This window comes from Mesorhizobium sp. P160187, from assembly GCF_057766425.1.
Map to the genome: position 1 here is coordinate 2,062,688 of NZ_JBYMDX010000003.1, position 55,960 is coordinate 2,118,647.

Consider the following 55,960-nt stretch of genomic DNA (forward strand, 5'->3'; position numbering starts at 1 on the left):
AAGAGACTTTCGGTCCGGTCGCGCCCGTCCTGCGCTTCGTCGATGAGGACGACGTGCGCACCGCGGCCAACGCCAGCGAGATGGGCCTGGCCGCCTATGTCTATACCCGGGATCTGAAGCGCGCGATGCGCCTTTCGGATGCGCTCGAATACGGCATGGTCGGGATCAACACGGCGTCGTTTACCGGTGCGCCCATCCCCTTCGGCGGGTGGAAGCAGTCGGGGCTCGGGCGGGAAGGATCGCGCCACGGGCTGCAGGAATTTATGGAACTTAAGTATGTCTGCTTCGGCGGCTTGGCCGCATAAGGGCGAACGAAGATGGTAAATATTGCTGAAATCGCGGAGATGGACCGCAGGACGGTTCTTCATCCCTTCACCTATTTGAAGGATTATGCATCCGGCAACGTTGATCCGACGATCGTCGAGACGGGAAAGGGCGTCAGGATTCAAGACGCCACCGGCCGGGAATATATCGATGGCTTTGCCGGCCTTTACTGCGTCAACATCGGTTATGGCCGTACCGAGGTTGCAGAGGCTATCGCGCGACAGGCCTACAAACTCGCCTATTATCATTCCTATGCTGCACACACGACGGAAGAACTCGCGCGTCTTTCGGACCGGCTCGTCCGGATGGCGCCGGGCAAGATGTCAAAAGTCTTCTATGGCCTGTCAGGGTCGGACGCCAACGAGACCCAAGCGAAGATCGTCTGGTACTACAACAACCTGAGGGGCAAGACGAGTAAGAAGAAGATAATCGCGCGCGAGCGCGGATATCATGGATGTTCCGTGGTTTCCGGCTCAATGACAGGCATGAGTTTCTATCACGACCACATGGATCTGCCGGTCTCTGGGATTCTCCGTACCGGCGTCCCGCATTTCTATCGCGGTGCGCATCCGGGAGAAACCGAGGAGGACTTTTCAGCGCGGCGCGCCGATGAACTCGAGGCGCTCATCCTGAGTGAAGGCCCGGATACCGTGGGCGCGTTTATCGCCGAACCGGTGTTGGGCACCGGCGGCATCACGCCGCCGCCGATCGGGTACTGGCCGAAGATCCAGGCTGTGCTTCGCAAATACGATGTCCTGTTGATCGCCGACGAGGTAATCTGCGGCTTCGGGCGCACCGGCGCCATGTTCGGGTCGGACCTCTACGGCATAGAGCCCGACCTGGTAACCGTCGCCAAGGGCCTGACATCGGGCTATGCGCCTCTTTCGGCGTCTATTGTGTCACAGAAAGTCTACGAGGTCATGGAGGATGCAACGCCGCGCGTCGGCGCCTTCTCGCACGGATATACCTATTCCGGACATCCCATCAGCGCTGCTGCGGCGAACGCCGTCCTCGACATCGTCGAACGCGAGGACCTGGCCGGTCAGTCCGCCAGGAAAGGTGCTTATCTTCTTGCCCGGTTGAAGGCGGAATTCGCACAGAATCCTATTGTCGGCGAGGTTCGGGGCATAGGCATGCTGGCAGCCTTGGAGTTCGTCGCCGACCGCGGAACAAAAGCCAGCTTCGATCCGGGCCTGAAGGTCGGTGCACGCATCTCGCAGGCAGCCCGCGACCGGGGCCTCATTGCCCGCGCCATGCCGCATGGGGACATTCTTGGGTTTGCACCCCCGCTGGTCATGACGGAGGCGGAGATCGATGAGATGGTCGGCATTGCCAGGGCGGCTGTAGATAGCGTGCTCGTAGACATGGATGCGCAAGGCGCGGTGGCCGGTTAGCATGCTGCATCGCAAGATCTCACGCCCGGCCGAAGTCCTGAAGGTCAAAGATCTCGCAAAGGTGTTCGGCTCCACCAAGGTGCTGGACGGAGTTAGCTTCAGCGTAAGGCAGGGCGAGGTCGTCTCGCTGATCGGATCGTCGGGGTGCGGGAAAAGCACCGCGCTTCGCTGCACCAACTTTTTGGAGACGCCGACTTCCGGGCAGATTGAATTCATGGGAGAGGCCATCTCGGTAACCACCGACGCGCGCGGAGAGCCGAAGATTGTCAACGCAGCCGCGGTCAGAGGGCTTCGACGCCACGTCGGAATGGTATTCCAGAACTTCAATCTCTGGCCGCATCGCACTGTTCTCGGCAACGTGACCGAGGCGCTCGTTTACGTGCTCAAGCAGTCTCGGAAAGAGGCAGAAGAAATCGCGCTGTGGGCGTTGTCGAAGGTCGGCATGGAAACCTTCCGCGACCGCTATCCGCAGCAGCTTTCGGGTGGTCAGCAGCAACGTGTCGCCTTCGCGCGTGTCCTGGCAATGCGCCCGAAATTGATGCTGTGCGATGAACCGACCTCCGCACTCGATCCGGAACTGGTCGGAGAGGTCTTGAAGATCATACGCAAACTCGCAGAGGAAGGTGCGACAATCCTCCTCGTGACGCACGAAATGCGGTTCGCAAGGGAGCTGTCGAACCGAATGTTATTCCTGCAAAGGGGCCGCCTCGAGCAGGATGATACGCCGGAAGAACTGTTTCGAAACCCCGCGAGCGAAGCGGTAAAGCGGTTTCTTTCGAGCGTGATGCCGGCCAATGCCTGAAGGCAGGCACTGGACAATCAAGAACCAAACAAGGGGAACTGAGATGAAAATCAGCAAGCTAATCAAGTCCGCATTCGCATCCGGCCTGCTCGTTGCCGGGGCGGCGAACATGGCCTCGGCCGAGGAAGGTGTTTTGCGAATCGGCACCGAAGGCGACGCGCCAAAATTCAGCATGGCCGACCCAAGCGGCAACGTCACCGGCTTCGACGCTGACATCGCCAATGGGATCTGCGCCGAAATGAAGGTCCAGTGTAAGTTCGTCGTCCAGACGTTCAGTTCGCTTGTGCCCTCAATGGACAGCGACCGATTTGACGTTATCATCTCAGGTCTTGGCATTACGGCCGAGCGAGAAAAAAAGATCGACTATTCGATCCCTTACGCAACTACACCTCTTTACTTCGTCGTTGCAAAGGATTCGCCGCTGGCCGGCCTGAAAAGCCTTGACGAAATCAAGAAGGCGATCGTCGGCAAGAGTGTCGGTGTCCCCACAGGCACTACTTATGCCAGGTTCATAGAGAAGCGGATGACGGGCGTCGATCTGAAAACGTACGACGCCGTCACCCAGTTGACGGCCGATCTCGCTAGCGGTCGCATCGACGTAGCTTTCGGAGATTCACCGACCTGGGTCGACTTCCTGGCAACGCCGGACGGCGCGAACTTCGCGAAAGTCGACGTCAAGATAATTTCCACGGATGACCCGGAAGTCCTCGGCCGAGGCATGGGCGTCGGGATGCGCAAAGGCAACACCGATCTCAAGGCGAAGATCGACGTGGCCCTGTGCAAGATGATCAACGACGGCACGGTCAAAAAAGCTTCCATGCAGTGGTTCCAGGACGACTACACCATTCCCTGCAAGCAGTGATCCTTCGATAGTAGCGGCCTGCCTTGGCGTCGCCCAAGGCAGGCGGATGGGAGGCGTCTATGCAGGATTTCTGGGTTCTGATGGTGGAGCATGGCTGGGCGCTGGCTCTCCTGCGCGGCAGCGCAGTGACAATTGTGATCGGGTTGCTCGGCATGCTGCTCGGTTTCCTGGTGGCGACGCCACTGGCCATCCTGCGCTGGCAGAAGGTAGTGGTCGTCTCACAGATGGTGGATGCTTACAGCATCCTGATCCGCGGAATTCCGGGATTGCTGGTTATTTACCTGCTGTTCTACGGCTCCTTGGACTGGGTAAGAACCGTTGCTGGCACGTTCGGCTACGAGCAGGCCGCCGAGAATGCCTATCCGATGATCGTCGGCGTCATAGCGATTGCCGCGATATCCTGTGCCTACTCGATCGAGGTGATCCGCGGCGCTCTCCAAGCCGTGCCCCTCGGCATGCTCGAAGCCGCCCGCTCCTTGGCACTCCCGAGAATGGTGACATTCTTTCGCATTACCTTTCCGCTCGCCTTGCGGCTCGCACTCGGCGGCATCAACAATGTGTGGCAGATGACGATCAAGGATACGTCGCTGATCTCCGTCGTTGGCCTGCAGGAACTGATGCGGACCGCGGCGATCGCCGCCGGCATTACGAGGTCGCCGCTGTTTTTCTACTGCATTGCCGCAGCCTTGTTCTTCGCCATGACGCTCGCCAGCCAAACCGCATTCTCGAGGATCGAACGGGTCCTCAATCGCGGCTTCGGAGGGATGTGACATGGATTTGGGCATCATGGCGTATGCGCTCCCGTTTCTACTTGAGGGCGTCAAGATCACGCTTCTCATCGCAGTCTTCGGCATTGTTCTTGGTCTGCCGCTGGGAGTCCTGGTCGGCCTTGCGCGCGGATCGAAAAACCGGGTGCTTCGCGGTTTTTGCGACGCCTATTGCGCGATATTTCGTGGCACGCCAATGCTGGTGCAGATCTTCGTGATCTACTACGGCTTGGCCCAGGTAAGTTTCATACGCCACAACCCGGTTCTGTGGTGGATGATCGGCGATGGGCTTCATGCAGCCATCCTCGCCGTCGTACTGAACTCCGGCGCTTACACCGCAGAGACATTCCGATCGGCTTTCAAGTCGCTGCCCAAGGGCTTGATCGAAGCCGCCGAAGCTTGCGGCATGAAGCCATGGCACATTTTCCTTCGTATCAAGTTCCCGCTCGCGCTGCGACAGGCACTTCCCGCCTACAGCAGCGAGGTGGCCATCATTGTCAAGGAATCGAGCTTGGCTTCCGCGATCACGGTCCTAGAGATCACCGGCTACGCCAAGCGCCTGATGAGCGAAACCTTCGCGGTGATGGATATCTTCCTCATAACCGCCGCCTTTTACCTCGTGATCAGCGTCATTGCGCTGATGGCGATGAAACTTCTTGAACGCCGTTTAGCCATCCCGGCTTGAACCAGTCCTGAAAGGAAAGACCGTGTCCAACCTCACTTTCATCGACCAGAATAACCTGCCCAAACCCCGCGAAGGCAAGCCTGCTCCAGACAGGCTGATCGAAGGCGATCCGCGCTTTCTTAGTTGGGACATCGCACAGACCGCCGACGGAATAGTTCAGTCCGGCGTGTGGGAGGCGACGCCTGGAGCCTATCGCTCGATAAAGGGCAAGACTTTCGAGGTCTGCGTTATCCTGTCAGGCGTATCCGAACTGATAGAGGACGGGAAGGAGCCGCGTCGCATCACGGCCGGCGACGCCTTTGTCATGCATCCGGGTTTCACCGGCGTCTGGAAGGTCATCGAAACCACACGCAAGCTCTGGGTTAGTCGCGACTAGTGGCGTCCCAGCTTTCCTTGCAACCCAGCAGCAGTATCGCCCCATGACACAGACGCTTTCCATATCGATCAAATCGACGCCATACTGGTGGGAGGACTGCGCCTTTCCGCCTTTGCCCGTCAGCAAGCTCGATGGGAGCTGCGACGTGGTGATCGTTGGCGGCGGCTATACGGGCCTTTCCGCCGCGATTGAGCTGGCGCGGGCCGGCAAGCACGTCCAGCTGTTCGACCGCCAGTCGCTCGGTCAGGCTGCTTCCAGCCGTAACGGTGGTATGGCGAGCGGCAGCATCAGGCCTAGCCGCAAGGAACTGATCCGCCGCTTCGGTCTGGACAGGGCGAACGGCATCCTCCTGGAAGGCCAGGCCGCGCGGCAGGACCTTTGGCGGTTCCTCGAGGCGGAGAATGTTGACGCCAACTTCTTGCTGTCCGGCTTGTTCGAGGGAGCGATGACAGTCGAGGAGACGGAAGAGCTTCGGCGTCATGCCGGATTTCTGGCTGACAGCCTTGGCATCGAGACCTTCGCCGTCAAGGGATCGGACGTCCGAAAATATATCGGAACCGACCTCTATGTTGGTGGCATGGTCCGTATGGATATTGGCGGTCTACAGCCCGCGAAGCTGCTGGCCGGCATGATCCGCGTCGCGCGCGCGACCAACGCCGTTCTTCACGAGAACACCGCGGTCCTGGGATCGGCCAGCGATAAGGCAGGCGTGCGGGTCACCACCGAGCGCGGCGACGTTACGGCGAAGAAACTCCTTGTATGCACCGACGGATACACCGACGGGTTTGATCCATGGCTACGCCGCCGCCTGGTGCCGGTTCGCAGCCGGATCATAGCCACCGAACCGCTGGAAAAGCAGGTCATGGACCGGCTGATGCCCGCGCGCATGATGTATGGCGACATGCGTAGACTGAGCTACTACTACCGCCCGACGCCCGACGGGTCGCGTATCCTGTTCGGCGGGCGCGACGGTACGACCGCGGGCGATCCGCTCACGCCGACCGTCCATTTGCGAACGGAACTCGCCAGACTTTTCCCGGAACTGAATAATATCGGCATCACGCATAGCTGGTTCGGGAATGTCGCCATGCACCGGGATATGATCCCGCGCATCTTTTCGCGGGGCAACACCACTTACGCGACCGGCTATTGCGGTTCCGGCATCGTGTGGGCGCGGTGGCTCGGCAAGAAGGCGGCGCTCAAGATCCTCGAAGACACGGAGCAGCCACGCTCGGCTTTCGATTTCGATCAGGCTCCCAAGGCCGTACCGTTTTTCCGCGGTCGTCCATGGTTCATTCCGCTCGTGTACTGGATGTATGAGCGCCATGACCGGAAGACGCTGCGCCGTCGCAAGGATGCATGAGGCGGCATGACGTTCCTGTTCCTCTGTGACGCGACGCGAGGGACCGTGTTCGCCGAGGTGTTCTCAAAGCACCTGCCGGACGTTCGGTTCTGCATGGAACCGGAGGCCGTCGACGACGACGACATCCGCTTCATCATGACCTGGAACGTGCCGGAAAACCTTCGGCGATATCCCAACCTTGAGGCTGTGTTCTGCATCGGCGCGGGAGTCGATCAGTTTGCCGGGGCCACGATTCCTCCAGGTGTGAAGCTCATTCGCATGGTGGATCAGGGCATTACCGGGATGGTCGTCGAATATGTCGCTATGGCTGTCCTTTCGCTTCATCGAAACCTGCATCTCTACATCGATCAGCAGCGGCGTAGAGTCTGGGAGGAGTTGGAGCAACATCCGCAGGCCGTCGACCGCAGGGTGTCCGTTCTGGGTATGGGCGTGCTGGGTGAAGCCGCCCTTCGCGGGCTGCAGCCATTCGGTTTCCAACTCTCGGGATGGAGCCGGTCGCTCCGATCCATAGACGGCGTGACTTGCCATAGGGGCGAAGCCGGGTTGCGGAAGATGCTTGCAAGGACGGACATACTCGTCTGCTTGTTGCCGCTAACCGGGAATACGATCGGAATTCTGAACGATGACCTGTTCAGCGCCCTTCCGCGCGGGGCCCGCCTCGTTCACGCCGGCAGGGGACGTCAGCTCGACGCCGACGCGCTGGTGTCGTCGTTGGATAGCGGCAGGCTGTCGGGCGCGTTCCTCGACGTGACCGATCCCGAGCCGCTGCCGCCAGAGCATCCTCTGTGGGCGCATCCGCGATTGGTCATCACACCGCATATCGCGGCAAGCACGCAGGCGGAAAGCGCGGCGTTAACGACCGTGCAGAACGTAAAGCGTCTTCTCGTCGGCGCTGATCCAACGGGACTGGTGAATCTCGCGGAACTTTCCGAACCCAATTTCTCCGATCAAAGATAACGAAAGGCCGGCGGACATGAACGTTGCCGCAAAATTCTCTTCGCCCCTAGACGTCGCTTCTCTACCCACCGGCCTTTTCATTGACGGACAATGGAGACGCGGTACGGAGGGGAAGACCATAGACGTCATTGATCCATCCAACGGAAACGTCATCGTGTCCGTTGCGGATGCGACTGTCGACGACGCGATGGACGCGATTGCGAGCGCCCACAGGGCCGCAAAGGGCTGGGCGGCGACCGCTCCGCGCAAGCGTTCAGAGATCCTGCGCCGCTGCTTCGAGCTGATGATCGAAAGCAAGGATATGTTGGCCGAGCTTATCAGCCTGGAAAACGGCAAGACCTTGAACGACGCGCAGGGCGAGGTCTCCTACGCTGCTGAGTTCTTTCGCTGGTTTGCCGAGGAGGCAGTTCGTCTCAATGGCGAAATATCGACGTCGCCAAGCGGGGCAAACAAGATCATCGTTCAACACCAGCCAATCGGCGTCGCTGTTCTCGTCACTCCCTGGAATTTCCCGGCTGCCATGGCCACCCGCAAGATCGGGCCGGCGCTGGCGGCGGGCTGCACATGCGTCTTGAAGCCTGCTACGGAGACGCCGCTGACCGCGCTCGTGCTGGCCAACCTTTACAAGCAAGCTGGAGTGCCTGACGGCGTGGTCAACGTGGTCACCACCTCCCAGTCCGGACCAGTCGTCAGCGCCATGCTGAACGATCCTCGGGTGCGGAAGCTATCCTTCACGGGTTCCACCGAGGTCGGCCGGACACTCCTGCGCGAAGCAGCTGGAACCGTCGTGTCGTGCTCTATGGAACTCGGCGGAAACGCCCCCTTCATCATCTTCGACGATGCCGACCTGGATGCGGCCATCGAGGGCGCAATGGTGGCGAAGATGCGCAACGGCGGAGAAGCTTGTACGGCGGCGAACCGCTTCTACGTCCAGTCCGGCATCGCCGAAGCATTTTCCGCCGGGCTAGTCGAGCGGATGAAGTTGATGAAGGTCGGGGCCGGATACGATCCCAAATCGCAATGCGGTCCGTTGATCAACAGGAAGGCCGTCGAGCGCCTCACCGAATTGGTAACCGACGCCACAGCGAGAGGCGCCAAGGTGCTTGTCGGCGGCGGACCGCTCGACGGTCAAGGATACTTCTTCGCTCCAACCGTGTTGTCCGGCGTCTTGCCGGACTCGAGGATTTCGGCTGAGGAGATCTTCGGTCCGATTGCCGCGCTTACAACTTTCGATACCGAAGACGAGGTTAACGAGCTGGCCAATGCTACGGAATACGGTCTCATATCATATGTCTACACCCGAGATTTGGCGCGCGGGATGCGCGTCTCGGAACAAATGGACAGCGGCATGGTCGGGCTGAATCGCGGTCTTGTATCTGACCCCGCAGCGCCATTCGGCGGAATGAAGCAGAGCGGGCTCGGCCGCGAGGGCGCCCACCTTGGGATTCTCGAGTTCTGCGAGACCAAGTACATCGCGGTTAGCTGGTAGGGCGATCGATCTGCGTGGGGGCTGGGGACTGCCAGGTGTCCACGTCGGGACAGACCTCGGACCACAGTCATTGATGAGCTTTGGGTTATGGATCTCTCAAATATCGCAGGCGAATCCGCTGCATCGATGTCGATCAAGGTACGGTTGAATGGTTGATTTAGAAGACATCGAAAGGGCCCGCGATCGGATCGGCGGCTGCATTTTTCCGACCCCGCTCATGCCGTCGCGTTCGCTATCGGAACTCTGTGGTGTGCCCGTCCACCTCAAGTTCGAACATCATCAGGCTACGGGAAGCTTTAAGCTGCGAGGCGCCTTCAACGCGCTTCTTCAATTGACCGACGAGGAGCGCGCGCGAGGCGTCATCGCTGCTTCTACAGGCAATCATGGAAGAGCGTTGTCATTCGCAGCGCAAGCGTGTGGCGTGAAGGCGACGATATGTATGTCGAGCCTGGTGCCGGACAACAAGATTGTCGAGATTCGCCGCCTTGGCGCCGATGTCCACATTGTAGGACGGTCACAGGATGAGGCGCAGGAAGAGGCCGAGCGGCTCGTCTTGAGCGAGGGATTTAATCCGATTCCGCCCTTCGATCATCCAGCGGTCATTGCCGGCCAAGGGACGTTAGGTTTGGAAATCATCGATGCCCTGCCGGATGTCGCGACCGTACTCATTCAGCTTTCCGGTGGTGGCCTCGCCTCGGGTGTCGCACGCGCGATCAAATCCAAGCGGCCCGAAGCGCGCGTTATTGGGGTCACGATGGAGCGAGGCGCGGCGATGAAAGCCAGCCTGGATGCTGGTCACCCGATCCAAGTGGAAGAATTCGAGAGCCTCGCGGATTCCCTGGGTGGCGGCATTGGTCTTCACAACAGGCTGACCTTTGCCATGTGCGGAGATCTCCTGGACGATGTCGTTCTTTTGAGCGAGGCCGAGATCGCCGTCGGTATCCGACACGCTTACCTGCAAGAGCGCGAGATTGTCGAAGGCGCTGGTGCCGTTGGGATAGCAGCATTATTGGCGAACAAGGTCAGCAGCCTGCGAGGTCCCACCGTGACGGTTCTGTCAGGCCGCAACATAGATATGCAACTGCATCGCCGTATCATAACAGACGAAGCGAGCCCCAAATGAATTTCGCAAAACCGAAGATCTTGACCGGGCCTCAACTGAAGGGCTTGGTGAAGTTAGATCTCGACATCGTCCGCTGCGTGGAGGAGGCATTTCGCACCTTGGCCACGGGAAAGGTTGTCATGCCGCCCATCCTGCGGCTCGATATTCCCGAGCATCGCGGGGAAGTCGACGTCAAGACGGCGTATGTGCCAGGCCTGGACGGCTTCGCCATCAAGATCAGTCCGGGTTTCTTCGGCAATCCCGAGATCGGCTTGGCGAGCACAAATGGCTTGATGATATTGCTCTCTAGCACGACGGGTTTGGTGCAGGCGCTGCTGCTGGACAACGGTTATCTGACCGATCTGCGCACGGCCGCTGCCGGCGCGGTCGCCGCCAAGTACCTCGCCCGCAAAGACGCCTCGATTGCCGCCATCCTGGGCGCGGGACTGCAAGCCCGTCTTCAGTTGCAAGCACTCATGCTTGTCCGCCCGATCCGTTCGGCCCGAATATGGGCACGCGGGGGAGTCAAAGCCCACCTTGCCGCGCGAGAACTGTCCGACGAGTTGGAGATCGACGTTGTCGCTTGCCCGACCCAGGAGGAGGCTGTTGCAGGCGCGCATATCATTGTCACGACGACGCCGGCTGTGAGCCCGATCTTTTTATCGCGCTGGCTTGCACCCGGACAGCACATAACAGCAATGGGCTCGGATGCTGAACACAAGAATGAGATCGAGCCTCAGGTGATCGCCACTGCCGACATCTATGTGGCCGACAGCTTGGCACAAACTAGACGTCTCGGCGAACTGCATCACGCAATCAATGCCGGTGTCGTTGACGAGAACGCGCGCTTTGCCGAACTCGGACAGATCATTGCCGGTGAGATGGCGGGGCGCACCAGTGCCGACCAGATTACGATCGCGGATCTCACCGGAACAGGGATTCAAGACACCGCTATCGCGAACTTCGCATTCGCGCGGTCACGTCAACTGACAGAAGGAACGACCAACGAGCCCTGGTAGCCTTCGTTTGATTAACGTGTTCCTACTTGAGGAGACGCTAACCGACGGCCTGCTGTCCATTACTGGGAGCTAAGAACACCCATCGGAAATTGGCAGAGCAGAATCAAGCCGAGTTCCGTTCTTAGTCTAAGTTGGCTGTTTGCCCGATACTTCGGGTTCGAGGCCGTCAAGGACTGGCGCAAAGTTTTCCAGGAGCACATCCGCTCACGCGGGTAGGACGTTGTCTGCAGCGCCCCACGTGCTGAAATTCCCTGAACCACTCTGAATCTAGCTTACTCCTAAACGGCAGCTTACTGACAGAACTCTGCCTTGCGGTCAGTCCCCTCTCGGCCCAAATCAGTCATCGGCAAAGCTCGACTTGCAGCAATCCGGTCAAACCGGTTTGTCACTGATCTATGCTACAGACGTGCTACCTTTGATAAAAATAAAACCAACAAAATCAGTGATTAGGCGACGGTGCGTTGCGTCTCTTCGGGCGCGCCATTTCCGCCGAAACTGTGATTTCCTGCGATCCGCTAGCCGGTCTTGGGCTCACATATGAAGAGCAGGTCGCGGAACACGTTGCCGAGCACCGCCTCATTCGAGTGCTGGAGAACTGGACGCCGCCTATTCCAGGCTTCTTTAAATATTACCCCAGTCGCCAGCATCAGCCTGCCGCACTAACTGCGCTAATCAACGCGCTGCGGTGTTCTTGAAATGGCCGGTACGTGGGGACTGTTATCTGGGCGCGGCGACGTCAGAACGCTCGCGCGCGCCGCCGCGCAGCAGGCTCACTTTTCTTCCGCTTTCCCGGTCAGGGCCCAATCGGCCTCGCCCCAGCCAGATACCGCTCATTGTCGAACGGCTCGGCGTGGGTGCTGTCCGGGCTCCACATGTGGCGGTGGGTCTCCGTCAGATTGCCGAGATAGACATGCAGCGCGCCCGAGCGGGCGCTGCCGGTGTTGGCGACCGCATGCACCGTATCCGGGTTCATATGCACCACCGCGGGCGCCGCGATGTCGTGGCGTTCCGGCGCATCGATCTCGCTGCCGTCAACGGGATAGATGAAGTTGGTCTCGCTACCCTTGTAGATGCCGATCAGCGCATCCATCAGATGGTTGTGCGGCGGGTACTGCAGGCCGGGCGACAGCGTGATGTGGTAGATGGTCAAGTCAGGGCTGGCATGCAGCAGCACCTCATCGTCGTCTTCCTCATGCGCGAGCACGCCTGATGCATGGAAGCGATCGGTGTGTTCGCGCAGCACCGCCTTGACCCGTTCGAAGGCATGAGCACCTTTGGCTGCGTTGACGATATCGGAGGTTACGGCGTAGAGAGGCGAGTTGGCGGCAAGAGACATTTGTCGTCATCTCCATTGGGAAGCTCAACCAATACAACTGAGATGCTCAGGCTAGCGAATGCCGGCAGACCCGTCAACCGGATGGTCGAAACGGGCAAGCAGACTACGCGGGCAGACCACGCGGGCAGACCAAACGGGCAGGCAGATATGGCTCTTCCGAAATCAGTGTCACCGTCCGCCGTCAAGGCGCCGTCGACCGCCGACATATTGCGCAGCGAGGAAGCTTATGAGCAGCTGAAGAGCGACATCGTCGCCTGCGTCCTGCAACCCGGCGAAAGCCTGACCGAAAAGCAGATCGGCGACCGCTACCAGATCAGGAAGGCGACGATCCGCTCGGCTTTGGCCCGCCTGACGCAGGAAGGGCTGATCAAGAGCGAGCCGCGCCGCGGCTATGTCATCGCACCTCTTAGCCTGCGCGACGTCAACGAGATCTTCGACGTCCGCAGCCTGATCGAACCGGAAGTGTTCCGGGTGGCCGCGGCAAACCTCACCGAACGCGGGCTCGACGACATCGGGCTGGCGGCGCAGAAGGTGCTGAAGCCGGAGACGCTGCGCAGCCATGTCGCCTTTCTGGCGGCCGACCGCGCCTTTCGCCTGGCCCTGGCTGAACTCTCCGGCAATCTGCGCCTGGTTCGCCTGCTCGACCAAACGCTCGACCAGTCGGAGCGTGTCCTCCATCTCGGCTTCAAATCGCGCGACTTCACGCAAGCGATCATCGGCCAGCAGAAGGAGTTGGTGCTTGCCTGCGAGCTGGCCGAAGTCTCGGCCATCGCAAAGCTTGCCCGCTCGCAGTGCCTGTCGCTCAAGAAGCAGGTGCTCGAGGCCTTGCTCGCCGGCTCCAAGCTGCAGGACGCCAATTTGCAAAGCTTCGCCTGAGGCGCGAAGCCGCGCTCTCTGGCCGATGCTTACCCGTCGATGAAGCGGATGTCCGCATCGGCAAGGCAATAGGGCGCGTAGCGGAAATCGCGGATATGGCTGACCTTTCCATCCTGCCAGTCGACCAGCATGAAGCCGCGCACGGCGTCATCTCCCGCTTGCGGGTTGCGGATCAGGATGGCCGCCCTGCCGTCGACGAAGCCGAGCGACAGCGCCCAATCCTGGACACGGTCGTAATTGCCGAAATAGTTGGAAACCTGCGCTTTGCCGCGCATGCGGGTGCGGTTGACGACTTCAAGCTGGATGTCCTCGGCGATCAACGCGCGCACGGCGTCGAAGTCGCGCGCGTTGAACAGGTCGACATAGCGGCGCAGGCGCCGCTCGTCGTCGGCGTCGAGCTTTGGGGCAGGCGCCTGCTCGTCCTGTGACGCCAGCAGGCGCAGCTGCGACCGCCCGCGATGGAGCGCTGCCTTGGTCGCAGCCAGGGTCGCGCCGGACACTTCGCAGGTTTCGTGCAGGCTGAGGCCAAGCACGTCGACAAGGATCACGGCGCTGCGCTGCACTGTTGCCAGCTGCATGAAGCTTCGCAGGCTGGCGGCGGTGGCGAGCCTCGCATCGGCGCTGGCGGAGGGGTCTTCGATCGTCGTCATGTCGGTCTCGCTCATGCGCGCCTGCTCCCGCTGGCGCCGGCGCAGATGATCTTGCGCGGCATTGTGGGCTATGCGGAACAGCCATTGCTCCGGATGCTCGACGGCGGCGTCGCCGTCGATGGCCTGCAGTGCCTTGATCAGTGTCTCCTGGACGATGTCCTCGCCATCGATCACCGAGCCGGCCATGCGGGCGCAGTAGCGGTGCAGCTTCGGTCGCAAGGAGCCGAGCATCGCCTCCAGGGCAACGCGGTCGAGTTTTGCTGTGTTCATCCTGTCCGTTCCCAAAATGCCGGTCTTTGCATTCAAGCCGGCACGACCTCGCCGGCCAGCATACGATAATTGCCGACGATCTTTGCCGGCGATCTGGCAAGCGGCGTCGAGCGGCGTCCGGCATGATCGGCGCTGAAGGCCTTGAAGGCTGCGAGCCCGGTCAGGCCGTCGCCATCCTGGCTGACAAGATGGATGAACTCGCCATTCTCCAGTTCCAGGACGAGGTAGCGCACGGATTGCGGCTTCGTGTCGTCGAGTGCCTCGAACACCTGTGCAACCAGCATACGGTTCTCGGCGATGCTTTCGTCCTTCACGCCGTAGCGGATGAGATTGTAGCCCATTGTCGTCTCCTATTTTCAACTCTGCGCGGAGAAGACGTTTCGCGGCCTCGAAAAAATTCGTCGCCCGGCGAATCTTTTCGATCGTCCGGATCGTCTTTCCCGTGGACGGTTGCGCGGCAGCCATCGAGGAGCAGGAGAGATCCATCATGCACATCCAGTTTGCCGAATTGCCGGTGTTCGACCAGGACCGTGCCAAGGCCTTCTACACCGGCCATCTTGCTTGCCAGGTGGCGGAGGACCAGCTGATCGGCGACAGCGGCTGGCGCTGGATCGAGCTGACATTTCCCGGCGCCGTCACCAATTTGCATTTCGTCAAACGCCCCGATGACACGCCGGGCACTGAGCCGTGCTGGTGCTCGTTGATGGCGATGTCGAGGCAACGGTCGCGGGCCTGAAGGCGCGCGGCGTCGAAATCGTCACCGAGCCGCAGGAAGCGCCTTGGCAGCCGGGCCGCACGGTCGCCGAATTCCGCGACAGCGAGGGCAACCGCATGGTTGTCGCCGGCAAATGATCGGACCCGGCGCAAAGCCGAACTTTGACATGAGAACAACAGGAGAGATGGACATGACCCCCCAAACGTCGACGCTGAAAGTACCGGGCGCCAGCCTCTATTATGAGATGCGCGGTTCCGGCCCCGTACTGTTGATAATCCCCGGCGGACCGCAGGACGCCGGCGTCTTTGCCGATGTCGCGGGCCACCTCGCCGACCGCTACACAGTGGTCGCCTATGATCCGCGCGGCAATTCGCGCAGCACCTTCGACGGAGAGCCGCAAGAGCAGGACCTCGATGTCCATGGCGACGATGCCGCGCGATTGATCGAGGCGCTTGGCGCCGGACCGGCCTATGTGTTCGGCACCAGCGGCGGCGCCCAGATCGGGCTCAACCTCGCCGCCCGCCATCCCGGCCGGGTTCGTGCACTGGTGGCGCATGAGCCGCCCAGCATGATGCTGCTCGACGACCCGTCGCCGTCACTGGCCGGCATGCGCGACCTGCACGACACCTATCGCAGCCAGGGTGTCGAGGCGGCGATGCAGAAATTCTTCAGCGAGAACAGCCTGTCGGAAGGGCCGGGTCAGGATGAAGCCGGGCCGCAGGACGGACCGCCTTCGTTCGAACCGTCGCCCGAGGAGGCCGAGACCTTTGCCAGGGTCAGCGGCAATTTCGAATACTGGCTGGCGCATGGCGTCATGCCGCTGTCGCTCTATCGTCCCGATATCGAGGCGCTGCGCGGCCGCCCGGTCGTGGTCGGCATCGGCGAAGAGTCCGTCGGCCAGCCGATCGACGGCATGGGCAAGGCGCTGGCCGACAGGCTCGGCAGCAAGCGCGCCGCCTTCCCCGGCGACCACATGGGCTTTGCGCCCTATCCCGACCGCTTCGCCGAGACCTTGCACCTGACGCTCAGAGGCGCGTGAGATCGTCAGTTCAATAGGAAAGGGCGTCCGCATGCACAATGCGGACGCCCTTCTCCCATGAAATTACCGGCTAAGATTGCTGTATCAGACGGCCTCCCAGCCTTCCTTGCCGCCGGCGCGGAAGATGGCGTCGATGACCTTCTGGTTGAGCACGGACTCCTCCAGCGTGAAGACACGCTCCTTGCCACCCTGTGCCGCCCTGGCAAACGTCTCGACCTCGCGCCGGTATTGCTGGGTGCCGGGAAAGCGGAACACCTGCGCCTCCGTATGGTTCTGGTTGTGCAGTTCGATGCGGTGATGGTCGTAGAGCCCGGCATTGAACGGCGAGAACACCTCGATGAAACCCTTCTCGCCGTGAAACACCATCACCTGCCGCGCTGCCATCTGCGTCGAGAGGTAGAAGGACAGTTCGAAGTCGCCGAAATCGGCGCGGATCGAGGAGTAGATGTCGGTGCCGAATTTTTTGTCGCGCTCGATCGTCGCCTGCACGCGGAGCGGCTCCTTGCCGGTTGAAAACCGCGTCGACACCGTCGGATAGACGCCGATATCAGGCAGCGCGCCGCCGCCGAGATCGAGCTGGTTGCGCATGTTGGTGGGATCGACATTGTAATAGGAGAAGGCGCCCTGCACATGGCGCAGCCGGCCGATGGCGCCATCGGCGATGAGATCGCGCACCTTGATCCATTGCGGGTGGTAGATGACCATGAAGGCCTCGCAGACCAGCACCTTCTTCTGGTCGCGCAGCTTGATCAGCGGCGCGATGTCCTTGGCGTCGAGCGCCAGCGGCTTCTCCACCAGCACATGTTTTCCCGCTTCGATGGCCTTGGCCGTCCATTCGACATGCTGCGAGGTCGGCAGCGGGATGTAGACGCCGTCGACGTCTTTCGAAGCGAGCAGCTCCTCATACGAACCAAAGGCATGTCTGGCGCCGAACCGCTCGCCCAGGGCCTCGGCCTTCGACAGGTCGCGGCTGGCGATCGCGGACAAAACGCCATTCTCGGCCTCGACGATTGCCGGCAACAATTGCTCGCGGCCGATCTTGGCCGTCGACAAAACACCCCATCGGAACATCAGGCTTCTCCTATCGATTTACAGGCGAGGAGGTTTGCCCGAAATTGCGGGAAAAGCCAATGCGGATCGCTGGTCCTGCTAGCCTCGCTTGCCCGTCAGCGTCATGTCGAAATTGACGATATTCGAATAGATCGGCGTGCCGACATCCATGCCGTACCGGGAGCGCAGCACCTTGCCGGTGACGTGGAATTTAATGACGCCGCCCTTCAGCCCGCCGAGCTCGGCAGTGAACTTTTCCGCAAACGTCTTGCCGCGCGCCGTCAGCCGGCCGCTGACCAGCGCCGTGGTGTCGCTGGTTCGGGTTACGCTGGTCGAGCGGAACTGGATTTCGGGGCTGTTGGCCACGTCGAACACCGCATCGGAGCGCAGGAAGGCGTCGATGCGGCCCTGGCCGGTGCCGACGCTTTCGGGATAGATGGTGAAGTTGACCGCGGAACGGCCGACATCGCTGTTGTCGATGCGGATGGAGCCCTTGAAGCGGCCAAAGGCGCCGTCGAGGCCGCCGCCACCGACCTTGCCGATGGAGAAGCGAATGCTGGAGCTGGCCCGGTTGACCGTGTAGCTGCCGGCGGCGTCGCCGAGGTCCACAGCGGCGGAGACAGGCATGGCAAGGCAAGCGGCAACAGCCGCCAATCCGAAGATGCGCGCATACATGGGTTTTGTCCTTCTGGGGCAGGCGAAGTGTTGCGCCCTCACTCCAATGAACGAATGCGCGGCGCGCGCTATTCCATGTCCTGATCTGACGAAGGCGTGATCATGCGCGTGAGCACGCTGTCGCGCAGCCAGAAATGATGCCGCAGCGCCGCCAGCGCATGCAGCGCGACCAAGGCAATGCCGACATAGGCGAGATACCAGTGTGCTATCGCCCAGAAGTTTTCCGCCGCATCGGACACGCCGAGCGGCAGGTTCGGCATCACGAACAGGTTGAACGGCATGCTGGGTATCTCCAGCATCGACACCGAAACCAGTGCCCAGCCGGACAGCGGCACCGCGAGCTGGAAGCCATAAAGCGCCAGATGCGCCAGCGGCGCCGTCCGACGCTCCAGGCCTCCGACCGAGGCCGGCAAGGCCGGGGCCGTATTGCCGAGCCGCCAGGCAATGCGCAGGATGAGGAGGCCGAGCAGCAGGAAGCCGAAGGATTTGTGCAGCTGGATCAGCTCGAAGGCGGTGCGCTGGCTGGTCAACCGCACCATGATGAAGCCGAGCATGAACTGGCCGATGAACAGGATGCCGATCAGCCAGTGGAGGACGATCGCCGCCCAGCCGTAGCGGGTTGAGTTGTTGGTGATGGACTGCATGGGAGAAGAACGAATGCCGGATGGGCTTTCTTCCGGCGCGTCCTTACCCTCCCCCTTGTGGGGAGGGTCGATCCGCGTAGCGGATCGGGGTGGGGGTCCTCGTAGGGCGCAGCCCCCGTCGCTTCGCGCCGACCCTCCCCACAAGAAGGAGGGTGGCTAAGCACCGACCTTGAAGAAATCCACAAACGCCCGCAGCGCCGGGCGCATCTGGCGGCGGCTGGGGTAGTAGACGAAGAAACCGTCGAAGGGCGGACACCAGTCTTCCAGCACGCGGATCAAGCGACCGTCGGCGAGCGGCGCGCGCACATAATCGTCGAAGACGAAGGCGAGCCCAGCGCCGTCGACCGCCGCCTGGGCGATCAGATGGTCTTCGTCGAGGATCAGCGGCCCTTGCGCCGCGATCTCGATCTCTTCGCCATCCTTCTCGAATTCCCAGCGGTAAAGAATGCCGCTGGAAAAACGGAAGCGGATGCAGCGGTGGTCGGCAAGATCGCGCGGATGACGGGGTCTTGGCATGGTCGCGAAATAGGATGGCGCGCCGACCACGGCGCCGCGAAGGTCCGGTCCGATGCGCACCGCGATCATGTCGCGCTGCAGGCTCTCACCGAGCCGCACGCCGGCATCGAAGCCGCCTTCGACGACGTCGGTGAAGCGATCCTCGATGACGATTTCCAGCACGATGTCGGGATAGGCCGCGGCAAAGCCGCCGAGCCTGGGCGTCAATGCCAGGTGGGCCGCGGTGCGCGGCACGGTCAGCCGCAGGTTGCCGGCCGGCCGGTCGCGCGCCTCGATCGCCGTTTCCAGCGCCAGATCGATCTCGGACAGCGCCGGCCGCAGCCGTTCGAGCAACTGCGCGCCCTCTTCTGTTGGCGCTACGCTGCGGGTGCTGCGCGCCAAAAGCCGCACGCCGAGCCGCGCCTCCAGGCTGGACACGGCATGGCTCACTGCCGAGGGCGCGATGGCCAGTTCGCGCGCCGCGCCACGAAAACTGCCGCATTGGGCGACTGTTGCCAGTACAGCCAGTTGAGAAAGATGCGCTCGGTTCATTGCTCTATTTTATAGAACAGCCCGTGCGAATGACAGCCAATTATCGAACGTAAAGCCAAGCGCTATCTCTCTTTCATCGCAACAAGGAGACGCGCCATGAAAACCCGCAAACTTGGTACTGAACTCGAAGTCTTCCCCGTCGGCCTCGGCTGCATGGGCATGAGCTTCGCCTATGGCGGTCAGGCCGAGGCGGACGCAATCGCCACGCTGCGCCGCGCTGTCGAAATCGGCGTGACGTTTTTCGACACCGCCGAAGTCTATGGTCCCTTTGAGAACGAGATCCTTCTCGGCAAGGCGTTGAAGCCGGTGCGCGACAGGGTGACGATCGCCACCAAATTCGGCTTCAAGATTTCCGAGGAAGGCTCAGGCCTCGAACGCATGGTTGGCGTCGATAGCCGCCCGGAGCACGTCAAGGCAGTGGCGGAAGCCTCGCTGAAACGGCTCGATACCGATGTCATCGACCTCTACTACCAGCACCGCGTCGATCCCGGCGTGCCGATAGAGGACACGGTCGGCGCCATGGCGGAACTGGTGCGCGACGGCAAGGTGCGGTCGCTGGGCCTGTCGGAGGTCAGTGCCGCCACCATCCGCCGGGCGCACGCCGTGCATCCGATCGCTGCCGTGCAGAGTGAATATTCGCTCTGGAGCCGCGACCCTGAAGACGAAGTGTTCGATGTCTGCCGCGAACTCGGCATCGGCTTCGTCCCCTACAGCCCGCTCGGTCGCGGCCTGCTCACCGGCACCATCGCCAAGCCCGAGGCCCTCAGCGACGACGACTGGCGCCGCACCTTGCCGCGTTTCCAGGCCGACGCCATGGCCGCTAATGCCAAGGTCGTTGCGACGCTGGAAAAGCTGGCGGTGGAAAAAGGCGTCACCTCGGCGCAGCTGGCGCTGGCCTGGGTGCTGCACCAGGGCGACTTCATCGTGCCGATCCCCGGCGCAAGAAAGATACGCCATCTCGAGCAGAACACGGCGGCGGTCGGGATCGAGCTGAGCGCGGCTGAGGTCGCGGCGATCGGCGATGCGCTGTCGCCGGACAAGGTGGTTGGCAAGCGCTATACGGAGGAGCTGTTGGCGCTGGTGAATGGGTGAACAAGCGGGGGAGCTTGGCGCCCTGAGAAGTCAGCGCGCGGCACCCCCCTCTGTCCTGCCGGACATCTCCCCCGCAAGGGGGGAGATCGGCTGTCGTCGCTGTTTTCGCCAATCACCAACGTTGCAGAAAGTGCGCCAACGATGAAGCTGCCAATCTCCCTCCTTGCGGGGGAGATGGCCGGCAGGCCAGAGGGGGGTGCCTCGCGCCGCCATTTCGTATTACCACGGCACCACCGTAATCTCCGGCCAGCACGCCTTCGCCCTCGCCCCCTTGGCCTCATGCGTGCGCCTGTTATCCATCAGCCGGTTGGGCGTGATGCGAAACGCGAAGAGGTCATCCAGCCCGAACGGCGCCACGACCTCAAGCTGCCCATCGGCATCGTATCGCACCCCGACCGCATGCGTCTTCGAAGCAAAATAGCTCACCGACTCGCTGGAACTCGTATAGCGCGGGCAGGGCTGGCCGAATTTCTGCGGATACCACAGATGCACCCGTGCCTGGTTGCGCACCTCGGCCGGCAGAGCCAGCCCCTCGAAATGCTGCGCGGCTCGACGGATGACCGCGTCCTCGGCCTCGTAGGACAGGTCGCTGTCATCGAAGTAGAAGAGATCGACATCCTTGATGCCGTAGCCCGGCGCCTTGCCGGTCAGGTGGTTCCAGACGCTGTTGTAGAGCGCGCCGGACACCACCAGCCAGTCCGGCAACGCCAGCGTGCGGGCCCGCTCCAGCGCGTCGCTGACGAGCGCATCCGCCAACACCATGGCGAGAAACGCTTCGCGCTGGGCTTCGAACGGCAGACCGGAATAGCGCAGATGGTCCATCGCCCTTTGGAGAGCGATTCGCAACTGCCGGCAATCCTCAGAAGCAATTCCAGGAAAAGTGTGTAGCGGTTTTCCCAGGAAAGCGCGCCGCGCTTTCCCTAAGACGCGCTTTCCCTAAGAATTGCGTGAAGTCGAAATACGTACGGCGGCGTTAGCCGCTCTACGTCCTCAACACGCCGCCCGTTTGCTTGCCGACATTGTCGACGACGCGCTTGGCCAGCGCCTCGAAATCCTCGTCGGTGAGCGTCTTTTCAACCGGCTGGATAGATACTTCGATGGCAATCGACTTCTTGGCGACCCCGAGAGATGCCCCCTCGAAGACGTCGAACACCGAAACGCCTGTGATGAGCTTCTTGTCGGCAGCGAGCGCCGCGCGCACCAGCGTACCGGCCTCGACCGCCTTTTCGACGACGAAAGCAAAGTCGCGCTTCACCGCATGGAAGGCGGACAGCTCGAGCTTCGGCTTGGTTTTCGTCGGCTTGGCCTTCGGTTCCGGCACGGCGTCGACATAGACCTCGAAACCGCAGATCGGTCCGGAAACGTCCAACCCCTCCAGGGTCTTCGGGTGGAATTCGCCGAAGGTGCCGAGCACCGTCTTCGGGCCGAGCTTGATCGTGCCGGAGCGGCCGGGATGATACCAGGCCGGGCCGCCAGGCTCGATCTGCAGCCGGTCGACCGGCGCGCCGCAGGCTTCCAGCGCGGCAATGGCGTCGGCCTTGGCATCGAACACGCCGACCGGCCCGGAATTGCCCGCCCAGCTGCGGCCGGAGCCGTCGAGCTTGGCGGTGCCACGGCGCACGCCAGCGGCAACGCGCCGCTGCTGGTCGGGGCCGTCGCCTTCATAGGTGCCTGACACTTCGAACAGCGCGACATCGCTAATGCCCTTGTCGGCATTGCGCTGCGCGGCGGAAATCAGCCCGGGCAGCAGCGAGGGACGCATGTCCGACATGTCGGCGGCGATCGGGTTGGCGAGCTTCAGCGCCGTCTGGCCGCCGCCGAACAGCTCGGCGTGCCTGGCCGGAATGAACGACCAGGTGACGGCCTCCAGCATGCCACGCACGGCGAGCGAGCGCTTGGCTGTGCGGGTGCGCACCTGCAGCGTCGTCAGGATCTTTGCGTTGACCGCGTCATGGGCGCCGAGCGGCTGCGGCGCGATGTTGTCGACGCCGTGGATGCGCATGACTTCCTCGACCAGATCGGCCTTGCCGTCGACATCAGGGCGCCAGGACGGCACGGCCACATCGACGACGTCGCCCGAGCCCTGCGGCTCGAAGCCGAGGCGGGTCAGGATGTCGAGGCTTTCCGCCTTCGGCACTTCGGTGCCGGTCAGCCGCTTTACTTCCGAGATCGGGAAGGAAACGATCTTAGGCTTGTAGCCGGCATAGCCAACGACCTCGGTTTCCGTCGGCTCGCCGCCGCAGAACTCCAGCACAAGCTTTGTCGCCAGCTCGACGCCGGGCACCATGAATTCTGGGTCGACGCCACGCTCGAAACGGTAGCGCGCATCGGTGATGATGCCAAGCGTGCGGCCGGTGCGGGCCGTGGTGATCGGATCCCAAAGAGCGGATTCGATCAGCACGTCCGTGGTGCTCTCGTCGCAGCCGGAATGCTCGCCGCCCATGACACCGGCGATCGATTCGACGCCATTATCATCGGCGATCACGCACATCTGCGGCGTCAGCGTGTATTCGCGCCCGTCGAGCGCCAGCACCTTCTCGCCGTCGCGTGCGCGGCGCACGACGAGATTGCCGGCGACCTTCTTGGCATCGAACACATGCAGCGGCCGGCCACGGTCGAAGGTGACGTAGTTGGTGATGTCGACCAGCGCGCTGATCGGGCGCAAGCCGATGGCGATCAGCCTTTGCTGCAGCCATTTCGGCGACGGCCCGTTCTTCACGCCTTTCACCAGGCGCAGCGCGAAGCCGGGGCAGAGCTCCGGCGCCTCGATGGTCACCTTGACCGGCGTTTCACCTTTGCCAGGGACCGCTTCGACCGGCGCGGTCTTGAGCCGGCCAAGCCCGCTTGCCGCCAGGTCCCGGGCGACGCCGTAAATGCTGGTCGCATCCGGCCGGTTCGGCGTCAGATTGATCTCGATCACCGGATCGTCGAGATGCGCGTAAGCCGCGAAGCTGGTGCCGACAGGCGCATCGGCCGGCAGGTCGATAATGCCATTGTGCTCATCCGACAGCTCCAGCTCGCGCTCGGAACACATCATGCCATGGCTCTCGACGCCGCGGATCTTGCCGACGGTCAGCGTCACGTCGATACCGGGCACATAGGCGCCGGGCGCGGCGAAGGCGCCGATCAGGCCGGCGCGGGCATTCGGCGCACCGCACACCACCTGGACAGGGGCTGCGCCATTGCCGGTGTCGACGGTCAGCACCCGCAGCCGGTCGGCGTCGGGATGCTGCACCGCCGTCAGCACCTTGGCGATGACGAACGGCTTCAGGCCGGCCTTGTCGTCGACATGCTCGACTTCGAGGCCGATCGAGGTCAGCCTCTCGACGATCTCGTCGAGCGTGGCGTCGGTGTCGAGATGATCCTTGAGCCAGGAAAGGGTGAGTTTCATCACTATGTTCCGTTTTGTCTGTACCCGCCCGGACCTTGTCCATCGGGTCTGGGCACGCTTGTCTTCAAATGGCGCGGCAAGTCGTCGGGCATATGCACGAAGGGCAGCTGCTCGCGCACATAGGCATGGTGCGTCGGCCGGAAATAAGCCGGCATGTCCATGGCGCCCAGCATGAAATAGATGTGGTCTTCCAGCCGCTCGTCGACATAGGCGATAGGCGAGCCGCAAATGCCGCAGAACGAGCGTGTAACCGGGCCGTTCTCGTACATCTTCAGTGCCTTGCCGGTGAAAGCCACCTGCTCGGTAAGGAAGCCGACAAAGGCCGACACCGGCGCGCCGCTGGCGCGCCGGCAATCGCCGCAATGGCAATAGCTGACATGGTGCGGTTCGACCGAGGCCTCGAACCGTACCGCGCCGCAGCGGCAGCCACCGGCGTGCGGCGCCGTCATGCGGAAAGACCTCCGAACAGCGTCGGCATGTCGAGCGGCCGGAAACCGTAATGCGACAGCCAGCGGACATCGGCGTCGAAGAAGGCGCGCAGGTCCGGCATGCCGTATTTCAGCATGGCGATGCGGTCGATTCCCATGCCCCAGGCAAAGCCCTGATATTCGTCGGGATCGAGCCCGCCGGCGCGCAGCACATTGGGGTGGACCATGCCGCAGCCGAGGATCTCCATCCAGTCGGAGCCTTCGCCGAAGCGCACTTCGCCGGGCCGCGAGCGGTCGCATTGGATGTCGACCTCGAGGCTTGGCTCGGTGAACGGGAAGAACGACGGCCGGAAGCGCATCTTGACCTGCGGCACCTCGAAGAAAGCCTTGCAGAATTCTTCCAGCACCCACTTCATGTTGGCGACATTGGCCGATTTGTCGATCACCAGCCCCTCGACCTGATGGAACATCGGCGAGTGGGTAGCGTCGGAATCCTGCCGGTAGGTCTTGCCGGGAATGACGATGCGGATCGGCGGCTTCTGCTTCTCCATGGTGCGGATCTGTACCGGCGAGGTGTGCGTGCGCAACAGCTTGCGCTCGCCCTTTTCGTCCGGCTGGAAAAAGAAGGTATCGTGCATCTCGCGCGCCGGATGCCCTTCGGGGAAATTCAGCGCGGTGAAATTGTAATAGTCGCTCTCGACATCGGGACCTTCTGCGATGGCAAAGCCGAGATCGCCGAAGATCGCCGCGATCTCGTCGATGACCTGGCTGATCGGATGGATGCGGCCGCGCTCGGCCGGCGATTGCCGCACCGGCAGCGTCACGTCGACCGTCTCGGCGGCAAGGCGCGCCGTGACCGCCACATCCTTCAGCTCGGCCTTGCGTGTCGTCAGCGCTTCGGTGACGCGGTTCTTCAGGCCGTTGATCGCGGGGCCCTTGACCTGGCGCTCCTCGGCGCTCATCGCGCCCAGTGTCTTCAGCAATTCCGAGATCGACCCCTTTTTGCCGAGAGCCGCGACGCGCACGGCTTCGATAGCAGCCTCATCGGCGGCCGACGCGACGTCGGCCATCAGGGAGTTTTCGAGAGTATCCAAGCCGGTAGCTATGTCGTTCACGGTCAAACTCGCTGTGTTGGGAGTCAACTTTGAGGTGAAAGTCACTTTCAAGTTGAAAGTTCAGCCATAAGAAAAACCCGCGCCAGCCGTGCCAGCGCGGGTTCCCCAATCAGAATTGCGAATGCTGGGAAGCGCTGGGCTCGGAGGCCGATCCCGAAAAGTTGCAGACTTTTCGGAAAGATCGCGCTCCTCGCTAAATTTCCCTGAGCATGATGTTGTCCAAAAAGTCAGCAACTTTTTGGCATCATGCTCTAGGCGACAGCGCTTTCAAAAGCATTCGGGGTGGTGTTCTTCAGATATTCGAGCGCGACCTTGGCCTTGGCCACGAGTGCGGCGAACGCCTGCGGTTCATGGATGGCCATGTCGGACAGGATCTTGCGATCGATCTCGATACCGGACTTGTTGAGGCCGTCGATGAAGCGGCCATAGGTCAGGCCATGCTCGTGCGTCGCGGCGTTGATGCGCTGGATCCACAGCGCGCGGAACGAGCGCTTGCGGTTCTTGCGGTCGCGATACGCATACTGCATCGACTTTTCGACCGCCTGCTTGGCGATGCGAATGGTGTTCTTGCGGCGGCCGTAGAAGCCTTTCGCGGCTTTCAGGACCTTCTTGTGCTTGGCGTGCGAGGTGACGCCTCTTTTTACGCGTGCCATGTCATGATCTCCTTAAACGCTGTTCCTGAAACCGAATGCTCAGAGGCCGTTCGGCAGAAAATTCTTGATGACCTTCTTGCCATCCGGTTCAGCCAGAACCATCGTGCCGCGGGCATTTCGAATGAACTTGTTGGAACGCTTGATCATGCCGTGACGCTTGCCGGCCGCAGCCGACAGGACTTTACCCGTACCTGTGATCTTGAACCGCTTCTTGGCGGCCGATTTGGTCTTCATCTTGGGCATTTTGCTACTCCGTATTGGTGGCGCACAATCGCGCTTCTTGTTCGCTTCGGGCGGACCAAAAGCCCGAAAAGCAAATGAAACCGCCACGGCATGCCCTGCCGGGCGGTTTTCTTGGAACGGCGGTCCTATACGTCAAAGCGGGCTGGCGCGCAACACCCGAGCGGCTGCGACGCTCTCTCCGCGATCAGGGCAGCCTAAACAGCACCGGCAGAATGCCCGATTGCTGGGCACCATCGATGGTCTCGAACACCGGCAACGCCACCAGAAACACCAGCCCGTCGAGCAAGGTGGTCAGCAAGAGGCGCGGCTTGAAGCTGCCGGTGTCGCCTTCCTGGTAGAGCGACAGCTGGGGGAAGAAACGCGGCACCCGCGCCAGATAGGCTGTGTAGGGCGCGCCGAGAACCTCCTTGAGATACCGTTCCTCGCGCAGGATGACGATGTGGAAGGCGCCGGCGCACAAAAGCGCAAACAGGACGATGCCGGAGAACGAGCCGATCTGCGCCCCGACGCCGGCGGCGGCAACGGTCGAGAACACGTAGAGAGGATTGCGGGTGATCGAATAGGGTCCGCCGGTGACCACTTCGGAGGATTTGCGCCCCCCGATATAGAGTGTCGACCACAAGCGGCCGACGACGCCAAGGAAGATCAGCAGCACGCCGACCATCTCGATCGTTTCATGCACCGGGGTATCGGGCGGGAAGGTCGACTGGCCGAACAGCAGTGCCGCAAACAGCACCACCACCAGCACCGCAAGCACCATCCGGCGCATGTGCTGGTAGCCGCCCAGCTCCTTGATGGGCGCAGGGTTGATTTCATTGGCCATGTCGGGAATCCGATCGTCGAGAAGCTTTGCCGGCGATCGCGGCGTCTGGACAGGAGAATCGGCGTCCCGCCGATCGCCGGGACGCCATGAGACAGGATTCAGGCGGATTTAGAGCGCAACGCCCGAACTGATCTAGCGCGGGGCCAGCACCATCATCATCTGGCGGCCTTCCAGCTTCGGCTCGGCTTCGACCTTGGCGATGGTAGCCGTCTCCTCGCGCACCTTGTTCAGGAGCTGCATGCCGAGTTCCATATGCGCCATCTCGCGGCCGCGGAAGCGCAGCGTCAGCTTGACCTTGTCACCTTCCTCGAAGAAGCGCCGCACGGCCTTCATCTTGGTTTCGTAGTCATGGCTGTCGATGTTCGGGCGCATCTTGATCTCCTTGATCTCGATGACCTTCTGGTTCTTGCGCGCCTCGGCCGCCTTCTTCTGGTTGGCGTATTTCAATTTGCCGAGATCGAGAATTTTGACGACAGGCGGCACCGCATTGGGCGAGATCTCGACCAGATCGAGCCCTGCCTCTTCGGCGAGCAGCAATGCGTCGTTGATGGAAATATCGCCGCGGTTCTGGCCATCGGCGTCGATCAGTTGGACCCGGGGAACCCGGATATCACGGTTGGAGCGCGGGCCATCTTTGGTGGGCGCCGCTGCTTTGAAAGGTCTGCGAATGGTCGTGGTCTCCTTGGCCGTTTCGTTCAGGGTTTCAATCTAGAAATGTTCAGGACGCGCCAATGTGGTGAGCGCGCGGGCGGAGTCAATAGCACAGCGCTGACAGAAAATCACCCTGATCGCAGGCCTGCACCAAACAAAGGATGTCGCGAGCACTTTCCGCCTCGCCTGTGCCTGTGTCAAAAGACCGGCGAGTAAAATCAGGCTCCCGCAATCAGGCCCCCAGAACCAGGATTGATCCACAGCCATGACCGCGACCACCCCAACCCTGCTGGATGTCGACGGCATTGATATCGCGGTTCGCCATTCCTCGGGCGCAACGCCCGGCATCGTCTGGCTCGGCGGCTATAAATCCGACATGCTGGGCACGAAGGCGCAGACGTTGTCGGATTGGGCGGCAAGGGAAGGCCGCGCGTATCTGCGCCACGATTATTCCGGCCATGGCGAATCCGGCGGCGCCTTTGCCGACGGCACCATTTCGAAATGGCTTGGCGAGAGCCTCGCCGTCTTCCGGCGTTTCACCGAGGGCAAGCAAATCCTGGTCGGCTCGTCGATGGGCGCCTGGATCGCGCTGCGCATGGTGCAGGAACTGCGCAAGGCGGGCGACAGCAATGTGGTTGGCCTGGTGCTGCTCGCGCCGGCGCCGGATTTCACCGCCGAGCTGGTCGAGCCGGCTCTGACGGAGGAACAGAGGCGCGACCTCCGGGAGAAAGGCTTTTTCGAAGAACCTTCGGACTATTCCGCCGAGCCTTACATCTACACAAGCGCGCTGATCGAGGACGGCAGGGCGAACCGGGTCATGACCGGGCCGATCGATACCCATTGCCCCGTCCACATCCTGCAGGGCCTGGCCGATGCCGATGTGCCGGCAAGCCATGCGCTGAAGCTGGTCTCGCTGCTGCCGGCCGACGACGTCACCTTGTCGCTCATTCCCGACGGCGACCACCGCCTGTCGCGGCCGCAGGATCTCGACATGCTGCTGAGGGCGGTGGGCGACATGGTTCAGCGGGCGGGGTAGGCGAGAATGCGCATTTCCATCCCGATATCCGCCTTTGTCGCGGCAATCGTCGGCTTCGGCGGCACGCTGGCCGTCGTCATTGCCGCCGCCAAGGCGGTTGGCGCCACGCAAGCCGAAACCGCGAGCTGGGTGACGGCAGTGTGCGTGGCGATGGCGATCGAATGCTTGTGGCTGTCCTGGCGCACGAAAATACCCATCATCACCGCCTGGTCGACACCGGGCCTGGCGCTGATGGCGGCATCGAGCGGGTTTACCATGGCCGATGCGGTCGGCGCCTTCATCGTCACCGGCCTAATGTTGATCGCCACCGGCCTGTTCAAGCCGCTGACCCAGCTGATATCAAGGATACCGGCGTCAGTCGCGTCCGGCATGCTGGCGGGCATCGTCGTCACCTTCGCGCTCAATGCCGTCAAGACCATTCCGGTCGACCCCTGGTTGATCCTGCCGCTGATCGCGGCCTTCTTCGTCATTCGCCTGTTCAACCCGGCGCTGTCGGTGCTGGCGGTGCTGATCGGCGGCGGCATCGCCGCCTTCCTGACAGGCCGCGTCGGCGGACTGCCGGCACCGGAACTGTCGACGCTGACGCTGATTGCTCCGCATTTCAGCGCCGCAGCTGTCATCGGCCTGGCGCTGCCGCTCTACCTCGTCACCATGGCGTCGCAGAACCTGTCGGGTCTCGCCGTCTTGCGCGCCGCCGGCTATCACCCCGAACCCGGCCCGCTGATCGGCGTCACCGGCCTGTTCTCGCTGCTGTCGGCGCCGTTTGGCGGCTCGACCACCAATCTGGCCGCGATCTCTGCGGCGATCTGCACCGGGCCGGACGTCCATCCCGACCCGGCCGAGCGCTGGAAGACCGGACCCTTCTATGCACTTGCCTATCTGATCTTCGCGGTTTTCGGCGCCTCGCTGGTGGCGATCTTCGCAGTGCTGCCGCAAAGCCTGATCGTGCTGGTGGCCGGCCTGGCGTTGATGGGGTCGCTGGCCAACGCGCTGGCGATCGCGCTCAAGGACGAGTACCAGCGCATGGCGGCTACTGTCACCTTCGTTGTCACCGCGTCGGGGCTGACTTTGTTCGGCGTTGGCGCCGCCTTCTGGGGCTTGGTCGCCGGCCTGGTCGTGCTTTTCCTCGAAGCGGTCAAAAAGCGATAATCAATTCAGGACCTTGTCCGGTTTTGGCGGACGTTGTCTTGAATCGCCGTTTTTCTCATCCCATTTCGAATCCACGCAGCCGCTCTTGGCTGTCTCCAACCGAAGGAATGGGAGAAAATGAACACATCCGCATTGATCCGCCCGGCCTGGACGCCGGCGACCATCGCGCTGATGGTGATCGGCTTCATGGTGTTCTGGCCGCTTGGCTTCGCCATGCTCGCCTACATCATCTGGGGCGACCGGCTTGACGGCTTCAAGCGCGACGTCAACCGGGCCACCGACGGCATCTTCGCCGGCTGCCGTCGCGGTTCCGACAAGGCCGCCCGCTGGGGCCACGGTTCGGCCCGCACCGGCAATGTCGCTTTCGACGACTGGCGCGAGAAGGAACTCGAACGCCTCGCCGAAGAGCGTCGCAAGCTCGATGAGATGCTGAGCGAGTTCGACGAGTACGCCCGCGAATTGCGCCGCGCCAAGGACCAGGACGAGTTCGACCGCTTCATGGCCAACCGCAACAAGTCGACAGCGCCTGCGAAGACAGGCTCGGCCGAAACGGCCAAGCCCGCGACGCCCAAGCGCAAGGGCCCGAACCTGCTTGACGACTGAGGCTGCGCGCATGACCCCGAAAATCGAAACCGATTTTCGGAAAGGTTCATGCGCCGAATTAGAGTGCTACAGCGTCCTTTGCGCGTCAGAGACGCGCGGCGCTCTAAGACAGGCCTTGGCATGATGGACGGCGTCGCGCGAGCGGCGCCGTTTCTTTTTTGTTCTGGTCGTTTTCCTCGAATCGCGTATCGTTCAGCCATGTCCTTCGGCTTTTTCCGCAACCTGACCAAACCAAAACCCTCGCCTGTCGAAGAGCGAGAGCACGTCGTTGCCGGCCGCACACTGCCGCTCAGGATCGTCGAGAGCGCCCGCGCACGGCGGCTGACGCTGCGCATCGATTCGGGCGGCCAGGGGCTGCGCATCACCGTGCCGCCGGGCCTGCGCCGCGGCGAGGTGGAGAAATTCCTTCACCGCCATCAGGGCTGGCTGGAGCAGCGTCTGGCCAAGGTACCGACACGGCCGCAAGTGCGCCCCGGCATCAAGATCCCGATACGCGGCGTCGCGCATCGCATCGTCCACGAACCGTCGAAACGCGGCACCGTCACCGTGTCGCGCGACGAGCGCGGTCCGCTGCTGATCGTCCATGGCGAGCGCATACATTTGCCGCGCCGCATCGCCGATTTCCTCAGGCGCGAGGCCAAGAAGGACATCGAGAAGCTGGTGGTCAAGCATACCGAGGCCATCGGCAAGCGCGCCAAGGCTATCCGCTTCAAGGACACGTCGAGCCGCTGGGGCTCCTGCACTTCCGACGGCAATTTGTCCTTCTCATGGCGCATCATGATGGCGCCGACGCCGGTGATAAACTACTTGGTCGCGCATGAGGTGGCGCATCTCAAGGAGATGAACCACGGCCCGAAATTCTGGAAACTGTGCGAGCAGCTCTGCCCCGACACCGACCGCTGCAAGGACTGGCTGAAGCGGAATGGTGGGGCATTGCAGGCGATTGTGTTCGATTAGCCTTCGCCGGCGGCGCGCTCAATCATCATTGGCCGCATTAAGCTCTTCAGGCCGCAGCCCTTCGTCGCCATGGCGCGGCCATGGCAGGAAATTCTGCTCGAACGCATCGCTGCCGAAATAATCCAGGACCCGGTGCGCTTCCGCCCCGTCGAAGGCGGCCTTTTGCATCAGATGGGCGATGACGTCGCGCGCTTGCGCGATCTTCTGCCTGAGTTCGGCTATGCTCTGGTCGGCCATTCGTCTGCTCCGCCTTGCTTCTCCCATCAATAGGTAGCGCCTTTGGCGTTGCCGGCAAACAGCATGCTTTTTCTCGACTCTTGGCCGGTTTCGTGCCAAGCCCCGCGCCATGGCGCTCGATATCAAGATCTGTGGATTGAAGACCGATGAGGCAATGGCCGCGGCCCTGGCCGGCGGCGCCAGCCATGTCGGCTTCATCTTCTTTGCTAAAAGCCCGCGCTATGTCGAGCCTGCGGCAGCCGGCCGCCTGCGCGAGGCGGCAATCGGCAAGGCCAGGGCGGTCGCCGTGACGGTCGATGCCGATGACGCGTTCCTGGATGAGATCGTCGCAAAGATGCGCCCCGACATGCTGCAGTTGCACGGCACGGAGACGCCCGAGCGGGTGGCCGAGGTGAAAGCTCGCTACGGCCTGCCTGTCATGAAGGTGTTCTCCGTCAGTGAGGTAGCCGATCTCGAGCGGCTAAAGCCGTTCATCGGCGTTGCCGATCGCTTCATGTTCGATGCCAAGCCACCAAAGGGCTCGCAACTTCCGGGCGGCAATGGCGTCGCCTTTGACTGGCGCATCCTGGCCGGCCTTGACGCCGGGCTCGATTACATGCTTTCCGGTGGGCTCAACGCCGCCAATATCGGCGACGCCCTGATATCAGCCAATCCGCCCGCGATAGACATTTCGTCGGGGGTGGAAAGCGGCCCGGGCGTCAAGGATCCGGCGCTGATCGAGCAGTTCTTCCGGGCCGTCAGGGCCGCGCGCGACGACCGCGCTGCCTGAGGCACTTCTTTCGAACCCGAGCATGTTCCGGAGAAGTGGGAACCGGTTTTCCGATAAGACATGCTCAGAACCAAGACCAGGAGATCGGCGATGAACAAGCCGGCGACACCCAATTCCTTCCGCACGGGACCCGACGAACAGGGCATGTTCGGCATCTTCGGGGGCCGCTTCGTGGCCGAGACGCTGATGCCGCTGATCCTCGACCTCGAACGGCACTGGAACGAGGTCAAGAACGATCCGGACTTCAAGGCCGAACTGACCGACCTGTCGACCCATTATGCCGGTCGGCCATCAAAGCTGTATTTCGCCGAAGGGCTCACAAAACACCTTCGTGAGGTTTCCTCGGCGAAGGGCCTCGGGGGCGGCGCAAAAGTCTATTTCAAGCGCGAGGACCTGAACCACACCGGTTCGCACAAGATCAACAATTGCCTCGGCCAGATCCTGCTGGCCAAGCGCATGGGCAAGAAGCGCATCATCGCCGAGACGGGCGCCGGCCAGCACGGCGTTGCCGCGGCCACGGTCGCGGCGCGCTTCGGCTTTCCCTGCGTCGTTTATATGGGCGCCACCGACGTCGCCCGCCAAAGCCCCAACGTCTTCCGCATGAAGCTGCTCGGCGCCGAAGTGCGGCCGGTGACCGCCGGTCACGGCACGCTGAAGGACGCCATGAACGAAGCGTTGCGCGACTGGGTCACCAATGTCGAGGACACTTATTATCTGATCGGCACCGCCGCAGGTCCGCATCCCTATCCGGAGCTGGTACGCGACTTCCAGTCGGTGATCGGCATCGAGGCGCGCGCCCAGATCCTCGAACAGGAAGGCCGGCTACCCGACACCATCATCGCCGCTGTCGGCGGCGGCTCGAACGCCATCGGCCTGTTCCATCCGTTCCTGGATGACAAAGAAGTCCGCATCATCGGCATCGAAGCCGGCGGCCGCGGCCTTGACGGCATCGAGCATTGCGCCTCGATGAATGCCGGCGCGCCCGGCGTGCTGCACGGCAACCGCACCTATCTCCTGCAGAACGCCGACGGCCAGATCCTCGACGGCCATTCGATCTCAGCCGGCCTCGACTATCCCGGCGTCGGCCCCGAACATTCCTGGCTGCGCGATTCCGGCCGCGTCGAATACGTGCCGATCCTCGACGACGAGGCGCTGGAAGCCTTCAAGCTGACGACACGCGTCGAAGGCATCATCCCGGCGCTGGAATCCGCGCACGCCATCGCCCATGCGGTCAAGATCGTGCCGGATATGGACAAGGACCAGATCGTCATCGTCAACCTGTCGGGACGCGGCGACAAGGATGTGCACACAGTGGCCTCGATGCTGGGCATGGAGATCTGATCATGGTGACCCGCATCGACCGCCGCATGGCAAAACTAAAAGCCGAGGGACGCCCGGCGCTCGTTACCTATTTCATGAGCGGCGACCCGGACTACGACACCGCTTTGTCGATCATGAAGGCGCTGCCGAAGGCCGGCGCCGACATCATCGAAATGGGCATGCCGTTTTCCGATCCGATGGCCGACGGCCCGGCGATCCAGGCCGCGGGCCTGCGCGCGCTGAAAGGTGGCCAGACGCTGGTCAAGACGCTGCAGACGGCGGCTGATTTCCGCGCTGGCGACAATGAGACGCCGATCGTCCTGATGGGCTATTACAACCCGATCTACATCTACGGCGTCGACCGCTTCCTTAAGGACGCGATTGCCAGCGGCATTGACGGGCTGATCGTCGTCGACCTGCCACCGGAGATGGATGAGGAACTCTGTATCCCTGCGCTGAAGGCCGGCATCAACTTCATCCGCCTGGCAACGCCGACCACCGATGACAAGCGCCTGCCCAAGGTGCTGCAGAATACGTCGGGCTTCGTCTATTACGTGTCGATGACCGGCATCACCGGCTCGGCTTTGGCCGACACCGGCAAGGTTGCCGCCGCGGTCAAGCGCATCAAGGGCCACACCAACTTGCCAGTCTGCGTCGGCTTCGGCGTCAAGACCGCCGAGCAGGCGCGCATCATCGGCGCCAATGCCGATGGCGTCGTCGTCGGCACCGCGATCGTCAACGCGGTCGCCAATGTGTTGGGACCGAAGGGCGAGAAGACCGCCGACCCGGCCGAGGCCGTCGCCACCCTGGTCAGCGGACTGTCTCAGGGCGTGCGTTCGGCCCGCCTTGCTGCTGCCGAATAGTTTCCCTACTTAGGCCTTGTGCAAGTCGTTATCCCAAAACCGGTTCCCACTTTTGGGCGACATGCACGAACCAACTCTTCGTCAGGACAGGAGCCGAAGCGATGAACTGGATCACCAATTACGTTCGCCCGAGGATCAATTCGATGCTCGGCCGGCGCACCGACATGCCCGAGAATCTCTGGATCAAGGATCCCGAGACCGGCGAGATGGTGTTTCACAAGGACCTGGAATCCAACCAGTTCGTCATCCCGTCATCGGGCCATCACATGAAGATTTCGGCCAAGGAACGGCTGAAATTCTTCCTCGACGACGGCAAATACGAGCAGCTTGAGAACCCCAAGGTCATGCAGGACCCGCTCAAGTTCCGCGACGAGAAGCGCTACACGGACCGGCTGAAGGACGCCAAGGCCAAGACCGGCCTGGAAGACGCCATCATCAATGCGCTGGGCACGGTCGAGGGCCTGCCGGTTGTAGTGACGGTGCAGGATTTCGCCTTCATGGGCGGCTCGCTCGGCATGGCCGCGGGTGACGCCATTGTGCACGGTTTCGAGGTCGCCTTGCAGCGCAAGCGGCCGCTGATCCTGTTTGCCGCCTCCGGTGGCGCGCGTATGCAGGAAGGCATCTTGTCGCTGATGCAGTTGCCGCGCACCACGATCGGCGTCGATCGGCTGAAGGAAGCCGGCCTCCCATACATCGTCGTCTTGACCAACCCGACCACCGGCGGCGTCACCGCCTCCTACGCCATGCTGGGCGACGTGCATATCGCCGAGCCCGGCGCGCTGATCGGCTTCGCGGGCCCGCGCGTCATCGAGCAGACTATCCGGGAGAAACTGCCGGACGGTTTCCAGCGCTCCGAATATCTGATGGAGCACGGCATGGTCGATATGGTGGTGTCGCGGCTGGAACTGCGCGAGACGATTTCACGGCTGTTGAAAATCCTGCTCAAACTGCCGCAGGAGCAAAAGCCGCTGGAGCCGGAAATCCTGCCGCCGTCGGTCATCCCGACGGAAGCCCGCCCGCAGGCCTGACGCGACATTTCTGGCCGCAAACCGCGATTGCGTGCACCTGCGCGCATGCGTAGGATTCGCTCATGACAACGCTTGCCGCAGATCGTGAAATCGAAGCCCTGATGGCGCTGCATCCGAAAGGCTTCGACCTTTCGCTCGACCGCATCACAAGGCTGCTCGAACGCCTTGGCAATCCGCAGGAGCGGCTGCCGCCGGTCATCCATATCGCCGGCACCAACGGTAAGGGCTCGTGCGCGGCCTTTTCGCGCGCGCTGCTGGAAGCCGGCGGCCACCTTGTCCATGTCCACACTTCGCCGCATCTGGTGAACTGGGCCGAGCGCTACCGACTGGCGGCCGAGGGCGGCGGCCGGCTGGTCGACGACGAGACCTTCGCCGAGGCCATCGCCCGCGTCGCCCGGGCCAATCAAGGCCAGAAGATCACCGTCTTCGAAATCCTAACCGCCGTCACCTTCATCCTGTTTTCCGAACATCCGGCTGCCGCCGCCATCATCGAGGTCGGCCTTGGCGGCCGCTTCGACGCCACCAATGTCGTTGCCCGGCCGGCGGTGTCGGTGATCATGCCGGTGTCGATGGATCACGAAGCCTATCTCGGCGACCGGGTCGAACTGATCGCCGCCGAAAAGGCCGGCATCATGAAGCGCGGCTGCCCGGTGGTCATCGGCGCGCAGGAGAGCGAGACGGCGCTGCAAGTGCTGATCGAAACCGCCGAGCGGCTGGATTGCCCGACCTTCGTCTACGGCCAGGATTTTCTCGCCTTCGAGGAAAACGGCCGCATGGTCTATCAGGATGAGGACGGGCTGATGGACCTGCCGCCACCGCGCCTGCCCGGGCGCCACCAGTTCGCCAATGCGGCGGCAGCGATTGCCGCCGTCAAGGCCGCCGGTTTCGAAATCAGTCATCGCGCCACTGAGAAGGCGATGGCGAGCGTCGCATGGCCGGGCCGCATGCAGAAACTGGTACAGGGCCGGCTGATGGAGCTGGCGCCCAAGGGCGCCGACATCTGGCTCGACGGCGGCCACAATCCGGGCGCCGGCATGGTCATTGCCGAGGCGCTGGCCGAGCAGGAGGAAAAGAACCCGCGGCCGCTGTTTCTGATCTCCGGCATGATCAACACCAAGGACCAGAGCGGCTACTTCCACGCCTTCAAGGGCCTGGCACGGCATGTCTACACCGTGCCGGTGAGCAGGAGCGATGCCGGCGTGCCGAATGACGAGCTGGCGGTGCGGGCGACCGAAGCCGGCCTCACCGCTGAACCGGTTAGTTCCGTCGCCAGCGCGCTGATGCTGTTGCGCGACACCTGGGATGGGCCGGCGCCGCGCATCCTGATCGGCGGTTCCTTGTATCTTGCCGGCGCGGTGCTGGCCGAGAACGGCACGCCGCCGACCTGAAGCTATTCACTGCGAGGAGCCGAACATGATCAAGGTCAAGCAGCTCGCCCATGTCTGCATCTTTGCGCACGACCTCGAAGCGACGCGAAGCTTCTACCGCGACGTGCTTGGCCTCGACACCCGGTTCAATTTCCTGCGCGACGGCAAGATCTTCGGCTTCTACCTCAATTGCGGCGGCCGCAGCCATGTCGAGGTGTTCCAGAAGGACGGCACTGCATATAGCGAGCAGAACCAGATCAATCATTTCTGCCTTGAGGTCGAAGATCTAGACGCGGCGATCGCCCACATCAAATCGAAGAGCATCGACGTTACCGCCAAGAAGCATGCCTGCGACGACACCTTTCAGGCCTGGATCCGAGATCCCAACGGCGTGAAGATCGAGCTGTTCGAATACACCGCAAAAAGCGCGCAATTCGCCGGCGGCGACCGCATCGCCGACTGGTGAGCTGTGTTGGTGTCGACGAGGATCAAAGCTCCGGCCCTGTATGGACCTTGCGGCTTTTTCGGATGATTTCTTCCAGATCGATATCCGCGCCACTGCTTGCCGTCAGGCGGGAGTAGAAGGTGGACGCCGGTTCTCGCCCCGCCTCCCGAATCTCATAGGATTCAAGCGCGCGTTCGACGATATCCGCTATCGAGCGGTTTTCGCGATGAGCAAGACGATGCGCAAGATCTCGTGCTTTTGCGCTGCGGACGGAAAGCCGGGGTTCGGCCATTTCAAAATACCTTCGAGAAAATATATCCCCCATTTAGGACGAGCCATCAAGATGGCAGAGGATGGCAAGCCATCACCTTAGCTCAATCTCGATGAAGGCATACTCGCCGTCATTGGCGCTAATGACGTCGTGTTCGACGCCCTCCTTTCGGAAATAGGGCGCACCCTTCTTCATCTCGGCAAAACTCTCGCCGTCCTTGGTCACCAGCTTCACCTTGCCGTCCATCAGCGGCACCACGACATAGTCGTGGCCGTGGCGATGCCAGCCGGTGTTGTCGCCGGGCTGGAAGCGGTATTCGGTGACGATGACGCGCTCATTGTCGATGAAGACGGTGGCCTTGGCGGATCCGGTCATTCTGTTTCTCCCTGTCCTGCCTCAAGCAGATGACATGGAGTGCGCCGATGCGAGGGCCAGAGGCGGCCGGGCGATGACGCCAAAGAAAAAGCCCGGCGCGAGGGCCGGGCTTCGATCTCGGGAACTAATGCAGGTCGCCCAAAAGTGGTCCCGGTTTTGGGAGGACGACATGCATCAAAACAAGGCCAGATCAGGCGAGGCTGCCATTGATCCAGTGCGACAGCGCGGTCTTCGGCGCGGCGCCGACCTTCATGTCGGCGACTTCGCCGCCCTTGAAGATCATCAGCGTCGGGATCGAGCGCACGCCGAACTGGGCGGCAAGCTCGGGGTTCTCGTCGATGTTCAGCTTGGCGATCTTGATCTTGTCGCCGAGTTCGTTGGCGATCTCTTCCAGCGACGGACCGATCATCTTGCAGGGGCCGCACCATTCGGCCCAGAAATCCACGACGACGGGCTGCGAGGCGTTGAGCACATCGGCCTGGAAATTGCTCTTGTCGACCTTGACGGTGGCCATGCGAAATCCTTTCGAAATTTATCTCGCACCAAATGTGGTGGTTGAGCAGCCCTTCTTCAAGCAGAACTTGTGTCACGCTCCCGTGAGTCGGGCAAGGGCGTCATCCATCGCCTGCGCCGGCAGTTCGATAAGCCTCGGTGCCTCGGTAAACAGCAGCGCCGCCGTCACTGCGCGGCCGGGGTAAAGCGGCTTGAGCAGCGCGCGGTAGAGCGCCAGCTGCAGTATATAGGCCGGCGGCACCTGGGCCAGGCCTGCGGGCGCCGGCCGGTTGGTCTTGTAGTCGACGATCGATACGCGCCCGGGCGTCACCGCCAGCCGGTCGATCTTGCCGGAGATCGAGCGCAGCCTGCCCTTGACCTCGATACTGCCCATGACGGCCACTTCGGCGCGGGACGAGGGCGAAAACAGCCCGGCAAAACGCGAATCTCTGAGGATCGCCATCACCGAAGCCAGCGCCTTGTTGCGCTCGGCCTCCGGCCAGTCGGCGCCGGCTCGAATGAGATACTGCGCCGCCGCGCCTTGCTGTTCGTCTTCGGCAAAACCGGGCAGCATCTGCAGCAGCTTGTGCAGCGCCAGCCCGCGCATCACGGCAAAACCGGGCTCCGCTTCGCTGTCCAGCACCGGCGAACGCGTATCGACGACCGCCTCCTTGCCCTCGTCGATCAGCGCCGACGCGCCGGAAGGCGACAGCGGGCGCGGCAGCTCCTCATAAGGCGGCAAGGGCCGGAACAAGCCCACCGGCAGCGGCGGCACCTGTTGCGGCAGCCGCGACTCGTCGGCTGCCGCTTGCGCCACCGGCGGAAGCTTGGTCATGACGAAACGGTGCACCGGCTCGCTGCTGGCGGGGTGGCGGCGCTCGGTGCTTTCGGGTGCACCTGTCAGCGCGCGGCTGACGATCGAATGCCAGGTGCCGGTGCTGGGCTGACGCTTGCCGTGATAGCCGCAGACGATCAGCCGGTCCTCGGCGCGCGTCATGCCGACATAGAGCAGCCGCCGGTATTCGTCGTCGGCAAGCTCCCGCGCCCTGGCCGAGGCCGCCTTGGAGAAGCCGTTCGCGACATCGGCGGCCGAGCGCCAGAGATAGCCCTTGCCGTCGAAATTGCGGCCCGAAGCGTCGAACGGCATGAGCCGCGGCAGATGCTGGTCGCTGAACGGCGCCGAACCGCCATCGACCAGGAAGACAACAGGCGCTTCCAGGCCCTTGGCGGCATGCACGGTCATGACGCGGACCTCGTCGCGCGTCTGGTCCATCTCGCGCTTGATCTCCGGGCCGGTGTTTTCCAGCGTCGCCAGGAAAGCCTCCAGCCCCGGCAAGCCGGTGCGTTCTTCGGCCAGACAGAAACTCAGGAACTCGTCGAGAATATCGCCGGCTTCCGGTCCAAGCCGGGCGATCATCTTCTTGCGCAGGCCGTCGCGCGCCAGCACCCCGGCGTAGAATTCGAACACCGGCCGGAACGCCGCCTCGTTGGCCCAGCCGTCGAGCCGGGCAACGACATCGGTCAGCGCGGTATTGTCGCCAGCATGCTGGCGTAATGAGGCGATCAGCGATGTTCCGGCTGGCCGTCCGGCGCCAAGCGTAAAAAGCGTCTCCTCCGACACGTCGAAAACCGGGCTGCGCAGCACGGCGGCGAGCGACAGGTCATCCTGCGGCTGGATGAGGAAATGGCCGAGTGCGATCAGGTCCTTGACCGCGATGTGGCCGGGCAGGCTCAGCCGGTCGGCGCCGGCAACGGGAATATCGCGGTCCTTCAGCGCGCGCGACAGCGCATGGACGAAGCGGTCGCGCTTGCGCACCAGCACAAGAATGTCGCCGGCCCTCAGCCTGCGTCCCTTGCCCTCGATGATCTCGCGGTCCTTGAGCCAGGCCTGGATGATCGCAGCCACGTGCTCGGCCACCCGCACAGCCGGCGCGCTGGCATGATTGACCGGCAACGTCCAGTCGTCGGGCTCCTCGACGGCGTCAGCGCCGAGCGACGGCCAGACCTCGACATAGCCAGGCGCGTCGTTGCGGATCGCCTTGTGGTCGAGCGGATCGGGGTCATGGCTGATGCCGCGCCGCACGCCCGGATCGGCAAAGACGCGGTCGACGGCGGCAAGCACGTCGTCGGTCGACCGGAACGACCAGGTCAGTTTCAGGTCGGCAAACGAAGCATTGGCGGCGTTCACACGTCCGGAAAACAAGAGCCGGCTGTCGGCGAAGGATTCCGGCGCGGCACCCTGAAAGGAATAGATCGACTGCTTTTCGTCGCCGACGGCGAACACCGTGCGATTGGTCGTGCCGCGCTGGCCGTGGCCGGCATAGAACTCCTCCGCCAGCCGCTTCACCACCTCCCATTGGTCGGGGCTGGTGTCCTGCGCCTCGTCCAGCAGGATGTGGTCGATACCCTGGTCGAGCTTGTACTGCACCCAGGGTCCGGCATCCGGCCGCGCCAGAAGGTTGACGGTGCGGGTGATGAGGTCGTTGAAGTCGAGAAAGCCGCGGCTGCGCTTCAGGCGCTCGTACCGCACGATCAGCCAGTCGGCTATGGTCAACGCCGCGACCGTGCCTTCCAGCATCCGGAACAGCGCCAGCCGGTCGGAGACCTCTGTTATCGCCTTGACGGCCGCCAGATAGCGCTCGGGAAGGTCGGGCAGCCGGCCGAGCAGCGCCTTCTTGAACAACTTCGAGGGATCATAGGGGTCGCCATCGGCCTTGAGAAAGGCTTTGCCGAGCATCTGCAGCCGGCGGGTCGGGTCCGTCTCGGCAAAGGCCAAGCGGGCATAGGGCAAGAGATTGTTGAGCACGGTGCGGGCGTCGGCGGCCTCGGCGGCACTGGCGAACACTGCAAAGAAGTCCAGCAGGAAACCCGGCAGCGGCCATACCGATGCCGCTATGTCTTCGGCGTTCTGCCCGGGGCGGAAATGGAATTCGTCGAACAGGGCCCGAAATTCGGCGCCGTCGCGCCGGACCGCATCGATGAAGCCGCGTAAGCCGTCGCGCTTGCGAACGATTTCGGCGAGCAGCGCATCGAGCCCGTGTTCTCCGCCGCGCTCCAGCACGGTGGCAAAGGCCTCGGCCAGTCCGGTGTCTCCGGCTGACGTGCCCGAAATCATGTCCCGGCGGGCGCCAGCAAACAGCGAGGCCTCCATCTGCGGATCGAGCATTTCGAAATGCGCCGGGATGTTGGCCTCCAGCGGAAACTGGTGCAGCACCGATTCGCAGAAGGCGTGGATGGTCTGGATCTTCAGCCCGCCCGGCGTTTCCAGCGCTTCGGCAAACAGCCGGCGCGCCCGCCGCATCGTGTCGCGGTCGGGTCGGCGGCCGTCCACCGCCTCAATCTTTGTGGCAAGCTCGGCATCGCCGAGCGCCGTCCATTCCGACAGGGTCGAGAACACGCGGTTCGACATGTTGGCGGCGGCCGCCCGCGTATAGGTCAGGCACAGGATCTTCGACGGATCGGTGCCGTTGAGCAGCAGCCGGATGACGCGCTGGGCCAGCACATGCGTCTTGCCCGAGCCGGCATTGGCGGACACCCAGGCCGAGTTCTTCGGGTCGGAGGCGCGCGCCTGGCTGGCGGCGGTTTCGCTGGGGATGGGATAGGCTTTTTTCATGCCTCCCCCGCTTCGTCATCGCTGTCGCCGCCGGCCGACCATTCGAGCACGCGCGCCAGATGGTCGTAATCGCCATCGCTCTCGCCCTCGCGAAAAGGCAGCGCCCGCGACAGATAGCCGGTCGTCGGATCGGCATAGTGGACCAGCAGCTTTTCCAACCGCGCCCAAGCCTCCTCGGCGAGGTCTTCGGCGGTCCGAGGCTGGCGGTTGTAGTCGAGGATGGATTCCTCGAACACTTCGCCATTTGGCTTCAGCCGCACGAATGCGAGCTGGGAGGGCTCGCGCGCGCCAAGCCCCTTGAAGGCGCCGCGCCGGAGCAGCGCCCCTTCGAGCGCCAGCTGTGGCGCCAGCAGCGTGTGGGCCTGCGCCTTGGACGGGGACGAGCCGGTCTTGTAGTCGAGAATGTCGGCCATGCCACCGGCCAAAAGGTCGACGCGGTCGGCATAGCCGGACAGCGTCACGCCGGTGCGGCCGACAGCGGTCTTTTCGGCGCGCTCCTCGGCATGCCGCCGGGCGACGGCGGGAGCGCGGCCGCGCTCCCATTCGATGATGTTGGCGGCAAGCTTTTCGAAGCGCGGCCACCACACAGCCTCGACGTCGGCGGGCAGGGCGATCTCGGCAAAGCAGGTCCGGCCGGCAGCGATGAGGCGTTCCAGAGCTTCGGGCGCGCGGGGATCCGCCACCTCTGTCGAGAACAGATGCAGGATGTCATGAAACAGCGTGCCGCGCTCGGCCGCACCGGGATCGCGGATCACCGGCTCGAGCGGCAGAAGGCTCAGAATACGCTTGGCATAGACCGCATAGGGGTCGCGGCGCAGCGTCTCGATCTCGGTCACCGAGAAGTGGGTGGGCCGCATGCTCAGCGGCGGTTTCGGCTGCGGTCGCGGCGCGAAATGCTGCCGCTCGCCGGCATCGAGCGCGCGCGCCCAGGCAAGCAATTCGTCGCCGCGCCCGCGCAATGCGGCCGCCGGATCCTTGCCGATGAAGGTGAGGATGCGCTGCAGCCAGCGCGACGGCACCGCCGGTGCGTCGCCGGCTCGGGCGGAGCGCGTCAGCACCACCTTTTTCGCCCCCATCGCCATCTGGAAGTCGTGGGCGGCAAGGCCGATACGGCGCTCCGGCGGCTCGAGATCGATGCCGGTCTTCATCAACCGCGACATGAAGCGATCGCTTTCCGGCTTGCGTGGCCACACGCCCTCGTTCAGCCCGCCAATGACCAGCGTGTCGACATTCTGCAGCCGCGCTTCCAGCGCCCCCCAAATGGCGATGTTGCGGTCGGTGCCTTGCCCGGGCTTGACCGTTTCCGGTGCTACCAGCGCGTCCATCACATCAGGCCATTCGTCGGCCGGGAAGTCGAACGAGGCCGAGGCCGCGACCACACCGCGCAGCAGCTCGGCGAGTTTCTCGCCGGCGTCGCCGGCATAAAATTCAGCCAGGCTGCGCTCCGCCGTGCGGCCGAGATTTTCCAGCGCGGCGACGCTCGCTCTGGTCAACGCGACAAGATCGGCATTCTCTTCACCGCGAAAGGCGGTCAGCGGCGCCAGTGCCGTCACAAGCCGGCTCAGCATATCGCGGGCATCGTCGATGCCGCGCACGCTCAGGCGCGAAAACCAGAAGGGCTGGCGCTTGTCCCCGCTCAGCCCGGCGAGACGCTCCTCGAACAGTGCTGGCAAGGCGGCGATGTCGGGGCGTCCGGTGCCGCCGCGCAGCGCCACGAGTTCGATGAGCTCGGCGGCATGGCGCACGCCGGTGCGCTCAAGTCCGAGCCCGAGCAGCGGATGCTTGAGCAGCGACAAAAGGCCGACGGGATCGCCGGGCCGGAATACCGCTTGAAGTGTGAGCCGCAGCAGGCTGGCGGCAGGCGTGTTGGCGAGCGGCGTGCCGCCGGAATCGTCAGCGATCACACCGAAGCGCAACAGCTCGGCCGAGACGCGCCGCGCCAGCCCGCGGTCGCCGGTAACGAGCGCTGCCCTGTGCCCCGGCTGTTCCACGGCGGTTTTCAGCGCGATGGCGATCGCCGCCGCCTCGTCGCGTTCGCTGGCGGCTTCGACCAGCGTCACATCGGCGAAGGCCTCGGCGATATCCAGGGCGTTGAAGCGTATGCGGGTCTCGGCCCATAGTTCCGTGGTCTCGGCCGGACGCAGCGCCTCGCCGACAAGGGCCGCGCGGAGCACCAGTGCGGGCTCGGCGGCGACCACTTCCTCGACATCGCCACGCAGCACGCCAACCTTGCCGATCAGCTTGGCCATGCCGTATTGTGGGTGGCCGAGCAGTGCCGGCCGCGCACCGGGCGCCGCAATCGCGGCAAAAGACGGTTCGTCCAGCATCCCATCGAGCCCGGGCAGCACCACGGCGCCGTTAGGCAGGCTGGCGACCGTGGCAAGCAGTTCAGCCGTGGCCGGAATAGAGCCCGTCGAGCCGGCGGCGATCACCGGGCCTTTGGGCGGGTTGCGTTCCAGCCGCTTCGCCTCGCGCCGGATCAGCGCATTGCGGTGCGCGGCCGGGTTGGAGCGGTCGCGCTCCTCCAGCAATTTCGGCCAGGCCTCGGTGACGATACGGAGGAAATCGAGCGTCACCAGCCACCAACCGGCAAGATTGCCGGTGACCAGATCGGCAAGCCTGGTCCAGTCCGTGCCTTCGGTTTCGATTTCGTCCATGAGCCGGGCGAGGTCGCGCGCCAGCCAGATCGCATCGGCGGCGGAGGCCGGCACGACAATCTCTTCGTTGAACATATCAAGGACATGCGCCGGCAGGGTGCGCTTCCAGGCCTGCACCAGCGGCGCCAGCAGCAGCAGGCGTTCGATGGCTGCGATCGGCGGCGCCATTTCAAGCTCGGTCGGCGTGCCGGCGTCGAAGGCGGCTTCGTCCTGGTCGAACTCTCCGAGCGGGCGGATGACCGGCAGGATCGCCGAACGGCGGCTCCCTCCCGGTCCCGAAAGCGCGTCGACAAAGGCGCCGCGCAGCGCACGGGCCGCGCGCCGTGTCGGCACATAGATGGTGACATCAGCCAGCGCCAGCGGATCGCCGTCGAACCGGAAGCCGGGCACCAGCCGTCCGGCCAGCAAGGCCTCGGCCAGAGTCGGCAGGAATGGCGCTCCGGGCGGGATCGAAAGAACGCGGCGCGCGCCGCTCATACCACCTTCGCGAGAGCTTCGGCGGCGGCCGCTTCCGCCTGCGGAATGGCGTCGGGAGTGCCGACGGTGATCCAGCTTCCGCGCATCTGCATGCCGAACAGACGGCCAGAGGCGATTGCCTTGTCGAAATAGGTGTTGAGCGAATGCGCCCCGGCCGGCGCATCCCTGAAGATGGCGGGATTGACGATTGCCGCTCCGGCATAGATCAACCCGGCCGGATCGCCTTTCGAGCGCCGCAGGCCGCCATCCGGCGCCATCAGGAAATCCGTGCCGACACCGTGTCCGGTGGCCGAGTCGAGATCGGTAAGCATCAGCAGAATATCCATTTTCGCGCCGTCCCATGCAAGGGCAAGGCGCTCGAGGCTGGGCTGGCCGCTGTCGATCCAGAACGTATCGGCGTTGATGATGTAGAAGGGGTCGCTGCCCAGCAGCGGCAATGCCTTGACGATGCCACCCGCCGAATTCAGCAGTGCGTCGCGCTCGTCGGAAATGACGATCTTTGGCGCCCGCCTGTGGGCGATATGGGCGACGATCTGGTCCGGCAGATAGTGCACGTTGACGATGGCTTTCTCGACGCCGGCCGCTTCGAGACTGTCCAGCCCCCAGTCGAGCAAGGTCCTGCCGGCGATCCGCACCAGCGGCTTCGGCATGGTGTCGGTGATCGGCCGCATGCGCTTGCCAAGACCAGCCGCCAGCACCATCGCTGTGGTCAAGGTCACGGGAGCCGTTCCTCCAGCAGGCCATGTGCCATGTAAAACTCCTTCAACTGAGCCAGCGCCGGGTGCGCCAGCGCCCGCCTGAGATAATCGCGGATGCGCGGCAGGTGTCGGAGATAATAGGGCTTGCCGTCGCGCTTTTCGAGCCGCACGAAAATGCCGAGGATCTTCGAATTGCGCTGCGCCGCCATGATCGCATAGGCCGCGCGGAAGGCGTCCTCATCGAAGCCGCCGGCGGCGTGGCGCGCAGCGACATAGGCGTCCACGGTCCGCTGCTCGATATCGGGCGAAACGGTGACGCGGGCATCCATGGCCAGCGACGCAACGTCATAGGCCGCCGGACCCATCAGCGCGTCCTGGACATCGACGATGCCCAGCCGGTCGTGGCCTTTGCGGTCACCGCGCCAGATGATGTTGGGCGAATGGAAGTCGCGCAGCATCAGCGTGTATTCCTGTGTGTCCAGCCGATCGAGAACCGCGTTCCATTCCCTGTGATAGCCGGCGCGTAAAGCCTCGCTTGCCGGGCTGCCGGTCACCATCGGCACATACCAATCGACCAAGAGATCGGCTTCGATCAGCATGGCGGCGCGATCGAAGGGCGGCACCTCGTGGAAGACGCCCGGCAAGGCCTCCATGCGCTGCGGCCAGGTCTTCCCATGCATCATCGCCAGCAATTCGGCCGCTGCCGCGTAGCGCTCGGCCACCGGCTCATCATTGTCGTCGAGAAAACCTTCCGAGCCCAGATGCTCCAGCAGCAGAAAGCCCCGTTCGAGATCCTCGGCATGGATTTTTGGGACACTGACACCTTGCGCCAGCAGCGCCTTGTCGATGGCGACGAAAGCGGTGACCGACTGCGCCGTGTGGGCGATCGCGGCATAGGGCTTGCCGTCGCGCACCGGCGGCCCCAGCACCAGCCTTGGCGAATTCATCAGCACGCGCGGCGCAAGGCCGGCGAGCGAAACAATCTCGTAAGAGCGCGCCGAGGCGTCGCCGACGAAATGGCGCCGCGCGGCGTCGCCCCAACCGGCCGTTTTGAGGAAATCGCGCATCGCCAGCGATCGCGCCACGCGTTCGAAGGCAACGCCTTGGCCCGATAGTTTCGCCAATCGTCCTTCGTCCTGATGGACGAGTTCGATCCAGATCGACGTTCTCGGAAGAGCGGCCTCCGCCCGTTCCGGCCACTCGACAAGGGCAGCGCCCTGCAGCAGCGCCTCGTCGAAACCCAGCTCGTCCATCTCGCCGGCCGAGGACAGGCGATAGAGATCGAAATGGTGCACGGGGATGCGCGTGTCGTAGCTTTGCACCAAGGTGAAGGTAGGGCTCGGCACATCGAGGCCGGCATCATCGGCCAGCGCCCTGATCAGGGCCCGCGCCAGCGTCGACTTGCCGGCGCCGAGATCGCCCTTGAGCGCCAGCACGTCGCCCGGCCGCAGCGCCATGGCCAGGTCTTCGCCGAGCCTTGCGGTCGCAGCCTCGTCTGCGAGAAAACGCTCCAGCACAACAACAGTCATCGAGCGCGCTACTCGGCCGCGGCGCGGATGCCCGACGGTGCATCGGGGAAGGTGCAGATGACGGTGGTGCCCTTGTCCTTGCCGGTCTCGATGCGCACGCTGCCGCCGTGCAGCTCGACAAAGCTCTTGACGATCGACAGGCCTAAGCCCGCACCGCGCCGGCGCCCGCCATTGGTGCGCGGCTCGAAGCGGCGGAACACCGAATCGAGCAGGTCCGGCGGCATGCCGGGGCCGTTGTCATGGACGGAGAATTCCACACCTTGCTCCAAATGCCGGCAGGCAAGCGTGATAGTGCTCGCCTCCGGCGCGTAATTGGCGGCGTTGCTGAGCAGATTGTAGAGGATCTGGCGAACCCGGGTCTCGTCGCCGTGAAAACTTTTCGGCGCCGCAGCGGCGTCGATCCGGAGCTTGATCGAATGCTCTTGCAGCCGGTCGGCGACCAGTTCGGCCGCGGCCTCGATGGTGCGCTCGACGCTTACTTCCGAAATGTCGAGCTGCATGATGCCGGCGTCGACGGTGGCGAGGTCGAGTATGTCGTTGACGATGGTGAGCAGCACCGAGGATGACGAGCCGACATGCTCGACATATTCGCGCTGCTTTGGGCTGAGCGGCCCGGTCGCCGGCAGCGACAGAAGCTCGGTGAAGCCGATGATGTTGGTCAGCGGCGAGCGCAGCTCGTAGGAGACATGCTGCACGAACTCGTTCTTCAGCTGGTCGGATTTCTGCAGCGCTTCGTTCTTGTCCTTCAGCGCGCGCTCGACATTGACGCTGTCGGTGACGTCCACAAAGGTCATCATCACCTGGCCGTTGGGCAGCGGGATGACGGCGTAGCTGAGCACTGTGCCGTTCTTCAGTTCGGTCTGGCCATGGCGGTCGCGGCGCTCGTCGTCGAAACCGGTGATGGCGGCGACGAACCCGCCCCACGGGCTGTCTACGGCGCGCTGGTCGCTGAGATCGCGGATCGCCGAGACATGGACGTTGGGCTTGATCACATCCTGGCTCAGTCCCCACAGCGCGACAAAGGCTGGGTTCGACAGGCGCAGCCGCCCATCGGGACCGAACACCGCGACGCCTTCGGCCAGATTGTCGAGCGTTTCGCCCTGGACCCGCACCGCCGTCTGGTAGCGGCTTTCGAGGTCCATCTTCTCGGTCAGGTTCTCGAACACCCAGGTCACGCCGCCCTTCGGCTGCGGGTTGGCCACCACGCGGATGGTCTTCCCGTCGGGCAGATGCCACCAATGCTCTTGCGATTCCACCGCGCGGTAGGCGCCAAGCAGGCCTTCTTTCCAGCGCCGCCATTCCGGCTGCTCGGCGATCTTGCCTTCGCTGCGCAGCCGGTCGAGCAGCAGCGCATTGTCGGGCGCGCTGTGCAGGAAGCCCGGGTCCAGCCCCCACAGTTTCTGGAACGCCTGGTTGAAGAAGCGCAACTTCTCGTTGGCATCGAAGATCGCCACCGCCGTGTTGAGCTGGTCGAGCGTGTCGGCATGGCTGCGCACCGTGCGCTCATATTCGCCGCGAATGGTTTCGGTGGCGCTGGTGTCGCAGGCAAGGCCGGCCGAGCCGTCCGCACCGGCGAAGTCGGTGACGGCGAACACGCGGCGGTCGCCCTCGATCACTGTCGACAGCGTTTGTTCGAAGATTGGGCGCGATTTGTGCTGCGCGGCGATCTGTTCGCGCGCTTGGGCGCCGAGGAATTCCTTGGCTTCGCGCACGGCGGTCTCGGCGTTCGGTGCCTCGACCGCTCCGGCATAGGCACGGTTGACCCATTTCAGCCGCCCGTCGGTGGCGCGCAGCCAGGCCGGCATCGGCAAGGCGTCGAGCAGGCCGATCATGGTCTCGTAGTCGGCGGCCAGACGCTGGTTCTCGATCTTCAGCCTGGCTTGGCTCCTCTGAGTTTCCGACAGCGAGACGAAGCGCACCAGCACATGCGCGGCGCTCTTGCGGCCATGCACTTCAAGCGGCGCCCCGGCCTGCGATTCGATCACGAGATCAAAGGGTTTCGCTTTCTCGCGCAGACCAGCGACGGCATTTTCGAGCGCCGCCGCCGAGCGCGGCATCAGCCAGCGGCCGAAGGCGAGGAAGGCTGCACGGTCGTCCGGCGCACCGCTTTCCAGCGGCAGCGTGCCGATCAGCTCCGGCTTCTTGTTCTCGGACGCCCAGACGATGACGCGCTGGTCACGCAGATTGAGCAGCGCCTCGGAGCGCTGCAGCGCCGCATTGACGTCGGCAATGCGGGCTCTGAGTTCGACATTCTGCGCCGAGGTGCGGGCTCTTTCGCGGATCAGGAAGATGGCCGAGACCAGTGCCGCGCCCATGACGCCGACGAACATGGCGAGCTGGATGACTTCGACCGCGCTGACCGACAGTCCGGCCTTCTGCGCAATGGCCGGCTCGGCATGGGCGGCAAACGAGGTGAGCGGGCCGGCAAGAGCTGAGGTGGCAAGAAAGCCGGCGGTGCGGGCGCCGACGCGCCTCTTCAGGCCACCGCCTGTCGTGACGGAGCCATTGCTATCGGAATCGTCATGGCCGCCGGAAACGGCCGATCCCGCGCGAGGCGGGTTTTCCCCCGGCATGCCTTGGTCCTCTTCGCCGCCTGAATGCAAGACCGCCTAGATCAGGATCACGTTTGATGGAAACGCCCTTCTGACCTAACTCTTTTCTAAAGGGCATGATCTTTTCCGAAAACCGCTTCCCACTTTTCGCTGACGCGGTCCTTCGGTTCGAATCATGCTCTCGATGCGTACGCCGGCCTCGTCCCCGGCCCACGAATCAGCACAATAGCGCGTGCTGGAATCGGCGTGAAGAATCATCCGCGCAAAAAAGAAGCCGGGCGAAAAGTCAAACGCCCGGCTTCAATATCTAGTGATAAACGCCGCTTCTGTTAATAGCGGTAGTGTTCCGGCTTGAACGGACCCTGCGGGGTCACGCCGATATAGGCGGCCTGTTCGCCGGACAGTTCGGTCAGGCGGGCTCCGAGCTTGTCGAGATGCAGACGCGCCACCTTCTCGTCGAGGTGCTTGGGCAGCACATAGACCTGGTTCTGGTACTGGCCGGGCTTGGTGTAGAGTTCGATCTGCGCCAGCACCTGATTGGTGAACGAGGCCGACATCACGAAGCTCGGATGACCGGTCGCGTTGCCGAGGTTGAGCAGGCGCCCCTCGGACAGCAGGATCATCCGCTTGCCGTCCGGGAAGGTTATCATGTCGACCTGCGGCTTAACGTTGGTCCATTGCAGGTTGCGCAGCGACGCGACCTGGATCTCATTGTCGAAGTGGCCGATATTGCCGACGATCACCATGTCCTTCATCGAGCGCATGTGGTCGAGGGTGACGACATCCTTGTTGCCGGTGGTGGTGATGACGATGTCGGCGGTTGGTGCGGCATCTTCCAGCGTGACGACTTCAAAGCCGTCCATCGCCGCCTGCAGCGCGCAGATCGGATCGACTTCCGTGACCTTGACGCGGGCGCCGGCGCCCTTGAGCGAAGCCGACGAGCCCTTGCCGACGTCGCCATAGCCGCAGACGACCGCAACCTTGCCGGCCATCATGGTGTCGGTGCCGCGGCGGATGCCGTCGACCAGCGATTCCTTGCAGCCATATTTGTTGTCGAACTTCGACTTGGTGACCGAGTCGTTGACGTTGATCGCCGGGAAGGGCAGCAGGCCCTTCTTCTGCAACTGGTAGAGCCGGTTGACGCCCGTCGTCGTCTCTTCGGTGACGCCGCGGATGGCTTCCTTCTGCTTGGTGAAGAACCCGGGCGAAGCCTTCAGCCGCTTCTTGACCTGGGCGTAGAAGTATTCCTCTTCCTCGCTCTGCGGGTTGGACAGCACGTCCTCGCCGGCTTCGGCGCGGGCGCCGATCAGTATGTACATCGTGGCGTCGCCGCCATCATCGAGGATCATGTTGGAGAGGCCGCCATCGGCCCACTGGAAGATTCTGTCGGTGTAGTCCCAATACTCCTCGAGCGACTCGCCCTTGACGGCGAACACCGGGATGCCGGCCTCGGCGATGGCTGCGGCCGCATGGTCCTGGGTCGAGAAGATGTTGCACGATGCCCAACGGATATCGGCGCCAAGCGCCTTCAGCGTCTCGATCAGCACCGCGGTCTGGATGGTCATGTGCAGCGATCCGGTGATGCGCGCACCTTTCAACGGCTTCTTGTCGCCGAATTCCTCGCGGCAGGCCATCAGGCCCGGCATTTCGGTTTCGGCGATATCGAGTTCCTTGCGGCCCCAGCCGGCAAGCGAGATGTCGGCGACCACATAGTCCTTGCTACCTGTCATGGCAGTGCTCCGGTGTGATTTGTCTTCAGAATGCGCCTGCGCCACACGGCGCGTCGAAGGGCGGAATGCCGGCCTGACTAGCAGATCGCCGCCAAGACGACAATGGGATATAAAGAAATCTTTATGCGCGTATGTGTTTTACGGGGATGCATGCCGCCCAAAAGTATCCCGCGGTTTTGGGACAACGGCGTTCAAAGCAAAAACTTCAGCACTCTTCGCCGAAGCGCGAGGCGACCAGCTGCTCCAGCGCGTCCATCGCCGCTGCGGCTTCAGCGCCGCTGGCGGTGACGCGGATCGAATAACCGGGGCTCGCCGCCAGCATCATCAGCCCCATGATCGAGGTGCCGCCGACCTTGAGACCATCCTTCTCGACATGGACGGTGGCGTCGAAGCCGCTGGCGACCTGGACGAACTTCGCCGAGGCGCGCGCATGCAGGCCGCGCTGGTTGACGATCGGGAACTCGCGCACGATCTCACCGGGCGACAGCGCGTTCATTTGCTGCTCAGCAGCTGACTTGCGACGTTGATGTATTTGCGCCCCGCGGCCTGCGCCTCGTCGAGCGCGGTCGCCATGTTGTCGCCCTTGCGGATCGACGACAGCTTGATCAGCATCGGCAGGTTCATGCCGGCGATGACCTCGGTGCGACCGGATTCCATCACCGAAATGGCGAGGTTGGAAGGCGTGCCGCCGAACATATCGGTCAGAACGATGACGCCGGTCCCGGTGTCGACGCGGCCGACGGCGTCGACGATATCGCGCCGACGCTGCTCCATATCGTCGTCGGCGCCGATTGCCACGGTTTCGAAATTGTCTTGTGGCCCCACGACATGTTCCACGGCATGGCGGAACTCGGCGGCCAGTTGACCGTGCGTTACAAGCACGAGTCCGATCATTCTATGGTGGCTCCCGTAGTCGCCGCTTCACAGGCGCTTTTTATGCTCGCCGGCCATCCCAGGCGGCGGGAGCGCTATCTTGTCGACGCGCGGCGCGTTGACAAGCCCAAAATTGCGTCGGCCATGGCCAATTTGACGCATTGCAGCAAAAAACCGGCGGCGGATCATACGAAAGGCGCAATCGCCAGCCGCGCCATTACCGCCGGCAAAGCCGCAGTGACGTTGCGCTGAACGAGGTCGATGCGCGGCACCACACAGCCGGCAATGGTCGCGCTCGACTCTTCCTGGAAACGCTCCACAGCGTTTGCGGCAACCAGCTGGATCGTAAGGTCGATGACCCCAACAGGTTGGAACAAAAGCGGCTTCGGACCAAGTCCGGGCACCTCTGTGAGGCCGGCGATGCTGGCGGGCGCATGGCAGACCAGCCGCCCGAAACGCGCCGCGACAAACAGCTGGTCGTCGCCGATCAGCCGCGCAAACAGCCCGAGCCGGCTGAAATGGTCGATGAGCGCCAGCGCCAGCGTTGTCTTGCCCGAGCCGGACGGCCCGGTGATCAGGACGCCCCGCTCGCCAATCAGGATTGCGGTGGCATGGATGTTCTCGGGTTTCGCGGTGGGATCGGGCATGCGCAGCCGCGATCAGCCTTCGGCCGGCAGCGTAACGACGAAGCGCGCGCCCTTGATGTCGCCGGGCTTGGTGCCGGGGATGTTCTCGGCGGTCAGCGTGCCGCCATGGGCTTCGACGATCTGCCTGGATATCGACAGGCCAAGCCCTGAATTCTGGCCGAACGCCTCGCCGGCCGGGCGGTCGGTGTAGAAGCGCTCGAAGATGCGGTCGATGGCGTCGGCGCGGATTCCGGGGCCGTTGTCGTCGACGGTGACGATGTTGACCTTGCCCGAGCGTGCCAGGGAAATGGCGATGTGACCGTGGTCCTCCGGCACGAAGGAGCGGGCATTCTCGATCAGATTGGTGATGACCTGGCCGATCCTGAGATCATGGCCGGTGACGAAATAGCCTTTGACGCCTTGCGGCAGCTTGGCGGCCTTGAATTCGATCTCGACAGCCTTTTTGTTGCGCGTCGCTTCGCGCGACACGGCGACGAGATCGGTGATGAATTTCTTCAAATCGACCGTGGCGGCATCCTCACGCGCCAGTTCGGCGTCGAGGCGCGAGGCATCGGAAATGTCGGTGATCAGCCGGTCGAGACGCCGGACATCGTGCTGGATGATCTCCATCAGCCTGCCGCGTGAATTGTCGTTCTTGGCCAGCGGCAAGGTCTCCACCGCGCTGCGCAGCGAGGTCAGCGGGTTCTTCAGCTCGTGCGAGACATCGGCGGCGAAGCTTTCGATCGCCTCGATGCGGGCATAGAGCGCATTGGTCATGTCGCGCACCGCGACCGACAAATTGCCGATCTCGTCCTGGCGGTCGGAAAAGTCGGGGATCTCCTCGCGGCTCTTGACGCCGCGCCGCACCCGCACTGCCGCCGCCGACAGCCGGCGCAGCGGATTGGCGATGGTGGATGCGAGCAGCATCGACAGGATGGCGGTGACCAGGGCGGCGATGCCGAACACGCGCAAAATAGCCTTGCGCTCGGCGGCGACGATCTTGTCGATGTCGCCGCCTTCCGTCGACAGCATCAGCACGCCGAGAACGGCGCGGAAGCGCTGGATCGGCACCGCCACGGAAACGATCTGCTCGCCCTGTTCGCTCACCCGCACGATCGTCGATGGACTGCCGGTCAGCGCCTTGACCACTTCCGGGAAGGCCGCACCGTTGCCGCCGGGCTGCTCGTGGTAGACGGGCAGGTCCTTGTTGCGGAAGAAGTCGAAGACGAATTTCTGCACGCGCTCCAGCATATCCGGCTGCTCGTCCTCGACCGGCGGCAGGTCGTAGCGCAGGATCTGGCCGCGCGAGTAGAGATGGCGCGAATCGAGCAGCAGATTGGCGTCGCGATCATAGATGCGGGCCCGGGTGCGCGTCGGCGAAATCAGCCGCCGCAGCACCGGCGCGACGCGCTCGGGGTTGATCGGGAAATCCAGGTTGTCGAGCTGGTCTGAGCCCGGCCCGAGGCTTTCACCGGCCTGCAGTTCGAGCAGTTTTTCCGGATCGATGCTGATCGAATCGGTCTCGACCGTCGCCGACGCGGCAATGGCGCCGGCGATGATCTCGCCCTGCGTCATCAGGCTTTCGACGCGGGCGTCGATCAGCCCGTCGCGGAAGGTGTTGAGATAGAGGATGCCGGTGACCAGCACGGCGAGGCCGGCCAGGTTGAGGAACAGGATGCGCCGGGTCAGGCTGGAAAAGATGTGGTGGCCGAGGAAGCGGCGCATCGGCACGGTCAACCTCGACAGGAATGCGGGCAGAATCCGCGACCGCCTGACAGCGCTCGTTCGTCTGCTCCGCTGTACATCCACTGCCATCGAATAGCAGCTCCCGCCTAGTCTTTGGTTTTATGCATGTCGTCGTCCCAAAAACCGCGACCACTTTTGGGCGACATGCATCAACTCAAGCTTCGCGGAACCGGTATCCGACTCCGTAAAGGGTTTCGATCATTTCGAAGTCGTCATCGACGGCCTTGAACTTCTTGCGCAGCCGCTTGATGTGGCTGTCGATGGTGCGGTCGTCGACATAGACCTGCTCATCATAGGCCGAATCCATCAGCGCATCACGGCTTTTTACCACGCCGGGGCGCTGCGCCAACGAGTGCAGGATGAGAAATTCGGTGACCGTCAGCGTCACCGGCTCGCCCTTCCAGGTGCAGGTATGGCGTTCCTGGTCCATGACGAGCTGGCCGCGTTCCAGCGAACGGGCCTGCTGGCTGGGCGCCTTTGCCGCAGCTTCGCGGGCGCTGGCGCGGCGCAGCACGGCGCGCACCCGCTCGACCAGCAGGCGCTGCGAGAACGGTTTGCGGATGAAATCGTCGGCGCCCATCTTGAGGCCGAAAAGCTCATCGATCTCATCGTCCTTCGAGGTCAGGAAGATCACCGGCAGGTCGGACTTCTGCCGCATCCGGCGCAACAGCTCCATGCCGTCCATGCGCGGCATCTTGATGTCGAGGAT

Annotated in this window: 57 protein-coding genes (2 of these 57 cut by a window edge); 27 read left to right on the forward strand and 30 right to left on the reverse strand. The window is 63.1% G+C overall.

Annotated elements, in window-relative coordinates:
- From AC3CCE_RS13445 to eutC, 12 genes are all read left to right on the forward strand, one after another.
- Positions 1-305, forward strand: partial view of an NAD-dependent succinate-semialdehyde dehydrogenase gene (locus AC3CCE_RS13445; RefSeq protein WP_352519007.1) — the final stretch only. Its footprint begins 1,183 nt before the window's first position; 305 of the gene's 1,488 nt are visible here — the last part of the coding sequence; its start codon lies off the left edge, out of view; it ends in the stop codon at positions 303-305.
- Positions 306-317: 12 nt separating this feature from the next.
- The gene (locus AC3CCE_RS13450; RefSeq protein WP_352519006.1) at positions 318-1,718 is read left to right on the forward strand and encodes an aspartate aminotransferase family protein; all 1,401 of its coding nucleotides are present in this window, start codon (positions 318-320) and stop codon (positions 1,716-1,718) included.
- A gap of 1 nt (position 1,719) precedes the next feature.
- Entirely contained in the window at positions 1,720-2,520 is an 801-nt protein-coding gene (locus AC3CCE_RS13455) for an amino acid ABC transporter ATP-binding protein (RefSeq protein ID WP_352519005.1), read from the forward strand.
- Positions 2,521-2,563: 43 nt separating this feature from the next.
- A complete protein-coding gene (locus tag AC3CCE_RS13460; RefSeq protein WP_352519004.1) occupies positions 2,564-3,382 on the forward strand; it encodes a transporter substrate-binding domain-containing protein in 819 nt (272 codons plus the stop codon).
- Between the two features lie 59 nt (positions 3,383-3,441).
- Positions 3,442-4,152, forward strand: a complete 711-nt coding sequence (locus AC3CCE_RS13465; protein ID WP_352519003.1) for an ABC transporter permease subunit — start codon at positions 3,442-3,444, stop codon at positions 4,150-4,152.
- 1 nt (position 4,153) lies between these two features.
- Positions 4,154-4,834: an ABC transporter permease gene (locus AC3CCE_RS13470; RefSeq protein ID WP_352519002.1), complete on the forward strand. Its 681-nt coding sequence runs from the start codon at positions 4,154-4,156 to the stop codon at positions 4,832-4,834.
- 22 nt (positions 4,835-4,856) lie between these two features.
- Positions 4,857-5,210, forward strand: a complete 354-nt coding sequence (locus AC3CCE_RS13475) for a cupin domain-containing protein (protein ID WP_023715363.1) — start codon at positions 4,857-4,859, stop codon at positions 5,208-5,210.
- Positions 5,211-5,253: 43 nt separating this feature from the next.
- Positions 5,254-6,573, forward strand: a complete 1,320-nt coding sequence (locus AC3CCE_RS13480) for an NAD(P)/FAD-dependent oxidoreductase (RefSeq protein WP_352519001.1) — start codon at positions 5,254-5,256, stop codon at positions 6,571-6,573.
- A 6-nt stretch (positions 6,574-6,579) separates the two neighbouring features.
- Positions 6,580-7,530 (forward strand): 2-hydroxyacid dehydrogenase, encoded by a 951-nt coding sequence (locus AC3CCE_RS13485; RefSeq protein WP_352519000.1) that lies wholly within the window; start codon positions 6,580-6,582, stop codon positions 7,528-7,530.
- A gap of 16 nt (positions 7,531-7,546) precedes the next feature.
- Entirely contained in the window at positions 7,547-9,019 is a 1,473-nt protein-coding gene (locus AC3CCE_RS13490) for an NAD-dependent succinate-semialdehyde dehydrogenase (RefSeq protein ID WP_352518999.1), read from the forward strand.
- A gap of 148 nt (positions 9,020-9,167) precedes the next feature.
- Positions 9,168-10,142, forward strand: a complete 975-nt coding sequence (gene eutB / locus AC3CCE_RS13495) for a hydroxyectoine utilization dehydratase EutB (RefSeq protein WP_352518998.1) — start codon at positions 9,168-9,170, stop codon at positions 10,140-10,142.
- Positions 10,139-11,140, forward strand: coding sequence for an ectoine utilization protein EutC (eutC, locus tag AC3CCE_RS13500; protein WP_352518997.1), 1,002 nt, complete (start codon positions 10,139-10,141; stop codon positions 11,138-11,140). Before eutB ends, eutC begins: the two co-directional genes overlap by 4 nt.
- Before the next feature lie 793 nt (positions 11,141-11,933).
- Here the strand turns inward: eutC and AC3CCE_RS13505 are convergent.
- Entirely contained in the window at positions 11,934-12,476 is a 543-nt protein-coding gene (locus AC3CCE_RS13505; protein ID WP_023832633.1) for an autotransporter, read from the reverse strand.
- A gap of 147 nt (positions 12,477-12,623) precedes the next feature.
- On the opposite strand from AC3CCE_RS13505, the gene AC3CCE_RS13510 reads away from it, so the two are divergent.
- Complete coding sequence (locus AC3CCE_RS13510) at positions 12,624-13,352, forward strand: GntR family transcriptional regulator (RefSeq protein ID WP_031261966.1); 729 nt, start codon at positions 12,624-12,626, stop codon at positions 13,350-13,352.
- Positions 13,353-13,381: 29 nt separating this feature from the next.
- Here the strand turns inward: AC3CCE_RS13510 and AC3CCE_RS13515 are convergent, their stop codons facing one another.
- On the reverse strand, positions 13,382-14,272 hold the full coding sequence (locus AC3CCE_RS13515; protein WP_352625084.1) for a sigma-70 family RNA polymerase sigma factor: 891 nt from the start codon (positions 14,270-14,272) through the stop codon (positions 13,382-13,384).
- Between the two features lie 32 nt (positions 14,273-14,304).
- On the reverse strand, positions 14,305-14,613 hold the full coding sequence (locus AC3CCE_RS13520) for a hypothetical protein (protein ID WP_023681378.1): 309 nt from the start codon (positions 14,611-14,613) through the stop codon (positions 14,305-14,307).
- A 146-nt stretch (positions 14,614-14,759) separates the two neighbouring features.
- On the opposite strand from AC3CCE_RS13520, the gene AC3CCE_RS13525 reads away from it, so the two are divergent.
- The 3 genes from AC3CCE_RS13525 to AC3CCE_RS13535 are packed head-to-tail and all read left to right on the forward strand — an operon-like array spanning position 14,760 to position 16,026.
- Positions 14,760-15,008: a VOC family protein gene (locus tag AC3CCE_RS13525; protein WP_352625082.1), complete on the forward strand. Its 249-nt coding sequence runs from the start codon at positions 14,760-14,762 to the stop codon at positions 15,006-15,008.
- Entirely contained in the window at positions 14,960-15,124 is a 165-nt protein-coding gene (locus AC3CCE_RS13530) for a VOC family protein (RefSeq protein ID WP_352625080.1), read from the forward strand. The genes AC3CCE_RS13525 and AC3CCE_RS13530 overlap by 49 nt, the downstream gene beginning before the upstream one ends.
- Before the next feature lie 53 nt (positions 15,125-15,177).
- Positions 15,178-16,026, forward strand: a complete 849-nt coding sequence (locus AC3CCE_RS13535) for an alpha/beta fold hydrolase (protein ID WP_245264447.1) — start codon at positions 15,178-15,180, stop codon at positions 16,024-16,026.
- A gap of 84 nt (positions 16,027-16,110) precedes the next feature.
- On the opposite strand, the gene AC3CCE_RS13540 is transcribed toward AC3CCE_RS13535, so the two are convergent.
- The 4 genes from AC3CCE_RS13540 to AC3CCE_RS13555 all read right to left on the reverse strand — a co-directional run bounded on the left by AC3CCE_RS13540 (position 16,111) and on the right by AC3CCE_RS13555 (position 19,442).
- Positions 16,111-17,097 carry a Gfo/Idh/MocA family protein gene (locus AC3CCE_RS13540; RefSeq protein ID WP_023693056.1) on the reverse strand — a complete coding sequence of 329 codons (987 nt, stop codon included), beginning with the start codon at positions 17,095-17,097 and terminating at the stop codon, positions 16,111-16,113.
- Positions 17,098-17,175: 78 nt separating this feature from the next.
- Positions 17,176-17,751 carry a YceI family protein gene (locus AC3CCE_RS13545; protein WP_352625077.1) on the reverse strand — a complete coding sequence of 192 codons (576 nt, stop codon included), beginning with the start codon at positions 17,749-17,751 and terminating at the stop codon, positions 17,176-17,178.
- Between the two features lie 68 nt (positions 17,752-17,819).
- The gene (locus AC3CCE_RS13550) at positions 17,820-18,395 is read right to left on the reverse strand and encodes a cytochrome b (protein WP_352510656.1); all 576 of its coding nucleotides are present in this window, start codon (positions 18,393-18,395) and stop codon (positions 17,820-17,822) included.
- A 156-nt stretch (positions 18,396-18,551) separates the two neighbouring features.
- Positions 18,552-19,442: a LysR family transcriptional regulator gene (locus AC3CCE_RS13555; RefSeq protein ID WP_023687444.1), complete on the reverse strand. Its 891-nt coding sequence runs from the start codon at positions 19,440-19,442 to the stop codon at positions 18,552-18,554.
- A gap of 96 nt (positions 19,443-19,538) precedes the next feature.
- Between AC3CCE_RS13555 and AC3CCE_RS13560 the strand changes: the two genes are divergently transcribed.
- The gene (locus AC3CCE_RS13560; RefSeq protein ID WP_352510655.1) at positions 19,539-20,534 is read left to right on the forward strand and encodes an aldo/keto reductase; all 996 of its coding nucleotides are present in this window, start codon (positions 19,539-19,541) and stop codon (positions 20,532-20,534) included.
- A gap of 219 nt (positions 20,535-20,753) precedes the next feature.
- Here AC3CCE_RS13560 and AC3CCE_RS13565 read toward each other — a convergent pair whose 3' ends face one another.
- The 8 genes from AC3CCE_RS13565 to infC form a co-directional block, all read right to left on the reverse strand.
- The gene (locus AC3CCE_RS13565) at positions 20,754-21,356 is read right to left on the reverse strand and encodes a nucleotidyltransferase family protein (protein ID WP_023672277.1); all 603 of its coding nucleotides are present in this window, start codon (positions 21,354-21,356) and stop codon (positions 20,754-20,756) included.
- 160 nt (positions 21,357-21,516) lie between these two features.
- Positions 21,517-23,925 (reverse strand): phenylalanine--tRNA ligase subunit beta, encoded by a 2,409-nt coding sequence (pheT, locus tag AC3CCE_RS13570; RefSeq protein ID WP_352625074.1) that lies wholly within the window; start codon positions 23,923-23,925, stop codon positions 21,517-21,519.
- Between the two features lie 2 nt (positions 23,926-23,927).
- A complete protein-coding gene (locus tag AC3CCE_RS13575) occupies positions 23,928-24,374 on the reverse strand; it encodes a GFA family protein (RefSeq protein ID WP_023681387.1) in 447 nt (148 codons plus the stop codon).
- The gene (pheS, locus tag AC3CCE_RS13580; RefSeq protein WP_032891898.1) at positions 24,371-25,423 is read right to left on the reverse strand and encodes a phenylalanine--tRNA ligase subunit alpha; all 1,053 of its coding nucleotides are present in this window, start codon (positions 25,421-25,423) and stop codon (positions 24,371-24,373) included. The genes AC3CCE_RS13575 and pheS overlap by 4 nt, the downstream gene beginning before the upstream one ends.
- Positions 25,424-25,719: 296 nt before the next feature.
- Complete coding sequence (gene rplT / locus AC3CCE_RS13585) at positions 25,720-26,121, reverse strand: 50S ribosomal protein L20 (protein ID WP_023672281.1); 402 nt, start codon at positions 26,119-26,121, stop codon at positions 25,720-25,722.
- Positions 26,122-26,160: 39 nt separating this feature from the next.
- A complete protein-coding gene (gene rpmI / locus AC3CCE_RS13590) occupies positions 26,161-26,364 on the reverse strand; it encodes a 50S ribosomal protein L35 (RefSeq protein WP_006201248.1) in 204 nt (67 codons plus the stop codon).
- A 184-nt stretch (positions 26,365-26,548) separates the two neighbouring features.
- Entirely contained in the window at positions 26,549-27,187 is a 639-nt protein-coding gene (locus AC3CCE_RS13595) for a methyltransferase family protein (protein ID WP_023681388.1), read from the reverse strand.
- A gap of 132 nt (positions 27,188-27,319) precedes the next feature.
- On the reverse strand, positions 27,320-27,856 hold the full coding sequence (gene infC, locus AC3CCE_RS13600; RefSeq protein ID WP_023744911.1) for a translation initiation factor IF-3: 537 nt from the start codon (positions 27,854-27,856) through the stop codon (positions 27,320-27,322).
- Between the two features lie 247 nt (positions 27,857-28,103).
- On the opposite strand from infC, the gene AC3CCE_RS13605 reads away from it, so the two are divergent.
- The 4 genes from AC3CCE_RS13605 to AC3CCE_RS13620 all read left to right on the forward strand — a co-directional run bounded on the left by AC3CCE_RS13605 (position 28,104) and on the right by AC3CCE_RS13620 (position 31,583).
- Positions 28,104-28,874: an alpha/beta hydrolase gene (locus tag AC3CCE_RS13605; RefSeq protein ID WP_023681389.1), complete on the forward strand. Its 771-nt coding sequence runs from the start codon at positions 28,104-28,106 to the stop codon at positions 28,872-28,874.
- 6 nt (positions 28,875-28,880) lie between these two features.
- The gene (locus AC3CCE_RS13610) at positions 28,881-30,023 is read left to right on the forward strand and encodes a benzoate/H(+) symporter BenE family transporter (RefSeq protein ID WP_352625071.1); all 1,143 of its coding nucleotides are present in this window, start codon (positions 28,881-28,883) and stop codon (positions 30,021-30,023) included.
- 117 nt (positions 30,024-30,140) lie between these two features.
- Complete coding sequence (locus tag AC3CCE_RS13615; protein WP_023672286.1) at positions 30,141-30,626, forward strand: DUF2852 domain-containing protein; 486 nt, start codon at positions 30,141-30,143, stop codon at positions 30,624-30,626.
- A 198-nt stretch (positions 30,627-30,824) separates the two neighbouring features.
- Positions 30,825-31,583: a M48 family metallopeptidase gene (locus tag AC3CCE_RS13620; protein WP_023681391.1), complete on the forward strand. Its 759-nt coding sequence runs from the start codon at positions 30,825-30,827 to the stop codon at positions 31,581-31,583.
- An 18-nt stretch (positions 31,584-31,601) separates the two neighbouring features.
- On the opposite strand, the gene AC3CCE_RS13625 is transcribed toward AC3CCE_RS13620, so the two are convergent.
- Positions 31,602-31,820, reverse strand: a complete 219-nt coding sequence (locus AC3CCE_RS13625; protein WP_023672288.1) for a hypothetical protein — start codon at positions 31,818-31,820, stop codon at positions 31,602-31,604.
- A 109-nt stretch (positions 31,821-31,929) separates the two neighbouring features.
- On the opposite strand from AC3CCE_RS13625, the gene AC3CCE_RS13630 reads away from it, so the two are divergent.
- The 6 genes from AC3CCE_RS13630 (at position 31,930) to AC3CCE_RS13655 (ending at position 37,633) form a co-directional block, all read left to right on the forward strand.
- Entirely contained in the window at positions 31,930-32,589 is a 660-nt protein-coding gene (locus AC3CCE_RS13630) for a phosphoribosylanthranilate isomerase (RefSeq protein ID WP_023681392.1), read from the forward strand.
- Between the two features lie 90 nt (positions 32,590-32,679).
- Positions 32,680-33,930 (forward strand): tryptophan synthase subunit beta, encoded by a 1,251-nt coding sequence (gene trpB, locus AC3CCE_RS13635; protein ID WP_023681393.1) that lies wholly within the window; start codon positions 32,680-32,682, stop codon positions 33,928-33,930.
- A 2-nt stretch (positions 33,931-33,932) separates the two neighbouring features.
- Complete coding sequence (trpA, locus tag AC3CCE_RS13640; RefSeq protein ID WP_023687438.1) at positions 33,933-34,772, forward strand: tryptophan synthase subunit alpha; 840 nt, start codon at positions 33,933-33,935, stop codon at positions 34,770-34,772.
- A 101-nt stretch (positions 34,773-34,873) separates the two neighbouring features.
- Positions 34,874-35,800: an acetyl-CoA carboxylase, carboxyltransferase subunit beta gene (accD, locus tag AC3CCE_RS13645; RefSeq protein ID WP_023687437.1), complete on the forward strand. Its 927-nt coding sequence runs from the start codon at positions 34,874-34,876 to the stop codon at positions 35,798-35,800.
- Positions 35,801-35,862: 62 nt separating this feature from the next.
- Complete coding sequence (locus AC3CCE_RS13650; RefSeq protein WP_023696004.1) at positions 35,863-37,188, forward strand: bifunctional folylpolyglutamate synthase/dihydrofolate synthase; 1,326 nt, start codon at positions 35,863-35,865, stop codon at positions 37,186-37,188.
- A gap of 25 nt (positions 37,189-37,213) precedes the next feature.
- Entirely contained in the window at positions 37,214-37,633 is a 420-nt protein-coding gene (locus AC3CCE_RS13655; RefSeq protein WP_023696003.1) for a VOC family protein, read from the forward strand.
- 22 nt (positions 37,634-37,655) lie between these two features.
- Here the strand turns inward: AC3CCE_RS13655 and AC3CCE_RS13660 are convergent, their stop codons facing one another.
- The 14 genes from AC3CCE_RS13660 to AC3CCE_RS13725 form a co-directional block, all read right to left on the reverse strand.
- Positions 37,656-37,904, reverse strand: a complete 249-nt coding sequence (locus tag AC3CCE_RS13660; RefSeq protein ID WP_023696002.1) for a hypothetical protein — start codon at positions 37,902-37,904, stop codon at positions 37,656-37,658.
- Between the two features lie 72 nt (positions 37,905-37,976).
- A complete protein-coding gene (locus tag AC3CCE_RS13665) occupies positions 37,977-38,258 on the reverse strand; it encodes a cupin domain-containing protein (RefSeq protein WP_023696001.1) in 282 nt (93 codons plus the stop codon).
- 190 nt (positions 38,259-38,448) lie between these two features.
- On the reverse strand, positions 38,449-38,772 hold the full coding sequence (gene trxA, locus AC3CCE_RS13670; RefSeq protein WP_023672297.1) for a thioredoxin: 324 nt from the start codon (positions 38,770-38,772) through the stop codon (positions 38,449-38,451).
- Positions 38,773-38,844: 72 nt separating this feature from the next.
- Positions 38,845-42,363 (reverse strand): double-strand break repair helicase AddA, encoded by a 3,519-nt coding sequence (gene addA / locus AC3CCE_RS13675; RefSeq protein WP_352625066.1) that lies wholly within the window; start codon positions 42,361-42,363, stop codon positions 38,845-38,847.
- Positions 42,360-45,497: a double-strand break repair protein AddB gene (gene addB / locus AC3CCE_RS13680; protein ID WP_352625064.1), complete on the reverse strand. Its 3,138-nt coding sequence runs from the start codon at positions 45,495-45,497 to the stop codon at positions 42,360-42,362. Before addB ends, addA begins: the two co-directional genes overlap by 4 nt.
- Positions 45,494-46,198 carry a nucleotidyltransferase family protein gene (locus AC3CCE_RS13685; RefSeq protein WP_031197320.1) on the reverse strand — a complete coding sequence of 235 codons (705 nt, stop codon included), beginning with the start codon at positions 46,196-46,198 and terminating at the stop codon, positions 45,494-45,496. The genes addB and AC3CCE_RS13685 overlap by 4 nt, the downstream gene beginning before the upstream one ends.
- 14 nt (positions 46,199-46,212) lie before the next feature.
- Positions 46,213-47,724 (reverse strand): tRNA (adenosine(37)-N6)-threonylcarbamoyltransferase complex ATPase subunit type 1 TsaE, encoded by a 1,512-nt coding sequence (gene tsaE / locus AC3CCE_RS13690; RefSeq protein WP_352625062.1) that lies wholly within the window; start codon positions 47,722-47,724, stop codon positions 46,213-46,215.
- 8 nt (positions 47,725-47,732) lie between these two features.
- Entirely contained in the window at positions 47,733-50,297 is a 2,565-nt protein-coding gene (locus AC3CCE_RS13695) for a sensor histidine kinase (protein ID WP_352625060.1), read from the reverse strand.
- A gap of 308 nt (positions 50,298-50,605) precedes the next feature.
- Positions 50,606-52,006 (reverse strand): adenosylhomocysteinase, encoded by a 1,401-nt coding sequence (gene ahcY, locus AC3CCE_RS13700; protein ID WP_023681401.1) that lies wholly within the window; start codon positions 52,004-52,006, stop codon positions 50,606-50,608.
- A gap of 205 nt (positions 52,007-52,211) precedes the next feature.
- The gene (locus tag AC3CCE_RS13705; protein WP_023672303.1) at positions 52,212-52,502 is read right to left on the reverse strand and encodes an HPr family phosphocarrier protein; all 291 of its coding nucleotides are present in this window, start codon (positions 52,500-52,502) and stop codon (positions 52,212-52,214) included.
- Positions 52,499-52,900, reverse strand: coding sequence for a PTS sugar transporter subunit IIA (locus AC3CCE_RS13710; RefSeq protein WP_023672304.1), 402 nt, complete (start codon positions 52,898-52,900; stop codon positions 52,499-52,501). Before AC3CCE_RS13710 ends, AC3CCE_RS13705 begins: the two co-directional genes overlap by 4 nt.
- Before the next feature lie 164 nt (positions 52,901-53,064).
- Positions 53,065-53,526 (reverse strand): HPr kinase/phosphorylase, encoded by a 462-nt coding sequence (locus tag AC3CCE_RS13715; RefSeq protein WP_023710429.1) that lies wholly within the window; start codon positions 53,524-53,526, stop codon positions 53,065-53,067.
- 12 nt (positions 53,527-53,538) lie between these two features.
- Positions 53,539-55,320 (reverse strand): sensor histidine kinase, encoded by a 1,782-nt coding sequence (locus AC3CCE_RS13720; protein WP_023672307.1) that lies wholly within the window; start codon positions 55,318-55,320, stop codon positions 53,539-53,541.
- Positions 55,321-55,405: 85 nt separating this feature from the next.
- Positions 55,406-55,960: the 3' portion of a response regulator transcription factor gene (locus tag AC3CCE_RS13725; protein ID WP_010912942.1), read on the reverse strand. It continues 147 nt past the right edge of the window; the window shows 555 of its 702 coding nt (coding positions 148-702); its start codon lies beyond the right edge, outside the window; it ends in the stop codon at positions 55,406-55,408.

Bases quoted from the DNA above. Each gene is read 5' to 3' on its own strand.
- AC3CCE_RS13450 (WP_352519006.1), top strand. From the start codon at position 318: ATGGTAAATATTGCTGAAATCGCGGAGATGGACCGCAGGACGGTTCTT.
- AC3CCE_RS13455 (WP_352519005.1), top strand. From the start codon at position 1,720: ATGCTGCATCGCAAGATCTCACGCCCGGCCGAAGTCCTGAAGGTCAAA.
- AC3CCE_RS13460 (WP_352519004.1), top strand. From the start codon at position 2,564: ATGAAAATCAGCAAGCTAATCAAGTCCGCATTCGCATCCGGCCTGCTC.
- AC3CCE_RS13465 (WP_352519003.1), top strand. From the start codon at position 3,442: ATGCAGGATTTCTGGGTTCTGATGGTGGAGCATGGCTGGGCGCTGGCT.
- AC3CCE_RS13470 (WP_352519002.1), top strand. From the start codon at position 4,154: ATGGATTTGGGCATCATGGCGTATGCGCTCCCGTTTCTACTTGAGGGC.
- AC3CCE_RS13480 (WP_352519001.1), top strand. From the start codon at position 5,254: ATGACACAGACGCTTTCCATATCGATCAAATCGACGCCATACTGGTGG.
- AC3CCE_RS13485 (WP_352519000.1), top strand. From the start codon at position 6,580: ATGACGTTCCTGTTCCTCTGTGACGCGACGCGAGGGACCGTGTTCGCC.
- AC3CCE_RS13490 (WP_352518999.1), top strand. From the start codon at position 7,547: ATGAACGTTGCCGCAAAATTCTCTTCGCCCCTAGACGTCGCTTCTCTA.
- eutB (WP_352518998.1), top strand. From the start codon at position 9,168: ATGGTTGATTTAGAAGACATCGAAAGGGCCCGCGATCGGATCGGCGGC.
- eutC (WP_352518997.1), top strand. From the start codon at position 10,139: ATGAATTTCGCAAAACCGAAGATCTTGACCGGGCCTCAACTGAAGGGC.
- AC3CCE_RS13505 (WP_023832633.1), bottom strand. From the start codon at position 12,476: ATGTCTCTTGCCGCCAACTCGCCTCTCTACGCCGTAACCTCCGATATC.
- AC3CCE_RS13510 (WP_031261966.1), top strand. From the start codon at position 12,624: ATGGCTCTTCCGAAATCAGTGTCACCGTCCGCCGTCAAGGCGCCGTCG.
- AC3CCE_RS13515 (WP_352625084.1), bottom strand. From the start codon at position 14,272: ATGAACACAGCAAAACTCGACCGCGTTGCCCTGGAGGCGATGCTCGGC.
- AC3CCE_RS13520 (WP_023681378.1), bottom strand. From the start codon at position 14,613: ATGGGCTACAATCTCATCCGCTACGGCGTGAAGGACGAAAGCATCGCC.
- AC3CCE_RS13525 (WP_352625082.1), top strand. From the start codon at position 14,760: ATGCACATCCAGTTTGCCGAATTGCCGGTGTTCGACCAGGACCGTGCC.
- AC3CCE_RS13535 (WP_245264447.1), top strand. From the start codon at position 15,178: ATGACCCCCCAAACGTCGACGCTGAAAGTACCGGGCGCCAGCCTCTAT.
- AC3CCE_RS13540 (WP_023693056.1), bottom strand. From the start codon at position 17,097: ATGTTCCGATGGGGTGTTTTGTCGACGGCCAAGATCGGCCGCGAGCAA.
- AC3CCE_RS13545 (WP_352625077.1), bottom strand. From the start codon at position 17,751: ATGTATGCGCGCATCTTCGGATTGGCGGCTGTTGCCGCTTGCCTTGCC.
- AC3CCE_RS13550 (WP_352510656.1), bottom strand. From the start codon at position 18,395: ATGCAGTCCATCACCAACAACTCAACCCGCTACGGCTGGGCGGCGATC.
- AC3CCE_RS13555 (WP_023687444.1), bottom strand. From the start codon at position 19,442: ATGAACCGAGCGCATCTTTCTCAACTGGCTGTACTGGCAACAGTCGCC.
- AC3CCE_RS13560 (WP_352510655.1), top strand. From the start codon at position 19,539: ATGAAAACCCGCAAACTTGGTACTGAACTCGAAGTCTTCCCCGTCGGC.
- AC3CCE_RS13565 (WP_023672277.1), bottom strand. From the start codon at position 21,356: ATGGACCATCTGCGCTATTCCGGTCTGCCGTTCGAAGCCCAGCGCGAA.
- pheT (WP_352625074.1), bottom strand. From the start codon at position 23,925: ATGAAACTCACCCTTTCCTGGCTCAAGGATCATCTCGACACCGACGCC.
- AC3CCE_RS13575 (WP_023681387.1), bottom strand. From the start codon at position 24,374: ATGACGGCGCCGCACGCCGGTGGCTGCCGCTGCGGCGCGGTACGGTTC.
- pheS (WP_032891898.1), bottom strand. From the start codon at position 25,423: ATGGCCGACGTCGCGTCGGCCGCCGATGAGGCTGCTATCGAAGCCGTG.
- rplT (WP_023672281.1), bottom strand. From the start codon at position 26,121: ATGGCACGCGTAAAAAGAGGCGTCACCTCGCACGCCAAGCACAAGAAG.
- rpmI (WP_006201248.1), bottom strand. From the start codon at position 26,364: ATGCCCAAGATGAAGACCAAATCGGCCGCCAAGAAGCGGTTCAAGATC.
- AC3CCE_RS13595 (WP_023681388.1), bottom strand. From the start codon at position 27,187: ATGGCCAATGAAATCAACCCTGCGCCCATCAAGGAGCTGGGCGGCTAC.
- AC3CCE_RS13605 (WP_023681389.1), top strand. From the start codon at position 28,104: ATGACCGCGACCACCCCAACCCTGCTGGATGTCGACGGCATTGATATC.
- AC3CCE_RS13610 (WP_352625071.1), top strand. From the start codon at position 28,881: ATGCGCATTTCCATCCCGATATCCGCCTTTGTCGCGGCAATCGTCGGC.
- AC3CCE_RS13615 (WP_023672286.1), top strand. From the start codon at position 30,141: ATGAACACATCCGCATTGATCCGCCCGGCCTGGACGCCGGCGACCATC.
- AC3CCE_RS13620 (WP_023681391.1), top strand. From the start codon at position 30,825: ATGTCCTTCGGCTTTTTCCGCAACCTGACCAAACCAAAACCCTCGCCT.
- AC3CCE_RS13625 (WP_023672288.1), bottom strand. From the start codon at position 31,820: ATGGCCGACCAGAGCATAGCCGAACTCAGGCAGAAGATCGCGCAAGCG.
- AC3CCE_RS13630 (WP_023681392.1), top strand. From the start codon at position 31,930: ATGGCGCTCGATATCAAGATCTGTGGATTGAAGACCGATGAGGCAATG.
- trpB (WP_023681393.1), top strand. From the start codon at position 32,680: ATGAACAAGCCGGCGACACCCAATTCCTTCCGCACGGGACCCGACGAA.
- trpA (WP_023687438.1), top strand. From the start codon at position 33,933: ATGGTGACCCGCATCGACCGCCGCATGGCAAAACTAAAAGCCGAGGGA.
- accD (WP_023687437.1), top strand. From the start codon at position 34,874: ATGAACTGGATCACCAATTACGTTCGCCCGAGGATCAATTCGATGCTC.
- AC3CCE_RS13650 (WP_023696004.1), top strand. From the start codon at position 35,863: ATGACAACGCTTGCCGCAGATCGTGAAATCGAAGCCCTGATGGCGCTG.
- AC3CCE_RS13655 (WP_023696003.1), top strand. From the start codon at position 37,214: ATGATCAAGGTCAAGCAGCTCGCCCATGTCTGCATCTTTGCGCACGAC.
- AC3CCE_RS13660 (WP_023696002.1), bottom strand. From the start codon at position 37,904: ATGGCCGAACCCCGGCTTTCCGTCCGCAGCGCAAAAGCACGAGATCTT.
- AC3CCE_RS13665 (WP_023696001.1), bottom strand. From the start codon at position 38,258: ATGACCGGATCCGCCAAGGCCACCGTCTTCATCGACAATGAGCGCGTC.
- trxA (WP_023672297.1), bottom strand. From the start codon at position 38,772: ATGGCCACCGTCAAGGTCGACAAGAGCAATTTCCAGGCCGATGTGCTC.
- addA (WP_352625066.1), bottom strand. From the start codon at position 42,363: ATGAAAAAAGCCTATCCCATCCCCAGCGAAACCGCCGCCAGCCAGGCG.
- addB (WP_352625064.1), bottom strand. From the start codon at position 45,497: ATGAGCGGCGCGCGCCGCGTTCTTTCGATCCCGCCCGGAGCGCCATTC.
- AC3CCE_RS13685 (WP_031197320.1), bottom strand. From the start codon at position 46,198: ATGGTGCTGGCGGCTGGTCTTGGCAAGCGCATGCGGCCGATCACCGAC.
- tsaE (WP_352625062.1), bottom strand. From the start codon at position 47,724: ATGACTGTTGTTGTGCTGGAGCGTTTTCTCGCAGACGAGGCTGCGACC.
- AC3CCE_RS13695 (WP_352625060.1), bottom strand. From the start codon at position 50,297: ATGCCGGGGGAAAACCCGCCTCGCGCGGGATCGGCCGTTTCCGGCGGC.
- ahcY (WP_023681401.1), bottom strand. From the start codon at position 52,006: ATGACAGGTAGCAAGGACTATGTGGTCGCCGACATCTCGCTTGCCGGC.
- AC3CCE_RS13705 (WP_023672303.1), bottom strand. From the start codon at position 52,502: ATGAACGCGCTGTCGCCCGGTGAGATCGTGCGCGAGTTCCCGATCGTC.
- AC3CCE_RS13710 (WP_023672304.1), bottom strand. From the start codon at position 52,900: ATGATCGGACTCGTGCTTGTAACGCACGGTCAACTGGCCGCCGAGTTC.
- AC3CCE_RS13715 (WP_023710429.1), bottom strand. From the start codon at position 53,526: ATGCCCGATCCCACCGCGAAACCCGAGAACATCCATGCCACCGCAATC.
- AC3CCE_RS13720 (WP_023672307.1), bottom strand. From the start codon at position 55,320: ATGGCAGTGGATGTACAGCGGAGCAGACGAACGAGCGCTGTCAGGCGG.